The sequence below is a fragment of the Sphingobacterium corticibacterium genome (assembly GCF_004208525.1).
In the GTDB taxonomy this organism is placed as follows: domain Bacteria; phylum Bacteroidota; class Bacteroidia; order Sphingobacteriales; family Sphingobacteriaceae; genus Sphingobacterium; species Sphingobacterium corticibacterium.
The window spans coordinates 403,700-461,370 of the sequence record NZ_SGIT01000001.1; the positions used below are offsets into that span (position 1 = coordinate 403,700).

At 41.7% G+C, this 57,671-nt stretch carries 45 protein-coding genes and 1 tRNA gene (2 of these 46 running past the window's edge); 26 read left to right on the forward strand and 20 right to left on the reverse strand.

Going from position 1 to position 57,671, the window contains the following annotated elements:
• A protein-coding gene (locus EWE74_RS01695; protein WP_239018520.1) for an alpha-ketoacid dehydrogenase subunit alpha/beta crosses the window boundary here: on the forward strand, nucleotides 1-1,203 show its 3' portion. Its footprint begins 1,200 nt before the window's first position; the window shows 1,203 of its 2,403 coding nt (coding positions 1,201-2,403); its start codon lies off the left edge, out of view; its stop codon occupies nucleotides 1,201-1,203.
• A 77-nt stretch (nucleotides 1,204-1,280) separates the two neighbouring features.
• Here the strand turns inward: EWE74_RS01695 and aroC are convergent, their stop codons facing one another.
• The 5 genes from aroC to bioB form a co-directional block, all read right to left on the reverse strand.
• Nucleotides 1,281-2,366, reverse strand: a complete 1,086-nt coding sequence (gene aroC / locus EWE74_RS01700; protein ID WP_130139810.1) for a chorismate synthase — start codon at nucleotides 2,364-2,366, stop codon at nucleotides 1,281-1,283.
• A 32-nt stretch (nucleotides 2,367-2,398) separates the two neighbouring features.
• Nucleotides 2,399-3,655 carry a 3-phosphoshikimate 1-carboxyvinyltransferase gene (gene aroA / locus EWE74_RS01705; RefSeq protein WP_130139811.1) on the reverse strand — a complete coding sequence of 419 codons (1,257 nt, stop codon included), beginning with the start codon at nucleotides 3,653-3,655 and terminating at the stop codon, nucleotides 2,399-2,401.
• Nucleotides 3,656-4,762, reverse strand: coding sequence for a chorismate mutase (locus EWE74_RS01710; protein ID WP_130139812.1), 1,107 nt, complete (start codon nucleotides 4,760-4,762; stop codon nucleotides 3,656-3,658).
• A 32-nt stretch (nucleotides 4,763-4,794) separates the two neighbouring features.
• On the reverse strand, nucleotides 4,795-5,622 hold the full coding sequence (locus EWE74_RS01715; RefSeq protein ID WP_130139813.1) for a prephenate dehydratase: 828 nt from the start codon (nucleotides 5,620-5,622) through the stop codon (nucleotides 4,795-4,797).
• A gap of 455 nt (nucleotides 5,623-6,077) precedes the next feature.
• Complete coding sequence (gene bioB, locus EWE74_RS01720; RefSeq protein ID WP_130139814.1) at nucleotides 6,078-7,046, reverse strand: biotin synthase BioB; 969 nt, start codon at nucleotides 7,044-7,046, stop codon at nucleotides 6,078-6,080.
• 140 nt (nucleotides 7,047-7,186) lie between these two features.
• On the opposite strand from bioB, the gene EWE74_RS01725 reads away from it, so the two are divergent.
• From EWE74_RS01725 to EWE74_RS01735, 3 genes are read left to right on the forward strand one after another with little or no spacing between them, the layout of a single operon-like run.
• The gene (locus tag EWE74_RS01725) at nucleotides 7,187-8,044 is read left to right on the forward strand and encodes a DMT family transporter (RefSeq protein ID WP_130139815.1); all 858 of its coding nucleotides are present in this window, start codon (nucleotides 7,187-7,189) and stop codon (nucleotides 8,042-8,044) included.
• Nucleotides 8,041-8,658: an IMPACT family protein gene (locus tag EWE74_RS01730; RefSeq protein ID WP_130139816.1), complete on the forward strand. Its 618-nt coding sequence runs from the start codon at nucleotides 8,041-8,043 to the stop codon at nucleotides 8,656-8,658. Before EWE74_RS01725 ends, EWE74_RS01730 begins: the two co-directional genes overlap by 4 nt.
• The gene (locus EWE74_RS01735) at nucleotides 8,655-9,506 is read left to right on the forward strand and encodes a nucleoside phosphorylase (RefSeq protein WP_130139817.1); all 852 of its coding nucleotides are present in this window, start codon (nucleotides 8,655-8,657) and stop codon (nucleotides 9,504-9,506) included. The genes EWE74_RS01730 and EWE74_RS01735 overlap by 4 nt, the downstream gene beginning before the upstream one ends.
• Before the next feature lie 9 nt (nucleotides 9,507-9,515).
• Here the strand turns inward: EWE74_RS01735 and EWE74_RS01740 are convergent, their stop codons facing one another.
• The 10 genes from EWE74_RS01740 to EWE74_RS01785 form a co-directional block, all read right to left on the reverse strand.
• Nucleotides 9,516-10,214, reverse strand: coding sequence for a hypothetical protein (locus tag EWE74_RS01740; RefSeq protein ID WP_130139818.1), 699 nt, complete (start codon nucleotides 10,212-10,214; stop codon nucleotides 9,516-9,518).
• Nucleotides 10,215-10,256: 42 nt separating this feature from the next.
• Nucleotides 10,257-11,528 carry a rod shape-determining protein RodA gene (rodA, locus tag EWE74_RS01745; protein ID WP_130139819.1) on the reverse strand — a complete coding sequence of 424 codons (1,272 nt, stop codon included), beginning with the start codon at nucleotides 11,526-11,528 and terminating at the stop codon, nucleotides 10,257-10,259.
• The gene (mrdA, locus tag EWE74_RS01750) at nucleotides 11,521-13,491 is read right to left on the reverse strand and encodes a penicillin-binding protein 2 (protein ID WP_130139820.1); all 1,971 of its coding nucleotides are present in this window, start codon (nucleotides 13,489-13,491) and stop codon (nucleotides 11,521-11,523) included. The genes rodA and mrdA overlap by 8 nt, the downstream gene beginning before the upstream one ends.
• Nucleotides 13,492-13,543: 52 nt before the next feature.
• Nucleotides 13,544-13,981 (reverse strand): rod shape-determining protein MreD, encoded by a 438-nt coding sequence (locus tag EWE74_RS01755; RefSeq protein ID WP_239018521.1) that lies wholly within the window; start codon nucleotides 13,979-13,981, stop codon nucleotides 13,544-13,546.
• Nucleotides 13,982-14,063: 82 nt separating this feature from the next.
• On the reverse strand, nucleotides 14,064-14,900 hold the full coding sequence (mreC, locus tag EWE74_RS01760; protein ID WP_130139822.1) for a rod shape-determining protein MreC: 837 nt from the start codon (nucleotides 14,898-14,900) through the stop codon (nucleotides 14,064-14,066).
• Nucleotides 14,901-14,994: 94 nt separating this feature from the next.
• On the reverse strand, nucleotides 14,995-16,017 hold the full coding sequence (locus tag EWE74_RS01765) for a rod shape-determining protein (RefSeq protein ID WP_130139823.1): 1,023 nt from the start codon (nucleotides 16,015-16,017) through the stop codon (nucleotides 14,995-14,997).
• 57 nt (nucleotides 16,018-16,074) lie between these two features.
• On the reverse strand, nucleotides 16,075-17,667 hold the full coding sequence (locus EWE74_RS01770) for a M1 family metallopeptidase (protein WP_239018522.1): 1,593 nt from the start codon (nucleotides 17,665-17,667) through the stop codon (nucleotides 16,075-16,077).
• A 100-nt stretch (nucleotides 17,668-17,767) separates the two neighbouring features.
• On the reverse strand, nucleotides 17,768-19,297 hold the full coding sequence (locus EWE74_RS01775; protein ID WP_130139824.1) for an NAD(P)H-hydrate dehydratase: 1,530 nt from the start codon (nucleotides 19,295-19,297) through the stop codon (nucleotides 17,768-17,770).
• 50 nt (nucleotides 19,298-19,347) lie between these two features.
• Entirely contained in the window at nucleotides 19,348-20,019 is a 672-nt protein-coding gene (locus EWE74_RS01780; RefSeq protein ID WP_130139825.1) for a response regulator transcription factor, read from the reverse strand.
• Nucleotides 20,016-21,458, reverse strand: coding sequence for a sensor histidine kinase (locus EWE74_RS01785; RefSeq protein ID WP_130139826.1), 1,443 nt, complete (start codon nucleotides 21,456-21,458; stop codon nucleotides 20,016-20,018). Before EWE74_RS01785 ends, EWE74_RS01780 begins: the two co-directional genes overlap by 4 nt.
• Nucleotides 21,459-21,609: 151 nt before the next feature.
• Between EWE74_RS01785 and EWE74_RS01790 the strand changes: the two genes are divergently transcribed.
• The 4 genes from EWE74_RS01790 (at nucleotide 21,610) to EWE74_RS01805 (ending at nucleotide 25,650) form a co-directional block, all read left to right on the forward strand.
• Nucleotides 21,610-22,998, forward strand: coding sequence for a DUF4270 family protein (locus tag EWE74_RS01790; protein ID WP_165384626.1), 1,389 nt, complete (start codon nucleotides 21,610-21,612; stop codon nucleotides 22,996-22,998).
• A gap of 13 nt (nucleotides 22,999-23,011) precedes the next feature.
• Complete coding sequence (locus EWE74_RS01795; protein ID WP_130139828.1) at nucleotides 23,012-23,998, forward strand: Kelch repeat-containing protein; 987 nt, start codon at nucleotides 23,012-23,014, stop codon at nucleotides 23,996-23,998.
• 17 nt (nucleotides 23,999-24,015) lie between these two features.
• Nucleotides 24,016-24,657, forward strand: a complete 642-nt coding sequence (locus EWE74_RS01800) for an outer membrane beta-barrel protein (RefSeq protein WP_130139829.1) — start codon at nucleotides 24,016-24,018, stop codon at nucleotides 24,655-24,657.
• Between the two features lie 75 nt (nucleotides 24,658-24,732).
• A complete protein-coding gene (locus EWE74_RS01805) occupies nucleotides 24,733-25,650 on the forward strand; it encodes an OmpA/MotB family protein (protein WP_130139830.1) in 918 nt (305 codons plus the stop codon).
• 57 nt (nucleotides 25,651-25,707) lie between these two features.
• On the opposite strand, the gene nhaA is transcribed toward EWE74_RS01805, so the two are convergent.
• Nucleotides 25,708-26,883 (reverse strand): Na+/H+ antiporter NhaA, encoded by a 1,176-nt coding sequence (gene nhaA, locus EWE74_RS01810; protein WP_130139831.1) that lies wholly within the window; start codon nucleotides 26,881-26,883, stop codon nucleotides 25,708-25,710.
• 218 nt (nucleotides 26,884-27,101) lie between these two features.
• On the opposite strand from nhaA, the gene xerD reads away from it, so the two are divergent.
• The 6 genes from xerD to EWE74_RS01840 all read left to right on the forward strand — a co-directional run bounded on the left by xerD (nucleotide 27,102) and on the right by EWE74_RS01840 (nucleotide 34,399).
• Nucleotides 27,102-27,995 carry a site-specific tyrosine recombinase XerD gene (xerD, locus tag EWE74_RS01815; protein ID WP_130139832.1) on the forward strand — a complete coding sequence of 298 codons (894 nt, stop codon included), beginning with the start codon at nucleotides 27,102-27,104 and terminating at the stop codon, nucleotides 27,993-27,995.
• A gap of 77 nt (nucleotides 27,996-28,072) precedes the next feature.
• On the forward strand, nucleotides 28,073-28,396 hold the full coding sequence (locus EWE74_RS01820; RefSeq protein WP_130139833.1) for a hypothetical protein: 324 nt from the start codon (nucleotides 28,073-28,075) through the stop codon (nucleotides 28,394-28,396).
• Between the two features lie 89 nt (nucleotides 28,397-28,485).
• Entirely contained in the window at nucleotides 28,486-30,603 is a 2,118-nt protein-coding gene (locus tag EWE74_RS01825; protein WP_130139834.1) for a TonB-dependent receptor, read from the forward strand.
• Between the two features lie 13 nt (nucleotides 30,604-30,616).
• The gene (locus EWE74_RS01830) at nucleotides 30,617-31,246 is read left to right on the forward strand and encodes a hypothetical protein (RefSeq protein WP_130139835.1); all 630 of its coding nucleotides are present in this window, start codon (nucleotides 30,617-30,619) and stop codon (nucleotides 31,244-31,246) included.
• Between the two features lie 74 nt (nucleotides 31,247-31,320).
• Nucleotides 31,321-31,395: transfer RNA gene (locus tag EWE74_RS01835), tRNA-Arg, on the forward strand.
• 151 nt (nucleotides 31,396-31,546) lie between these two features.
• On the forward strand, nucleotides 31,547-34,399 hold the full coding sequence (locus EWE74_RS01840; protein ID WP_130139836.1) for a M16 family metallopeptidase: 2,853 nt from the start codon (nucleotides 31,547-31,549) through the stop codon (nucleotides 34,397-34,399).
• Nucleotides 34,400-34,462: 63 nt separating this feature from the next.
• On the opposite strand, the gene EWE74_RS01845 is transcribed toward EWE74_RS01840, so the two are convergent.
• Nucleotides 34,463-35,323 (reverse strand): sigma-70 family RNA polymerase sigma factor, encoded by an 861-nt coding sequence (locus tag EWE74_RS01845; RefSeq protein ID WP_130139837.1) that lies wholly within the window; start codon nucleotides 35,321-35,323, stop codon nucleotides 34,463-34,465.
• 347 nt (nucleotides 35,324-35,670) lie between these two features.
• Here EWE74_RS01845 and EWE74_RS01850 point away from each other — a divergent pair, with 347 nt between their 5' ends.
• Nucleotides 35,671-35,883, forward strand: a complete 213-nt coding sequence (locus EWE74_RS01850) for a helix-turn-helix domain-containing protein (protein WP_130139838.1) — start codon at nucleotides 35,671-35,673, stop codon at nucleotides 35,881-35,883.
• Between the two features lie 5 nt (nucleotides 35,884-35,888).
• On the opposite strand, the gene fmt is transcribed toward EWE74_RS01850, so the two are convergent.
• Nucleotides 35,889-36,803 (reverse strand): methionyl-tRNA formyltransferase, encoded by a 915-nt coding sequence (fmt, locus tag EWE74_RS01855; protein WP_130139839.1) that lies wholly within the window; start codon nucleotides 36,801-36,803, stop codon nucleotides 35,889-35,891.
• Between the two features lie 148 nt (nucleotides 36,804-36,951).
• On the opposite strand from fmt, the gene EWE74_RS01860 reads away from it, so the two are divergent.
• Together EWE74_RS01860 and EWE74_RS01865 are read left to right on the forward strand one after the other, a co-directional pair.
• The gene (locus EWE74_RS01860) at nucleotides 36,952-38,127 is read left to right on the forward strand and encodes an ABC transporter permease (protein ID WP_239018523.1); all 1,176 of its coding nucleotides are present in this window, start codon (nucleotides 36,952-36,954) and stop codon (nucleotides 38,125-38,127) included.
• A gap of 104 nt (nucleotides 38,128-38,231) precedes the next feature.
• Nucleotides 38,232-40,385: a cation:proton antiporter gene (locus tag EWE74_RS01865; RefSeq protein ID WP_130139841.1), complete on the forward strand. Its 2,154-nt coding sequence runs from the start codon at nucleotides 38,232-38,234 to the stop codon at nucleotides 40,383-40,385.
• Between the two features lie 10 nt (nucleotides 40,386-40,395).
• On the opposite strand, the gene EWE74_RS01870 is transcribed toward EWE74_RS01865, so the two are convergent.
• A complete protein-coding gene (locus EWE74_RS01870; RefSeq protein WP_130139842.1) occupies nucleotides 40,396-41,421 on the reverse strand; it encodes a LacI family DNA-binding transcriptional regulator in 1,026 nt (341 codons plus the stop codon).
• Between the two features lie 99 nt (nucleotides 41,422-41,520).
• On the opposite strand from EWE74_RS01870, the gene EWE74_RS01875 reads away from it, so the two are divergent.
• The 3 genes from EWE74_RS01875 to EWE74_RS01885 are packed head-to-tail and all read left to right on the forward strand — an operon-like array spanning nucleotide 41,521 to nucleotide 46,067.
• A complete protein-coding gene (locus tag EWE74_RS01875) occupies nucleotides 41,521-43,008 on the forward strand; it encodes a xylulokinase (RefSeq protein ID WP_130139843.1) in 1,488 nt (495 codons plus the stop codon).
• Entirely contained in the window at nucleotides 43,009-44,337 is a 1,329-nt protein-coding gene (gene xylA / locus EWE74_RS01880; RefSeq protein WP_130139844.1) for a xylose isomerase, read from the forward strand.
• A 47-nt stretch (nucleotides 44,338-44,384) separates the two neighbouring features.
• A complete protein-coding gene (locus EWE74_RS01885) occupies nucleotides 44,385-46,067 on the forward strand; it encodes a sodium/sugar symporter (protein ID WP_130139845.1) in 1,683 nt (560 codons plus the stop codon).
• A gap of 65 nt (nucleotides 46,068-46,132) precedes the next feature.
• On the opposite strand, the gene EWE74_RS01890 is transcribed toward EWE74_RS01885, so the two are convergent.
• Nucleotides 46,133-47,185 carry a dipeptide epimerase gene (locus EWE74_RS01890; RefSeq protein ID WP_130139846.1) on the reverse strand — a complete coding sequence of 351 codons (1,053 nt, stop codon included), beginning with the start codon at nucleotides 47,183-47,185 and terminating at the stop codon, nucleotides 46,133-46,135.
• A 91-nt stretch (nucleotides 47,186-47,276) separates the two neighbouring features.
• Here EWE74_RS01890 and msrA point away from each other — a divergent pair, with 91 nt between their 5' ends.
• The 6 genes from msrA to EWE74_RS01920 all read left to right on the forward strand — a co-directional run.
• Entirely contained in the window at nucleotides 47,277-47,789 is a 513-nt protein-coding gene (gene msrA / locus EWE74_RS01895) for a peptide-methionine (S)-S-oxide reductase MsrA (RefSeq protein ID WP_130139847.1), read from the forward strand.
• Nucleotides 47,790-48,137: 348 nt separating this feature from the next.
• Nucleotides 48,138-51,161, forward strand: coding sequence for a SusC/RagA family TonB-linked outer membrane protein (locus EWE74_RS01900; protein WP_130139848.1), 3,024 nt, complete (start codon nucleotides 48,138-48,140; stop codon nucleotides 51,159-51,161).
• Between the two features lie 9 nt (nucleotides 51,162-51,170).
• Complete coding sequence (locus EWE74_RS01905; protein WP_130139849.1) at nucleotides 51,171-52,880, forward strand: RagB/SusD family nutrient uptake outer membrane protein; 1,710 nt, start codon at nucleotides 51,171-51,173, stop codon at nucleotides 52,878-52,880.
• 209 nt (nucleotides 52,881-53,089) lie between these two features.
• Nucleotides 53,090-54,634, forward strand: coding sequence for an alpha-N-arabinofuranosidase (locus tag EWE74_RS01910; protein ID WP_130139850.1), 1,545 nt, complete (start codon nucleotides 53,090-53,092; stop codon nucleotides 54,632-54,634).
• Between the two features lie 32 nt (nucleotides 54,635-54,666).
• Nucleotides 54,667-56,628 (forward strand): alpha-L-arabinofuranosidase C-terminal domain-containing protein, encoded by a 1,962-nt coding sequence (locus EWE74_RS01915; protein ID WP_130139851.1) that lies wholly within the window; start codon nucleotides 54,667-54,669, stop codon nucleotides 56,626-56,628.
• On the forward strand, nucleotides 56,628-57,671 hold the 5' portion of the coding sequence (locus EWE74_RS01920; RefSeq protein WP_130139852.1) for an alpha-L-arabinofuranosidase C-terminal domain-containing protein. 1,554 nt of this gene lie beyond the right edge of the window; 1,044 of the gene's 2,598 nt are visible here — the first part of the coding sequence; the start codon lies at nucleotides 56,628-56,630; its stop codon lies beyond the right edge, outside the window. The genes EWE74_RS01915 and EWE74_RS01920 overlap by 1 nt, the downstream gene beginning before the upstream one ends.

Genomic DNA, 57,671 nt, shown 5'->3' on the forward strand with positions numbered 1-57,671 from the left:
TACAGTAATGTAAGAAGAGCTGTCCGCGACTTACGTGGTATAGATTCGCCTGAAAAAGATGTATTGATGACCTGGTATGCCCAAAAGCAGGAACAAAATTTTGATCGTTATAACGATAAACTGTTTACGGATACGGCTGATTCTCCTTTGAAAAAGGAGGGTATAGTTGCACATTATGAACAGGATGTCGCCATGGTGGATGGGAGAGAGGTATTGAATGCTTGTTTTGAAGCGAATTTTAGACGTGATGAACGCATTGTAGCGTTTGGGGAAGATGTAGGGAAAATAGGGGATGTTAATCAAGGTTTTGCCGGATTGCAGGAACAGTTTGGCGAACTACGTATTTTTGATACGGGTATTCGTGAATCGGCTATTATCGGCAAGGGTATTGGTTTGGCATTGCGTGGTTTACGTCCTATTGCTGAAATCCAATATCTTGATTATTTGATCTATGCAATGCCGGTATTGAGTGATGATTTGGCCTGTTTGAGCTATCGTACAAAAGGAACACAGAAGGCGCCTGTTATTATTCGTACTCGAGGCCATCGATTAGAGGGTATCTGGCATTCGGGTTCACCAATGACGGTACTGCTAGGTGGACTCCGTGGTTTGCACATTTGTGTGCCGCGTAATATGACACAGGCGGCCGGTATGTATAATGCACTGTTACGTTCGGATGAACCGGCTGTTATGATCGAGTGCTTGAATGGCTACCGGTTGAAAGAAAAAATGCCGTCAAATGTTGGGGAGTTCATGGTACCCATTGGGATAGCGGAACAGATACGCGAGGGAAGGGATATTACCGTGGTGTCGTATGGAGCAACGTTGCGTGTCGTGCAGGAAGCTGCTATTGAACTGGAAAAATTAGGGATTTCTATAGAAATTATTGATGCACAATGTTTACAGCCCTTTGACCGCACGGAGATCTGCCGTCAATCGTTGGAGAAAACAAATAAACTATTGGTCGTAGACGAAGATATGCCGGGCGGTGCAGCAGCATTTATTACGCAGGAGATATTGGAGAAGCAAAATGGGTATTATCTATTGGATGGTCAGCCCAGAACGCTTACGGCTAAAGCCAACCGTCCGCCATATGGATCTGATGGTGATTATTTCACAAAGCCATCTGTAGATGATGTGGTAGAACTGGCTTATGAAATGATGAGTGAATATAACGAAAGCGCATTTCCGAGATTATTTTAAATAAATAGCAGTTACTATTTATTAAATGGTAACTGCTATCTTTCGATAATAGATGACAATTTATTATTGTAATAGCATTAACGGTACGCTTTAAACCGTAATAAATGATCCGCTAATACCAAAGCCGTCATCGCCTCCACAATGATAATGGCGCGGGAAACAACACAAGGATCATGGCGCCCTTTGCCCGAAATCGTAGTGCTATCGCCAGCTTTATTCAATGTTTCCTGGTCACGCATAATCGTAGCAACCGGTTTGAAAGCTGTACGGAACATAATATCCATACCATTGGAAATGCCACCTTGGATACCGCCGGAAAAATTAGTACGGGTACGTACCTGATCTTCTGCTTTCACGAAAATGTCGTTGTGTTCGGAACCTCGCATCTCCGAACCGCTAAATCCGGAACCATACTCAAATCCATGAACTGCATTAATGCTTAACATGGCCTTTCCTAAATCAGCATGTAATTTATCGAATACGGGTTCGCCAAGTCCTACAGGTACGCCGCGGACGACGGTTGATATTTTTCCACCAATGGTGTCTCCTGCTTTTCTTATCGAATCAATAAGAGCAATCATTTCATTTGCTGTTGCTGGATCTGCGCAGCGGGCAATGTTGCTTTCCCGTATCTCGAGTAGCGAAGACAAATCAGTGGTGTCCAAATTCGGAGCCTCTAAGGTGCCGACAGCAGAGACATGGGCGAAAATTTCAATGCCTTGGCTTTCTAGGTATAATTTGGCGATCGCGCCGGCTGCCACCCGTGCTGCTGTTTCCCTAGCGGAAGATCGGCCACCACCACGATAATCCCGGATACCATATTTCTGTTGATAGGTGTAATCAGCATGGGATGGACGATATTTGTCTGCGATATGCGAGTAATCTTTGGAACGTTGATCCTCATTCGGTATCAGAATAGCAATGGGTGTTCCCGTCGATTTTCCTTCAAATACGCCAGATAGAATTTGGGCGGTGTCGCTTTCTTTACGCTGTGTTGTGATTTTAGATTGTCCTGGTTTACGTTTATCCAGTTCGGACTGTATAAACGCTTCGTCGATGGAAATATTGGGCGGACAACCATCAATAATAACACCAATCGCTTTTCCATGCGATTCGCCAAAAGTAGTTATTTTAAAAAGGTGGCCAAATGAGTTTCCTGCCATGATGTAATTTTTCTATTTGTTTAACTGTTTACCTATTGCTCGACGGTGAAACCCTGTTGTTGCAAGTGTTTCCAAAAATCAGGATAAGATTTTTCCACCACGATCGGATCGTTGATAATCACTTCGTCAAACACCAGTGCCAAAGGCGCAAATGCCATCGCCATCCGATGATCTTCATAGGTGTCAAATGTAACGTTTTTCGGAACATAAGCGTCCTTTGTAGTGACATGGTAAGTTTCTTCATCTGCTATGATGGTTGCGCCAAACTTTTCAATTTCGTTTTTCAATGCAGCCAGTCGGTCTGTTTCTTTGATTTTCAAGGTTTCTACACCTGTGATCGAGATATCGCGCCGGATTGCTGCTGCTAATGCCACAATGGTTTGTGCCAAATCTGGACATTCTTTGAAGTCAAACAAAACTTTGTCAGAGCCATTGTTGACCTTCGCGATATGCAGTCCGTCTTCCTGAAACGAGCTGGCGACGCCAAAATGAGACATGATGTCGACAATGGCTATATCTCCTTGTAAGCTATGCGCTTTCAAACCCGGCAACACAGCTTCTCCTTTTTCAGATAAAGCTACCATAGCATACCAATACGAAGCAGCACTCCAATCCGGTTCAACATAAATGGTTGTTGGCTGAAATTCCTGTGGTTCAATCGCAATACTGTTGTTTATCCAGCGATGGGATATGCCTGCCTCCTGCAACATGTTCAGCGTCATCGTCACATAGGGTCTGGAAGTGAGCTCGCCTTCAATTTCCAATAAGAGTCCGTCGTTAAGCGAAGCGGCGATAAGCAGGAGCGAAGACAGGTATTGGCTGCTAACATTGCCCTGTATGCGTACTTTCCGTTGGTTTTGTGTCATCCCTCCTTTGATTTTCAAGGGAGGAAAACCGTCTGCTTTCTCATAGGTCATATCCGCACCCAACGTTTTTAAGGCATCCACAAGAATGCCAATAGGACGCTGTTGCATACGTTCCGTGCCTGTCAAGACAAAGTTGCCTTCTATCAGGTTCAGATAAGAGGTAAGGAAACGCATCGCCGTTCCTGCAGGGCCGATGTTCACGGTAACGATCTCCTCCGTCTCCCGCCCCGTGTCAGCCAGTGCCAGCGCTTTGTTCATAATAACCGTATCGGCGGCGGCAGATAAATTTTCTACGTTAACTGTGCCCCGGCTTAATGCCTGTATAATAAGAGCACGGTTGCTCTCTGATTTAGAACCAGTAAGTTGAACCGTGCCCTGTATTACTTTCGACGGATGACGAAGTGTAAGTGATGTTGAACTCATTTACGCCTCCGCCACAGGTTTTGCATTCATGACTTCGTTTTGCTTGCGGATAGATTCGTTGTGCAATAATTCCAAGTATTTCGCCGCAAAGTCTTCACTGAGTGATAATGCTCTTGCCAACTGGACTCTTTTTTCCAGAATCTCATCCCAACGGCTAACTTGCAGAATGGTCACGTTATTATCGCGCTTGTATTCCCCAATTTTCTCTGCGATTTTCATGCGGTCGCCAATTTGTTTTAGGATTGCATCGTCTAATTTGTCGATCTGCTGACGCAATTCAGCCAATTTATCATCGAAAACTGGATTATTGGATTCTGGGTGACGAACGGATAAATTATCAAGTAGGTCGGCCAATGCTGCGGGCGTTACTTGTTGTTTTGCATCTGTCCAAGCTACAGATGGGTCGATATGTGATTCCACGATCAGACCTTGTTGGTCCATATCCATGGCTTTCTGTGCGATGTAAGGGAGCAGTTCACGATTTCCACAGATATGGCTAGGATCGTTAATGATCGGAAGTTCTGGACAGGCTGATTTCAACTGTACGGCTAAGTCCCACATCGGTTCGTTACGGAAAGCGGTTTTTTCGAATGAGGAGAATCCACGGTGGATAGCCCCTAATTTTTTAATCCCTGCACGGTTGATACGCTCTAGTGCTCCGATCCATAAAGAAAGGTCTGGGTTAACCGGGTTTTTAACGAATACCGGTACATCAACCCCCTGTAAAGCATCTGCAATTTCTTGTACGGTGAATGGATTTGCGGTGGAACGCGCGCCTACCCATAAGATATCTATACCGGCAGCTAAAGCTTCTTCAACATGTTTAGCAGTAGCCACTTCTGTAGCGGTTAATAAGCCTGTTTCTGCTTTGGCTCTTCTTAACCATTCCAAACCTACACTGCCTATTCCTTCGAATTCACCTGGACGTGTCCGAGGTTTCCATATACCCGCACGTAGTACGTTTACTTTTCCGGTATTTGCTAATAAATGTGCAGTAGAGACTACTTGTTCTTCTGTCTCTGCGCTGCATGGCCCTGCAATGATTAAGGGTTTATCGCCTGTATCTATCCAAGATTTTAAAGGAACGATGTCTAATGTATGTTTCATGATTTCAATGATTTGCTAATGAATAATATTTGTTATACTTTCTCGTTTTTAACATATTCCCCCATAATGGTGAAATTGATGGTATGTTTTAATACTTTGCGGATAGCCGCATCATAATCGCTTTGTTTTTTCCATTCTACATCCACATAAAAATCGTATTCGTTTCGACGACCTACTACCGGCATGGATTGAATTTTGCTCAGATTTACATTTTGCTCTGCAAAGCACTGTAATACGTTGGCTAAAGCACCTACGCTATTTCCTGTTTGGAAAGATAGTGAGGCTTTGTTTGCATTTTTTTGTTCGATAATCTCGTTAGAGAGAATCAAGAAACGTGTTGCGTTTTTCTTGTTGGTTTCGATTCTTTTTTCCAGGATTTCTAAGCCGTATAATTTCGCTGCTGCCACACTCGCAATTGCTGCGGTATTGGTTAATTTGTTCTCAATAATGCTTTTGGCACATGCGGCGGTATCCATGCCTTCCTTTACCGTCCATTCGGGATAATCACTCAAAAACTCATCACATTGACGAATGGCAATCGGATGGGACTCTACAAATTTTATATCGGAAAGCTTCGTGCCGGGTAGTGCCAGTAAATTTTGCTGTATATTTAAATGTACTTCGCCAATGATATGAAATTTATAATCGCGAAGCAGATTGTAATTAGGTAAGATACTACCTGCAATAGCATTTTCTATGGCCATGACCACATAGTCCGCTTTGCCTTGTTTCAACATTTCACAGGTCTTCTTGAAAGATTCGCATTCTAAGATTTCAATGTCATCGTCACCGAAATATTTATGCGCCGCTTCTTCGTGAAAGGAGGCTTTAACGCCCTGTATTGCAATTTTTGTTTTCATCTATTTATTCCTCTTTCATCCAATTATTTTAATCTTGTTATGCCACAATAAAAAAGTCCCGAATGTAATCCGGGACTTTTTTGTTTATTTCACACAAATATACAAACTCCCGGTTTTACCTCTTAAAGTAAAAGTTGTTAAAATAGAAGTATGTATGGTGTGTTATCATGTCTCAAATTTTATAATCCAAAGGTAGAATTATTATTTTATATATACAAAATAAATTTAAAAATATTTGTTTTTTGTGTCGTTTTTATGGGTAATAAATAGCTGAATTTTTGATTATAAATTGGGTAGTTTTTATTGAAATTTTTAACTCGTATTTTTTGCTTTGTTTTTTTAAATATTTGTTTTCAAGCATTTTATTTTTTTATAATTGTTTTATTGAACATTTTTTTATGAAATTTTTTGCATTATTTTTATGTTTTTGATGTTATAAAATTTGATTTTTTTATCTATTTTTTCATTGGTTTTAGTCCTAGATTTTGGAGCATTTGTATGTCTTTTGTGATACAGGGATTAGGGGTGACCAAAAGCGTCTCCCGGTCGCTGGTGAAGATAGAATTTGCTCCAGCCAGAAAACACCATGCCTGTTCTGTTTCGGTCATTTCCAGGCGTCCAGCACTTAACCTGACCATGGATCCCGGCATGGCGATCCGTGTCGTTGCAATCATCCTTACCATTTCCCATATACCAACTTTAGGGTTGTTTTCGAGTGGTGTTCCTTTTACTCTTGCCAAAGCATTGATCGGTACGGATTCTGGGTGTATGTCCATGTTAGCTAAGGTGAGCAACATCGATATTCTATCCGTCGTCGATTCGCCTAGGCCAATAATCCCGCCGGAACATACAGTTATTCCTGCTTTTCTAACATTATGAATCGTGTTAAGACGATTGTCAAACTGACGGGTAGAGATGATCTGCTCATAATATTCAGCAGAAGTGTCCATATTGTGATTGTAGGCATAGAGCCCTGCCTCCTGTAGTCGTTTAGCTTGATGCTCTGTGAGCATGCCTAATGTACAGCATACTTCCAACCCCAGTTCGTTAACACCCTTTACCATATCGATGATCCGGTCAAAATCCCGATTGTCACGGACTTCGCGCCAGGCGGCTGCCATACAAAAGCGGGAAGAGCCATTCTCTTTTGCTTTCTTTGCGTGTGCCAAGACCGTTTCCGTGGGCAATAATGCCTGTACGTTGATGTCGGTATGATAACGGGCCGCTTGTCCACAATAGGAACAATCTTCCGGACAGCCTCCCGTTTTTACCGATAGTAACGTTGACAGCTGTATTTCATCGGCTTTGTGCCAAATGCGGTGGACACTTGCGGCTTCATATACCAGTTCCAAGATTGGTTTGTTGTAAATAGCTAACAATTCTTCTTTTGTCCAATCATGGCGCAATGCTTCTCTATTCCTCATATCCTAGTATTTATTTTGTTTTTGCACAAAAGTAAACCCTTGTAGAAGAGATGGGGCTACCGGTTCAGAATTGAATTCTAGTCCGGCTTGGAGAAGAACGCATAATTTCATTCCTTTGTCGGCATATCTCCTTTTATACTATGATATACGTACTCATTAGTGTTATTTGCAGCGTGACCGTATCGGTTATTATCAAACTCGCCAATAAACAGGGCATTCAGCACCTCCATCTTATTGTGTGGAATTATCCCATTGCGGCGTTAGCCACGGTATTGTTCCTGAAACCGGCAGCAGCAGCGGTACCCTTAAGTGTATTGCCTTGGGATTTATACTTGTCGCTGGCACTGCTTTTACCGACCATATTTTTGTGTATTGCTTATGCGATCCAATATAGTGGTATTGTAAAAACAGAAATTGCCCAACGTTTATCGTTGTTCATTCCCTTATTGGCAGCCTTTTTCATTTTCCATGAAGCAATAGGAATCAACAAACTTGTCGGAATAGCGATTGGTATCGCCGCCATTTTGTGTTCTATCGGTTGGAAAAAAACAGGTGTGATAGCTAAAAAAGGTACATGGAGTTATGCCATTGCCGTGTTTTTTGGAATGGGGGTTATCGATATTCTATTTAAAAAAGTAGCCCTATATCGGGCGGTGTCCTACACTTATTCGATGTTATTGGTGTTTGTATTGGCGATGATTGTGGCGTTCGGCTTTCTTGTATATCGTGTTGTGGTAAAAAAAGAACGTATACAATATAGAGCCGTAATTTGGGGAATCCTTCTGGGATTGTTTAACTTTGGGAATATCCTATTTTACATGAAAGCCCATCAGGCTTTATCTAGCAGTCCTTCGATTGTGTTTACAGGAATGAATATTGGCGTTATCCTGTTGGGGGCGGTTGTCGGTGTCGGCTTTTTTGCGGAGCGATTGACCATGTTGAATAGGATCGGATTGGTGTTAGCTTTGATTTCCGTTTTAATTATCGCATATCTGTGAGTCTATTTGAAGATACGTATTTAACGATTGAAGCACCCTGTGAGGGGGTGTTTAAGGACAAAGGAAGTAAGTTTATCGCTTATGCTTATCCTTTTGGGGAGGAAGCGGCCCTCAAAGATATTATTGCTGAATTGAGGGCTTTGCATCCTAAAGCGCGACATCACTGCTGGGCATATCGTCTGACACCAGATCGTTCTGTTTTTCGGTTGAACGATGATGGCGAACCGTCGGGAACTGCCGGTCGTCCCATTTTGAACACCCTACTGTCCTACGATGTCACCAATATATTGGTTGTTGTAGTGCGTTATTTTGGTGGTACATTATTGGGCGTTCCAGGATTAATAAATGCTTATAAAACAGCTACGCAAGAAGCACTGGGGGCTGGAAAAATTGTCACGAAAACTGTCAATGATATTTATCGGATTACGTTTGATTATCTACAGATGAATGATGTAATGCGTCTAGTAAAAGAAGAAAATTTGCCTATTTTAAAACAAGAGTTCGATAACAACTGTTCTATGGATGTTGAAGTGAGGAAGTTACTCGTTAACCAGATTATCCAAAAGCTCGACAAGTTAGATGGTGTTCATTATGCATATCTTCATACTTTATGATAGTTGATTCAGAACTAATACTTAATGCCGACGGGAGTACTTATCACCTTAATCTATTGCCAGGAGATTTGGCATCCACCATCGTTTTTGTGAGTGAACCTAATCTAGTGGGAGAGGTATCTCGTTATTTCGACCAAATCGATGTAAAAAAGGGAAAACGGGAATTCATCACCCATACAGGTCTGTTACGAAATAAACGTATCTCTGTTATTTCTACAGGGATCGGTACGGACAATATTGATATCGTTTTCAATGAAATTGATGCATTGGTCAATGTCGACTTTGGAACGCGTGCATTGAGATCGCCATTAACGAGCCTAGATATTATTCGTATCGGAACCTCTGGTTCAATACAAGGTGATATTCGGTTGGGTACCATCTTGGCGAGTGAATATGCAATCGGCTTTGATACGTTGATGCAATATTATGTAAAGAATTATTCGGAAGAAGAAAAAGCGATTCAACATGCCGTAATGAACCATTTTGATAAGTTAGGTTTTACGCCTTACGTTGGCAGCGCAAGTAAAAAGTTGCTCCATCGGATAGCTCGTGATCTTCCAAAAGGTATAACCATGACGGCACCGGGGTTTTATGGACAAGACCTGTCCATGAGAACAAGGAATGTGTATCCCGATCTTATACGAAAAGCGAATGCATTTCAGTTGGAGGGAAGATCTATTACGAATCTAGAAATGGAAACGGCAGGCATCTATGCGCTAGCAAATATGTTTGGCCACCATGCACTTTCTATTAACGCGATCCTTGCCAGTAGGCTACATGATGCTTTCGTGGATAACCCTAAAGAGATTATAGACAAGGTCATACGGTTTGTGTTGGAAAGGATTTAGCTGTATTGGTTACTTTCCTTCTCTTTTTAATTTGTCTCTTAGTAATTGATCGATTACTTCAACCCGTCGATACACAACTTGAGTCGTTTCAACCAAGTTCTTGTATTTATCAAATATTTCCCTTGCTAATTCGGTGTAATGAAAGAAAAATTCTTCTACTTTCCCGTATTCTTCTAGAAACGCCTGATGATCATCGTCCAACGATACGGTGTGGACAGATACCTCTTCATAGCGTGGGTATACTTCATCGAGTGCATTGAAATAAGTAGGGTCAATCACGGCGTCATCTTCGTAGATATTTTCTATATCGCGATTATAGATTTCCGTCAGGTCAACTACTTTTTCATAGAGATTTTGTATGTCCACGTTGTGTTTGTCACAAACCGCAAAGAATGTTCCGATATCGATGGTGATTTCTCCGTCAAAAAGTTCTTTGTCTTCCAGCTCTGTAACACCGAGCCAGTCTTCTAGTATTTCCAGCTCCTGCTCGATGCCTAAACGGCGAAAAGAGAGGTCTGCAATGATATCGTCTACCGTCTTTAATTTACGTTCTATTTCGGTGACGTGTGCTTTGATTTCCCAAGTTTTATCATGAGCTTCGTAATAGGATTGCAACGCTTCCTGTTCAAACGATGGTGGTGTGATCTCGTCATCAAAATCGAGTGTAATATCTTTGAGAGGATGTTCTTTAACAATTGTTTTTATCATATCGTGCTTTGCTGTTCCGTGTGTTAAAGATATTGAAATTATTTAACCATTCAAACCCTTACGACTGGAGTCAAAGCATAGTAAAATAAATAACAGTATAGTAAAGCTCCATAAAGAAGAACCACCGTAACTGATGAAGGGGAGGGGAATACCAATAACAGGAACTATACCGATCGTCATGCCGATGTTGATAAAGAAATGGAAAAATAGGATAGAAGCGACGCCGTAGGCATAAATCCGTGCAAAAGCTGTTCGTTGGCGTTCCGCGATATTAACTAAACGGAGCAGGAGTGCAAGATAGATGGCTATTACAAACGTAGAACCCACAAATCCCCATTCTTCGCCAATGGTACAGAAAATAAAATCGGTACTTTGTTCTGGGACAAATTTATATTTGGTTTGTGTTCCCTGGAGAAAACCCTTACCCAGTAGCTGTCCTGATCCAATTGCGATTTTGGACTGATTGAGATTATATCCTTCGCCACGCGGATCGTGTATTTTTCCTAAAATAACATCAATCCGATTGCGTTGATGTGATTGTAAAATATGTTCATAAGCATAATCAACACAAAGTACATACACACTACATCCAAGAAAAAGTAAGCCAACGTTGATGATATATTTGCGTTTTTTGCGTAGCAAATAAATGAATAACCCTGCAATCAGTGCCAGTATACTAATAATAATCCATTGATTAATAAGCAGCGCGGATATAAATAAAAGAATGGCGAGACCACCTAATAGCAAGAGTGTATTGCCGACGTAACCTTCGCGGTAAAATACAAAAACCAGTGCGAAGAATGCAAGCGCGGAACCGGTGTCGGGTTGGAGCATGACCAATGCGACGGGGAACAGAATAATCAAGGCACCAATAAGTAGTGTTTTGGTATTTGGATTTTTATTGGTTTGGGAACTAAGATAGGAGGCCAGGAGTAGACAAGTGGCTAGTTTACCAAATTCGGAAGGTTGTAAACGAAAGCTGCCTAGTGGTATCCAAGCTTGATTCCCGCCGACATTCCGACCAATAATCAATACCAATATCAATAAAAAAATAACCACAATATAAATGAGTGGGGATGCTGAAATAAAAAACTTAGCGTCTATAATCAGAATGCTAAACCCGATAATTACAGCCGTGAAAATGTAAATAGATTGCTTGCCATAATTGGTTGCCATGCTGAAAAGACTAGGCTGCTCGGGATCATAAACGGCAGCATAGATATTAAACCAGCCAATCAGGCAGAGAGAGAACCACAATGAAATAGTGAACCAATCGATACGTCCAAAAAAACTTTTCTCTTTCATGTTATGGATGGTCCTTTCTTAGTTGACTGTGGTGTACATAAAGTTCACGCCGCGGCTCCATTGTCTTATTGTTGGGTGCGGTAGGTTGCGCTGTTGGCTTACTAGTCGACGTACTTTTATTTAGTTCCTCTACTTTTTTTTCCTTTGGTGTAGGAAGAAAATTAGCATTTAAGATTCGATCTTGATCGTATTTTGATAAGGAAATAGTATCCTTCAGGTATTTTTCGACCAGCATATTGACAATCGGACCCGCCCAAGTACCACCATATCCAGCATTTTCTACAAACACGGCAATTGCTATTTTCGGGTTTTCGCGTGGTGCAAAGGCAAAGAATACGGCATGATTTTCACCATGTGGATTCTGTACGGTCCCAGTTTTGCCACACATTTCCACGCCCGGCACGCGTACCCGGTATCCCGTACCACCCGGAACATTCACCGCCCGGCTCATCCCTTCAATCACGGGTTCGTAATATTTAGCATCCACACCGGCACTTATTTTTTCCTTAAACTCGTCTTTTACAATACCCTTATCGCCAATTGCCTTTACGAGGTGCGGTCGGTAATAAAAGCCGCGGTTGGCAACGATAGCCATTACATTAGCCATCTGTAGTGGGGTAATACCCATTTCACCTTGCCCAATAGACAAAGAAATATTAAAGCTTGAACGCCATTTGTCGTTACCATAACGTTTGGTATAAAAGTCGGAAGTCGGGATTAAACCTGGTTTTTCCCCGGGGAGATCTATGCCTAATGTATGGCCTAAACCAAATTTGCCTAACGCTTCGCGCCAAAGATCGTACGCTTTTGGTCCCGACATACCGCGTGAGTCGATCATGCGTGCGTAGGTGTACCCGTAATAAGTGTTACAAGATGTTTGTATGGATTTTATCAAACTGGTGGCACCATCTACGTGTGTACAACGCATGATAGCACGCCCTCCACCGTAACGGTATCCGCCAGGGCAATAAAAAATTGTTTTTTCGTCGATAACACCCGCTTGTTGCGCCGTTAACGCAGCAACCACCTTAAAAACCGATCCTGGAGGATAGGAGGCTTGGATAGGACGGATAAACAAAGGGCGTGTCTCGTCCCGTAAAAGTTTCATGTAGTTGTTGCCCCTTTGTCTTCCTACCATTAAGTTCGGATCGTAGGATGGTGCACTGACAAAAGTTAAGATTTCTCCAGTCGCGGGTTCGATAGCAACCACCGAGCCCATTTTATTTTTCATGAGCTTTTCCGCCAGCACTTGCAGATCACGGTCAATCGTCGAAACCAAGCCATCACCAGCGACGGCAAGGGTGTCATACTTGCCCTCCATGAAAGAGCCTTTTGGTCTATTAAGTGCATCTACCATTTGGTTTTTAACCCCCCGTTGTCCACGTAGAAGCTCTTCGTAAGAACGCTCGATGCCGCTCGCGCCGATATAGTCGCCCGGACGATAAAAGCCTTCCGACCGCTCAATATCTTTATCGTTAACTTCTTGTATATAGCCCAGAAGTTGTGGGGCGATGCTGTCCGGATAACTCCTGACAGTCCGGTTTTGTACATAGAAACCTCGAAATTTATATAGATGCTCCTGCAGCTGTGCATAAGTAGTTGCAGATAACTGTTTTTCAAATATAGACGGACGATAAGGAGAGTGGGAACGCGCTTTATTTATTCTTGTCTGGAATCCTTCGCGATCGATATCAATAAGCTGACACAAAAGTGCTGTGTCAATTTCTTTTGCCTCGATAGGTGTCACCAAGAGGTCGTATACAGGCTCGTTTTGTACCAAAACTTTGCCATTTCGGTCGAACACTACCCCTCTTGCAGGATACACAACGACTTTACGTAACACATTGTGATTCGCTGATAATAAATAAGATTTGTCAATAACCTGAATATAAAATAGACGAGCTACTATAACGATCGCTATAGCAATAAAAATTCCCTGAACAACAAACTTACGAGCGAAAAAACTATTCATGAACCGTGTGTTCCTTTTATTGTTAAAAAGTTAGAGGCGTATGCTAACCTTTTTAAATACTACCAATACGTGACTTTCTTTTATAAACCAGCAAACTTACCAGTAGAATGATACAAGTTGTAAATATACTACTTAAAATAGTACTTGCCAGTGTATATAGAAAATTAGAAAATGTAAATGTTTCTATAAGAAAAAGAAAGAAATGATGTACAACGGCGCCAAAAAACACGTAGGATAGAAACCATTTGGTACCCATCACCCCCAAGGAAGGTGTGTTAAACGACTCTTTCAGTTCGACCTCTATGGTGATTTTATGGAAGAATATTCGAAATAGCGCTAGACTAACACATGCTGCGGCATGTACGCCAACAGAATCATAAAAAGCATCTATCGTCAAACCTGTTAAAAAGGAAATTAGAAACAGCAACAAATTTGGTAATCCTATTGGTAAAAGGAAAATAAAGAAAATATAGGGATAAGTGGTCGCCATATTGTAATAGCCTATGTTTTTAAATAAGACTACTTGCAGTAGAACCATGATAATAAATCGGACAATATTTATAATTATTACGCTACCCATTGTCTTGACTGTCAGCTTCTAGTTGTTCTTTTTCTTTAATCAGTAAATCTTTCACCACATATACATGATGCAGATTGCTGAAATTCGTAGATAGTTCTATTTTAAGATCTAAAAAGCTCTCTCCAGATGTTATACCTGTTTCCACTATTTTTCCGACCTGAATACCTGCGGGGAATAACGAAAAACCAGAGGTATATACTTTTTCACCCTGTTCAACCTTAACGTGATTCGGGATATCTCTTACCACACCGTAGCGGGGATCTATACTACTTCCCCATACAAGGGAGCCAATAACTTCAGAGCTGTCCAATGTAACGGAAATCCTCGTGTCCGGATGTAAAAGTGACTGTACGGAGCTGAAATGAGGTGAAGTTTGAAGCACAATGCCGACAACGCCATTGGAGGTGATGACGCCCATCCCTTTCTCTACACCATCGGCCGAACCCTTGTCGAGCGTAAGATAATTGTTCTTTTGGTGAATACTGTTGTTGGCAACCTTTGCTACGATAAAAGCATACCGGCCCTGTTCGATGGAATCTATAATACGGACGGTATCTGCCGTCGTATCCGCCTGGAGGAGGCTTTGGATTTGTTCCCTTAACATGCCGTTTTCAGCAGCCAGTTCTTCATTCGTTTCATTTAACGAAAGATAGCTTTTCCAAGAGTTTACTTGTTTATAATAGGAACCTATAAAAACATTGGATGAACTGATAAAGGAAGAACGTTGAAAGTTGTTATGACGCACAACTAAAATAATGGATACGACAAAAAAGAGAATAAACCAAAATATAGCGTTATATCTAACCAGAAATAGCCAAAGGTTTCTCATGTGTTTTGGTTTCTATTATTTAGCTGCCAACAAATACGCGATATAAACGACCAGTTCGTCTATATCGCGTATATATCAATGAATTATAATGCTTTTACTGCATTAAAAATTTAAACCGACCAATATTTTTCAACGCGATTCCCGTACCTCTTACCACGGCACGTAACGGATCTTCGGCAACATGTACCGGAAGTTTTGTTTTCGCTTGTATACGTTTGTCCAAGCCCCGTAATAATGCCCCTCCACCAGTGAGGTATATACCGGTTTGATATATATCTGCGGATAGTTCCGGAGGTGTAATTTCCAGCGCTTTTAAAATGGCTTCTTCTATTTTCGAAATGGATTTATCCAAACAGTGGGCTATCTCCGTATAGGACACCGTAATCTGTTTCGGAATACCCGTCATGAGGTCTCGACCCTGTACGGCGAAATCCGCCGGTGGATCTGATAGCTCGGGAAGAGCTGCTCCCACTTCAATTTTGATTTTCTCGGCAGTGCGTTCTCCAATCATGATATTATGTTGACGACGGATATATTGTACGATATCCGAATCAAAATTGTCGCCAGCAACGCGGATCGATTGGTCACAAACGATACCAGACAGGGCAATAACCGCAATTTCTGTGGTACCCCCGCCGATATCGATGATCATATTACCGACAGGTTCTTCGACATCGATACCTATGCCGACTGCCGCAGCCATAGGTTCGTGAATTAAGTAGACCTCTTTGGCACCTGCAATTTCTGCTGAGTCGCGTACCGCCCGCTTTTCTACTTCCGTAATACCCGAGGGAATACAAACGACCATCCTCAGCGATGGAAAGAACCAAGACTTACCTTTGTTCACTAATTTTACCATTCCGCGAATTAAATGCTCGGCAGCTGTAAAATCTGCTATAACACCATCGCGCAATGGCCTTACCGTTTTTATATTGTCGTGTGTTTTACCTTCCATTTGCATCGCTTGTCTTCCGATAGCAATCACCTTGTTGGTGGTGCGGTCAAAAGCAACGATAGAAGGTTCGTCCACTACTACTTTGTCATTATGTATAATTAAGGTGTTTGCTGTCCCTAAATCGATAGCAACTTCTTGCGTAAACCAGTTAAATAACCCCATGCAATTATATTGTCTTGTTTCTCAAATTTAATGCAAACCTAAATAAAAAAAATGGTTTTATCTACACTCTACCACCCCTATATAATAATTAAATGTATCAACATCCAGTTCTTCGGTATTCTCCACTTTTATGGGTAAAATCTGAAAGGTAGCGTTGATTTCATAACGTGTTTTGGACTGCCCTTTTTTTCCGATGTGAATAGGCATTTTAAAGTCCGGTACTTCTGCAATCCAACGGCAAAACACTTCTCCATTATTTCGTTGTAGAATTTCCAGTACCGGAACACTTTTATGCTGAACATACTGTTCAAATATCTTTGTGAAATCGATGCCCGATTCCTCGTTTAGATAGGTTAAAATATCGTTATAGTCTACCGTCTGATGATAAAATTTGCTATTCAGTCCGCGAAGGATGGAACGCCATTTCTCATCGTCGTCTATCATGGTCCGGATCATGTTGTGTAACACGCCGCCTTTCAGATACATGTCTCCCGATCCTTCTTTGTTGACACCATAGGGCCCTTGCAAAGGTTTATCATTCAAAATGCCTTTTCGGTTACCGTTTACGTACGCTTGGCTAGCTTCCTTTCCATAATGATAATCAATAAAAAGTGCCTCGGAATAATTGGTGAAACTCTCGTGTATCCACATGTCGGCTAGGTCCTTTGCCGTGATGTTGTTGCCAAACCACTCGTGACCGGACTCATGGACGATGATGAAATCCCATTTCAACCCCCAACCGGTGTCTGAACCATCTTTACCTAAATATCCGTTCTGAAATTTGTTGCCGTAGGCAATGGCGCTTTGATGCTCCATGCCCAGATGCGCTGTTTCTACTATTTTATAACCATCTTCATAAAAGGGATAAGGTCCAAACCAATACTCGAACGCCTCAAGCGTTTGTTTCGTGTTGTTCTGTAAATGCTTGATTTTATTTTTGTTTTCCTTTAATACATAATAGTCAACGGAAAGCGGTCCCTTTTCGCCTAGGTACGTTTCCATGATATGTGTATAATCTCCAATATTCAAGGCCACGTTGTAGTTGTTTATCGGGTTGCGTACTTTCCAGTGATATTTGGTGTAGTGTTTATCTAACTTTTCGGTTTTTACTAATCGGCCATTCGATACATTCATAACCTCGTTTGGAACGGCGACAGAAATCAACATGCTATCTACTTCGTCAGACTGATGGTCTTTATTCGGCCACCATACACTTGCACCCAAACCCTGACAAGTAGTCGCCACCCAAGGTTTTCCTTTACTGTCCTTTTTCCAGTCGAAACCGCCATCCCACGGTGCACGGGTTGCTGCAATGGGGGTGCCCGAATAATAGACCTTGAAAGAGTCTATCTTTCCTTTCGGAATTGTATTTGGAAAGTCTACGAAAACCGCATGGTAAGATCGCTCAAAAGATAGTGTTCTCCCTTGGTACTCCACACAGTCTACCGAAAGGTTATCAAAAAGATCGAATTGTAATCTTTCAAAATTTTCAACTGCTTCAAATTTAAATAAATTGCTTCCAGATATAAAGCGATTGTTTATATCTACTTTGATGTCAAGATGGTAATATTTTATGTCATAACACGTCCGGAAAGGTGTCAGTGTGCCTCGAAGGGAATCGGCCTTACTGAATATTTCTTTGGCTTTCATAAGCTGGGCGTGTACCGGGCTTGCTGTAAAGAATGGTAGAAGAATTAATAAGGTATATGGTATGTTTAGTTTAATCACGGTCAAGTGGAATTTGTCTCTGTTAAACATGGGGATTTTGTAGGTGCTGCCATGCACCAGATAAGTGTGTAATAATATCAGTCGCTGTGATGCTTTTTTCGTGGATAGACAACGCGGCAATGTCGCCCGCCAAACCATGTAGGTATACGCCCAGCAAAGCCGCATCAACTGCTGTGTGGCCTTGGGCCAACAAGGAAGTGATGATGCCAGAAAGTACGTCGCCACTACCCCCCGTGGCCATACCCGGGTTACCTGTTGAATTGAAGTGTACGGTACCATCGGGTAAAACAATAGCGGTATTTGCTCCTTTTATGACGACAATCTGTTCGTGACGATGGCTCCAATCTCGGACCTTTTCGATTTTTTCAAAGTCCTCTTGCCATGAACCGATTAAACGCTCCAATTCTTTAGGGTGAGGTGTCAAAATACTGTTTGGTGGGATGAGTGCATGCCAATCCGGATTTTTGGCCAGTATGTTTATAGCATCTGCGTCGAATAGCAGGGCAGGTGTTTTGGGTTTCAGTCGGAACCACTCCAATAATTTACGTAAGGCTCCCGCTGTATCTTGATGTGTCCCCATACCCATGCCGATGCCGACGGCTTGGTAATCTGTAATGTTTTCGGGAAACATGCTGATATGTGTTTCGAGCGGATCTGTTTGTACCTGTGCTTCGGGAAATACACTTTGTAATATGGAATAACCACAAGCTGGAATGTATGCCGTCACCAGTCCACAGCCTGTTCTTAATGCCGCTTTGCTTGCCAGGATAATGGCGCCAATACTGCCGTAATGTCCGCCTACAATGTACGTATGCCCATATGTGCCTTTATGAGAGAACTTCGATAACGGACTTGCTATAATCTGCACATCTTCTTTCTGTGTGTATAGATAACGAGTTGATAATGTGTTTTCTATATTCTTATCTAACCCGATGTCCAATACCTGGAAATTACCTGTGAAAATAGCGTATTTCGGACACAGGAGGCTCAGTTTAGGACAGGCAAAAGTATAGGTAATGTGGGCTTGTACAATAGGTACATCGGCAGGTGTAGGCCTGTCTGCAAAAAGTCCGGAGGGGATGTCGACAGAAAGTATAGGGTTGGAAGCGGTGTTTATCTGGTGAAGAAGTGGTTTCCAGTGTTCATCCATCGGGCGAGATAAACCGTAACCGAATAGCGCATCAATCAAGATACTTTTTGTCGGAAATTCTAAAATACTTTTGGGGCTCAGCGAAGAAATAGGTATACCCATTTCGTGGAGGCGTTGCTGGTTTATTTTGTTTTCCGTGCTGTAGGAAGTATGTTCTAATAAATAGATTTTAACGGTATGTCCGGCAAGGGATAGCATTCGCCCAACCGCCAATCCATCTCCACCATTATTTCCAAAGCCGCATAAGATCACAAAAGAAGCTTGCCGTTCACCAACATACTGCTGTATCGCCTGCGATAAAGCATCTGCCGCTCGTTCCATTAATGTAGCTGGGGCAAGATGCTGACTCGCCATCGTCGCTTGTTCCCATTTATAAATATCTGTAGCAGAAAGGATCTTCATCGTTTTTTTTGTTTAAACTTAGATAAATTTCCTTTTACATGCAATTATAGCTATATCATCATCTTATAGCCAATACCTCTAATGTTTTTAATTTGGATGCTCGGATCTTTGATCAGATACTTTCTTAACCTACATATCAATACATCGAGACTTCGGCTGGGACTAACGGGTTTTTTACTCCATAATTTTTCGACAATAATATCGCGTTCCAGCACCGTATTACGATGTTCATATAGCATTTTGAGCAATACACTTTGCCTGTATGATAGATCGATGGTGTCATCTCCGAGCTGCAATATTTGTCGTCTGGCGTTCAATGTATATTTACCGATATTGGTGGAATCAGCGGTTATATTTCTAGCTTTTATATTGGCCATGGAACCGATTCTCGCAATCAATTCTTCCATGACAAAAGGTTTTTTTAGATAATCGTTGCCGCCTACATCATAGCCGTTAAGTAAATCTTCTGTCGATGTTAGTGCCGTTAAGAACAAAATTGGCGTCGTACGATCTTCCTCCCTAATTTTTAAAGCCAATGTAAAGCCATCCATGCCCGGCATCATAACATCTGATACAATAACATCCGGTTTCTTTTTATGGAATAAATCTAAAGCCTCGATAGCGGTTGACGCAAACCGGACGTTAAATTCTTTCATTTCTAAACTTAACATAATAATTTGTGCAAGTTTAATTTCATCTTCGATAAGTAATACATCGATCATAGCTGACGTTTTTTTGGAATTCTGATAATAAAAGTTGTTCCGCTATTTTTTTTGCTTTTTAGTTTTATGGTGCCTTTATGTTGGCGGATGATCTGTTTAACATACGCCAGTCCCAAACCAAATCCCCTCTGGTAGCTATTATCATCTTTTGGTACTCTGAAAAAGGGATCGAATATAAGATCATGATAGGTGTCGGGTATACCGATGCCGTCATCGGAGACGGATAGTTCGATAAATTCTCCATCACGAATTTCCTGGATCATAATTTGAATGTTTTTTGATCCATATTTGATGGCATTATCGAATAGATTGCTGATCACGTTACCCAAGTGGAGTTGATCAGCCCACAGAACTTGGCCCGCTGCAAAATTTTCATAATTAAATTGAATGTCCTGTGAAGAGCTGCCCACGCGAATTCTGGTTATGCATTTGGAGATGAGCTGCTCTATCTTGACATATTCGTAGTGCAACGGTTTCCTGGTGGCATGGTCGTCTTCAGCAATTTGCAGCACGTTATCGATCATGTCGGATAAATGTTCCAGCTCTTCCCGCGCAATAGACTGAAACATAGCTCGTTTTTCGATATTCTCTTTTTCGGTAAAGTTTTGCAATGCTTGGACGGCAGCATAGACGGTAGATACCGGTGTCCTCAGTTCATGGGTCATTTGGTTAACAAATGTTTTCCGGAGTTCTGCCAGTTTATCCTGTTTGGAAATAGTTCGGAAGAGGTACACAAAACATCCCAGAATCGTAAGGACTAAAATAACCGCAAGGCTTAACTGCCAGCTCAGACTATACAAAGCTTGCCGCCATGGTAAAGTTAGCGTCAATGTAATAAATCGATGTTGCTGGGCATCAATGAGTAAAGGGCGGAGGGTAAGGGTAGTGCCCGAAAGAGAGTTTACAGGCGTTCTAACCATAAATTCCCCGTCTTTTGCCGTGAAAATGTCCAATTTGAAATCGGTCTTTAAATCGTTTGCATAGAGTAGCTCGCCTATTCGATGCTGTAGAACATTATAAGTTGTCGTGTCAAAAGTCACGTAGTTGAACAGGAATCCCGGAAAAAGTTGAGGCGGCCGGAGAGGTAATCTCCCGTCTGGTTTTAAAAAAGCATGTCTCGGCGGCGCCGGCTTTATTCTTTCCATGATTTGGGAAAGCGAATCTGCAGATACATTTGGATACATTTTTATAAGCTCATCATACAATACTTTTTCGAAAAGAAACGTAGGTCTGTTCATGGTCTGTCTGTCTTCCTGGCCTCCTTGGTAAGCCGCTTGAACATACTCCTGTATAGCGTCAAATAATAGCCTTTCTGCCGTAGACGCCGTATTTTCGATGTATTGGTTGTAGCTGCCATATAACCACGAACTTAGAAGCAATACAATCCCCGTTCCCGATGCCACCAACGGGATAAATAATAATCTAAGCCTGTATTTCATTATGTTGCCCTATCTTGCATGCCATCTTCTTCATTTGTTTTTCAAAACAAAGCAAAAAGTTTATCATGTCATCTTCCTGCTTTTCGATTTAACCATATTTAACCCTGTGAAACCTTTGTTAACATTAAATATACACAGTTTTGTAGCGGATATGAATCAGCAAAATATGAATGGTTTCAGAGCAGTTTATCACTATTGTGTTTGGATAATTGTCTTGCAATTTTTGAGCGCCTGTAGCGGGGATGGTTTGGATGTCGGGATCGTCAATGAATTGGCCGGTGTTAATAGGGCCGATACGTTAACGGTGGAAGCCAGCACGTTTCTTTTGGATCCGCTACCCACTACCGGGCAAGGTGTGTTACTGGTCGGGCGTATAGATGATGCAGATCTCGGTCGTGTAGAATCGCGGTCGTATTTCAGGTTATCGAACGAGCAGCTCGCTTTAAGCAGCCTGCCGGAAAATTCACGCTATGATTCGTTATCTATTACGCTGTATTACAACGGCTATTCCTATGGCGACACGACAAAATTAACCCGATTCAATCTACATCGTGTAATCGAAGATATAGAGCCTTACGAATTTCCGATTGCGTTGGAAGACGATGAGTATCCGGTATTCGCAAGTGGTGGCACAACCTTATTGGCCAATCGCGAATTTGCGTATGATAGCGAATCACTCGGCTCGGTATCCTTTCGGCCTCGACCCAATACACCGGAAGATACCGTGGTAACCATACGGCTGGATGACCAATGGGGGCAGACCCTTTTCGATATGGCCGTGAATGAAGATACGAGGCTGACGGTCAACGATGATTTTGTCAATTTTCTGAAAGGGATGGTCTTGGTGCCCGCCGATGAGAGTGAGGGGGTAGTTATCGGATTTAAGGATTCGGTCGCCTTGGAAATTCATTATTCTTATGAAACGCAAAATGATGGTATGCGGGAGGAAGGCGTCATCAGTTTTCCGATAGGGGCAACTACCCACCAATTTAACCGTATCATAATAGATCGTGCAGGAACGCCGTTGGCAGATTTGTCCGACCAAAATGATAACCTGGCGTCCTCATTAACCGGAAACCGCACCTACCTACAGGGGTTAACGGGAGTGGTTACGCGTTTAAGATTCCCATCGGCCCGGCTATTTGTGAATGATGGTGCCATCGCCATAACCAAAGCCCAGTTGATCATCGAAACAGATCAGTCGAAAGAGCACGTTTTTTCACCGCCGGATGCCCTTATACTTATGCAGGCAAATCGATACGGTACGCCGGTTTCGATCCTGCCCAACAGCTTTCAGAGCGATACACAGACAGCTTACTACCAAATGGGTAGTCAGTCCGGAGGGGCGGCAAACGGGAAATATGTGTTTGATTTAACGGGGTATATGAATGGTCTGCGAAATAGCGTAGAAGACGAAGCAGTGAGCCTCTTGCTTGCTTTGCCGACCACGAGTCTTCTATCTGCTGTTGATCATTTGAAAATCGCCGTAAAGGACGTTAGACCTGCTATTAAATTACAAGTATTATACGTAAAATTCTAAAAACTAAATAAATATGAATTGGTTAATTAAATTGCTTTTACTAACTGTTGTGTTGTTTGCCGGTGCGGCATGTTCGTCTGATGACGATGATGATCCTGATGAATGGACAAAAGGAGCAGATTTTGAGGGGCTTCCAAGAAGCGGTGCCACCAGTTTTACCATAGATGGTTATACCTATATCACCACGGGTTATGGAACGAGCTCAAACAGATTTGTGGATACTTGGCGTTTTAACCCGGCTCAGGAAAATTGGACACGTGTGGAAGACTTCCCCGGGGCAGCGCGTAACAATGCCGTATCTTTTGTGATGAACGGAAAAGGATATGTGGGCTTAGGAACCAACTCCAACGTCATGTTTAAAGACTTTTATGAATATGACCCTGCAGGCGATACGTGGACGCGTGTCACTGACTTTGCCGGTGATGCTCGTTACGGTGCCGCGGCATTTACCCTGAGGGATGTCGGTTATGTAGGTACCGGAAAAGATATGGACGGACAAGATTTTAACGATTTTTATAGTTATACGCCGAGTGCAGACGGTGGAACTTGGACGAAAATAGCGAGTACACCTAATAAGCGTTCTTTTGCTTTCACCTTTGTGCTGAACGATTTGGTTTATCTGGGTGGCGGAACCAGTAATAACCAGAATGTTGCATCCTTTTATACATTTGATGGAACGACATGGACACCGAAAGAAGATCTTTCTGGTCGTGACGATGATTATACCTATAATCTGACCCGATTGAGTCCGGCAGTATTTGTTTTAGACGGACATGCTTATATATCCGGCGGTTTGTCGGCAAACAACGGATCGCCGACGACGTCTACATGGAGGTACGTGGTATCGGGGGATTACTGGGAAGAACATCAGGCGTTTGGTGGTTCATCACGGCATCAGGCAGTTTCTTTTGTTCATGATGGTGCTGCTTACGTGGTAACAGGCCGTAGCGGTACTTCACCTTTTTATGATATGTGGCGATTTATCCCTAATCCATGGTAATGTAAACGCGCTCGAAAATGAAAAAAATATATACGATTTGTTTTTTCCTGTCGGCGATACTAAATATGGCGGTTGCGCAAGACTGGAAACTGAATTATGGCGTTGCCGCAGGTGCCACCAGTTCCATCTATTTGTTGGAGAACATCAGTAGTGGGGTAGGAAGATCGGCTTCCAAAACATATAATGGTCAAGTGTCAGGCTGGGCAATGTTATCTCCTAATAAATATTTTGGTGTAGAAGGAGGGTTAGCTATAACGGGCTTAGGAGCTGTGTTAAACCAATCTGAATTCGGAAGTCGGGAAGTCCGGCAGCATACGTATTGGCTTCAAGTACCTGTTAATCTGGTGGCTAAGTTACCTTTACGGGATACCAGTAATTTTTTTCTGAAAGTAGGGGGGTATGCAGGGGTTGGCTTATTCGGTAAAAATTATATTCCCGATAGTTACAGTGGTTCGGCGAAGCAGGAGTTTTCTTTTGGCGATGATGGTACACAAAAAGGGGTTGATTTTGGTTGGAACGTCAGTTTTGGTTATAAACTTCGATCCGGATATTTGATAAATATAGGATACCAAAGAGGGTTGACGGATGTAGCTCCTGATCAAGCCGCGTATGAGCAACGGAATCGTGCCTATACAATCGGTATCGGGTATGAATTTTAAGAGAACGTCACCATTTCAACGTTTTTTAGGCATTACTTTTGCAATGCTTGATATTAAGAAACAAAATGTCAACTTATGATACATAGAAGAATAATCATCATGGCTGTCCTGATTTCTGGTTTATTCCTTGCGAGTTGTGGCGGGAAGAAAAGATATGCCGCATTGCAAATGCAGCACCAGGATTTGACCGAACGTTATCAACAAAGCCAGATGCAACTGGCAGAAAGTCGGACGAACGTTAAAAATTTAGAAGAGCAATTGGCTATGGAGCGTAAAAACAATGCCTCCTTACGTGAAGCATTACGGCGTTTGCAAGGAACGTTGGATATGAGTATAAACCAAAATACGCAGGGAAATGTGAATATCTCGAAGTTGGTTGATGAAATTAATGCATCGAATAGATATATCCAGCATCTGGTGAACACCAAAAACAAAAGCGATTCACTTAATCTGGTCTTGACCAATAATCTGACGCGTTCTTTAAGTCGCGAAGAGTTGCGCGATGTGGACGTGAAAGTGTTGAAAGGTGTGGTATATATATCATTATCGGACAATATGCTATATAGATCAGGTAGTTATGAGATCTCTGAAAGGGCCGGAGAGACACTTAGTAAAATCGCGAAGATCATCCAAGATTACAGAGAATACGATGTGCTAATTGAGGGTAATACAGATACCGATCCTATTTCACAGAAAAATATTCGAAACAATTGGGATTTAAGTGTATTGCGTGCTTCATCTGTTGTGCAAGCATTGCAGAACCAATATGGTGTTGAACCCAAACGTTTGACAGCTGGAGGACGTGGGGAGTATAATCCTGTCGCTGATAATACAACGCCCGATGGAAAAGCAAGAAACCGCCGCACACAAATTATTATTACGCCGAAACTGGATCAGTTTATGGAGTTGATTGATAAAGCGCCGGAGACAAGTACGGACGCTGAAGTGCCTGCAGAGACTCCGGATCAACAAGAAAATACGCCAGTATTTTAAAATAAAATAGATTTTTAAACCAGAAAGAGGCAAGTTTGAAAAACTTGCCTCTTTCTACTATATGTGCGGTCGTTTGCTCAACGCTTTCAAAAAGAAGTAACCAAACAGCCCCGATAGCAGTGAACCTACCAAAACTGCCAGCTTTGCTTCTTCTACATGTAAGGGATCACTGAAAGATAGTAATGACACAAAAATAGACATCGTGAAACCAATTCCACCAAGCATACCAACACCGGCAATATGCGCCCATGTTGCTTTATCAGGCAACTGTGCAAGGCCGGATTTTATACATAGAAACGACGTACTAAAAATACCCACTGTTTTGCCGACGAAAAGCCCAATCATAATACCGAGACCCATAGGTGAAGTCAACCCACCGATCATTTCACTTTGAAACGTGATAGCGGTATTTGCAATGGCAAATAAAGGAACGATGATAAAGTTGACTGGTTTTGCGATGGTATGCTCTAGTTTCTCCAGTGGAGATTCTACGTCGGTATCGTTTGTTGGGATAGTCATGGCTACGAGAACCCCCGCAATCGTGGCATGGATACCCGAATGATGGATAAAATACCATATGAAAATACCGGGGATGAGGTACATCCACAGGTTTTTCACCCCAAAACGATTAAAAGCAACTAAGAGCAAGAGGATAGCGGCTGCATATAAGAGATAAGTAAAATGAAGTTCGGTAGAATAGAAAACGGCAATAACCAGAATAGCTAATAGGTCGTCTACAATAGCCAGTGCTGCTAAGAAAACTTTGAGACTTACAGGCACTCGTTTGCCAAGCATGGAAATAACGGCCAGCGCAAAAGCGATATCTGTTGCCATCGGAATACCCCATCCGTGATGCGTCTCCGTTCCTGCATTGAACAAGGTATAGATGAGTGCCGGAACCAAAGCACCTCCAATAGCCGCTAATATGGGTAATGCAGCCTGGCGGGGAGAAGATAACTCACCTTCTACGAGTTCACGCTTTATCTCTAAACCCACTAATAAAAAGAAGATCGCCATGAGCCCGTCATTTATCCAGTCGGCTACACTATATCGGAGCTGAATGTTGGCGTTTTCAAAGCCCAAATGGGTGCCCAGTAGATTGTTAAATGCCTCCGATAAAGGACTATTTGCAATAATTAATGATAAAATAAGACATACGAATAATAAGATGCCACCACCTGTACTTGAATCTAAGAAATCTTTAAGGGGTTTTAGATTGATTAATTTTGCCATGACGACGAAGTTATTGAAAATTATTTGTTTTCACTACCTTTGATAATATGAAATGTCCATGATTGCAAATCACAAACGCCGATGAATATAGTCTGGGCATTCCATATGATCTTTAAAAGACAAACCGTAAGTATTCATTTATATAAATGAATACTTACACTTATAGATAATTATATACATATGAAATACTGCCTATTAAAAAGACAATTTATTCACATATGACATGGGATCTCGTGAAAAAAGATTTCAAGCGCTATTTGCAATTGGAACGTAATCTCGCAAACCATTCGATAGCTGCTTATTTGAATGATGTGCAGAAGTTGGAAGCCTATTGTAGCTTTAAGCGAAAGGAGCTTGATCAAATAGATACCCTGTTTATACAGCAATTTCTCGTTTTTATCAATGATTTCAGCATTTCGCCTTTTACACAAGCCAGACTTCTTTCCGGGTTGCGAACTTTTTTTGCATTCCTCCAGATTGAATATGACCGGAAAGATAATCCGACTGAACTATTGGAATCCCCTCGGTTAAACCGTAAAATTCCCAGTGTGCTAAACCTCGAAGAGATAGATGCACTAATTGCGGCTATTGACGTGTCTACATTAGAAGGCATGCGTAATAAAGCCATTTTGGAAGTATTGTATGGATGTGGTTTGCGTGTTTCAGAATTGGTGACATTAAAAATTTCGAATCTTTACTTAGATGTAGAGTTTATCAAAGTTGAGGGAAAGGGAAATAAGGAGCGTCTCATTCCTATCGGACAGCAGGCTATTAAATATTTGAAAATATATCTGGAAGAAATACGCCCTCATATTCCGATACAAACAGGATATGAAGATATCGTATTTCTAAATAGGAGAGGAAGGCAGTTAACGCGTGTTATGGTATTCCTTATTATTAAAGATCTGGCCAAAAAAATAGGTCTTACGAAAACGATTAGTCCCCATACTTTTCGGCATTCGTTTGCTTCTCACTTAGTAGAGGGGGGGGCGGATTTACGTGCCGTACAGGATATGCTTGGGCATGAAAGTATTACAACCACAGAGATTTATACACATATTGATAAAGATTATTTACAGTCTGTTATCACACAATACCACCCAAGATCATAATCTCCTCCGGATGTTAATGCAACTAAGTAAACTTTAATTTGCAATATGATTGCATTTACTTATCTTTGTGGCTTCTTATGGTAGCGAAGATAGGGCGGTTTATAGGTGTGATCATGGCATTACTGGTGTTGTCAACAAGTAATGGGCTTCATTATACGCATGATATTACACACCATCACGATTGTTCATCTTCGGATCATCAAGAACATCCCGATGCAGATGAATGCGCACTTTGTTGGTTTGTTTTACATCAAGTAAGTCATCATTTTGCGATAGATAGTTTGTTGCCGGATATCGCGGTACAGACGTGTATAAATCTACGTAATGGAAGAAATTCTTTATTTTTTCCGGATGGAATAGAACGTTTACAACGCAACAAAGACCCGCCGCAACACGTATAAACCCACGTCGTTCAGATTTAGATCCTGTTAATTTGTATGATCAGAATTTAAACAGGCTCTTATAACATTTCTTAAAAATTTTTAAATAGATGCAATACAAATGCTTAGCCCTGTGTTGGGTGCTATGGCTTTTTGCCGTCCCTGGTAAGGGGCAAGAAGAACGTTCATCGTTTTTGAAAAGACAGGATTCCATTCATTTGCAAGATGTGGAAGTCATTGGGCGTCGTGGCGAATTATCCCAAAGTATACATCGTCTCTCTACGCAGGAGATGCAAGAAAACAAAGGAAAACCTTTGGCAGAATCGCTGACGGATATTTCCGGCGTGTCTACGATTGGGATGGGAAGCAGCATTGTGAAGCCTGTTATCAATGGGCTCCACAGCAACCGGATACTTATTCTAAACAATGGAGTCCGCCAGGAAGGACAGCAGTGGGGTATGGAGCATGCACCAGAAATCGATCCTTTCACCGCAGCCCAGCTGGAGGTCGTAAAAGGCGCGCAAGGTGTTCGATATGGGGCAGATGCGTTGGGAGGTGTTATCCTTGTGTCGGCAAATGATATTGATTTAGAGAAAGAATGGAAAGGAAATCTTGATTTGATAGGGCAGTCGAACGGACGTGGGGGAATGATAAATGTGCTTTTGGAAGGGGCGGTGAAAGCCTTGCCCGGATTAGGTTGGCGTATGCAAACAAGTGGTAAAAAAATGGGGAATTATAAAACGGCCGATTACTTCTTGGGTAATACGGGAGTAGATGAATTCAACTATGCCGGAACATTGCAATATAAAAAAGACAAAAATCAACTGGAATTGTATTTTAGTCATTTTGGAACACAATTGGGCATCTTTCGGGGTGCTCATATCGGTACGGTTGAAGATATTCAAGCACGTATAGACCATGGACGTCCTTTTGAAACTTATGATTTTAGTTATCAAATAGAAGCACCTCGGCAAAAGGTAACGCACGATCTGGTTAAAGCGTCGTGGGAACATCAACTTCGTGCTGACCGTCGATTGGAAATGCACTATGGATTGCAACGAAACCATCGTCGGGAATACGATCTACGAAGAGTGGAATCAGACGATCTTCCCATGGCGGATATGGTATTGACCACACAAAGCTTGGATGTCGTGGTGAAGGAAGGTCATAGCTCAATAGGTGTACAATCGCTAATACAGGTCAATAATAATATGCCCGGTACGGGTACAACACCTATTATTCCTAATTTTGACAGCTACGCAGTGGGCATATTTGCCGTGCACCAGTTTCACATTGATAGGTGGCACGCGGAAATAGGTGGTCGCTATGATTTCAAGTATTTGGATATCGCGGGATATCGCTATCGAAGAGATGCTATCGATGATGATGGAACAGTAGAGCAGTATCTTCTAACAGACACTCGTCGATTTCACAATGCGTCGGGAACAGTCGGTACGCTTTATCATTTTTCACCCAAATTAAGCTGGAAAAGTAATATTGGGTTGGCCTGGCGCGCACCTTCCGTTAATGAGTTGTATAGCGACGGCGTACACCATGGAAGTGCGACTTATGAGCTGGGAAATCCAGATCTCCGTAGTGAAAAAGGCTTAAAATGGATAAACGCTTTTATATGGAGTGATGAACGTCTCCAAGCAACGGCCGATGTCTATGCGCAGATGCTATACGATTATATTTATGCACAGCCCAACCCGGATGCTGTTCGCCAAACGATTCGAGGTACCTTTCCACTGTTCGCTTATCAACAGCACAACGCTTTTTTTTATGGTGCTGATTTGCAATTGCGCTATGCGTTTCTAAATACGTTTCACTATGATGTGCGTGCATCCATCGTGCGTGCGCGTAATGTGGAGTTGGATACTTATTTGCCTTATATTCCATCTGCACGTTTTCAACAGGCACTTTCATGGGCCTATTGGGGTGATTCACAGCCGGAAAGCTATCTCAAGTTTGCACATCGCTTTGTCGCAAAGCAAAATCAATATGAGGAGGGAATGGATTATGTCGCACCGCCACCCGCTTACCATTTGTTTGACGTCGTGGCGAGTAAGCACATCAAAACAGATACGGATACTGGCACATCTTGGAATGTTATGCTGTCGGTAGAAAATTTATTCAATCGTTCCTATAAGGATTATATGGATCGATTTCGTTATTTCACCCATCAAATGGGTAGAAATATAAACGTAAAAATTTCTTATCAATTTTAAAATTATCAAAATCATGAAACAAATTAATATTTTTATTTTAGCCATTAGCATACTTTTCTTTGCACCATCATGCTCCAAGGATGATCCTATACCAGAAGAAGACCAAGAGGAAGTGGGCACAGCCACACTAACTTTTACAGAAGTAGAACGTGAAGCGCATGGAGATCACTATGATTACAACGATATAACGGATCCTGAAATAGAAGAAGTTAAGTTTGAAGGCAAGGATATGCTGCCTCCGGTTGATGCGCATTTGCATTTGGAAGTTGGAAAAACCTATCGGCTGGAATTGCTCGCTACCGATTTTGCCGGTCGCGAAACGCAACAGACATTCGTCAGTCGTGCCGATATACATCAGGCTTTTATACTCGGCGCGGAGGCGGGGAGTCTGGAATACGTATACGCAGATAGAAATGCGGATAATCAACGGGTAAACGTAGGTGTTACAGGTTATTTAACGGTTCTAAAAGAAACGAATACCTTTACATTGCGTTATGTAATGCGCCATTTAAATCCGGGTGTAAAAGATAATATTACTGCTGCCGATTGGAACAATATAAACTTCACCCAATTTACGGGAGCGAACGATTTGGATCTGAAAGTAGCGGTTCATTTGGTGTCCGAAGATGGCCATCATCATTAAAAAATATACGTTGGCATTTATATTTTTCATTTCGATTTTAAAGTAAGGTAAAAAATAGTATTTTTGCCAGCGCAGTCTCCGTAGTTCAATGGATAGAATTTCAGATTCCGGTTCTGAAGATATGAGTTCGAATCTCGTCGGGGACACCACTTCTTCCAACAGCGTTTTCACAAAAAGAAAACGCTGTTTTCTTTTCAGAAGGATAATATCCCATATATTGTGAATCCTCGTTTAGAAAATCATGGAAATTTTGTAGGTTTACCATATTCGATTATTTATAAACAACAAATTAAATTGCTAATGAATTTAATAAAGCCTATTGCAATTGCATTTTTATTGCCAGGATTGTTTCCGCTTAGCCAAGCTTCGCCAACGATTATGTTGGAGGAATCTCGGAATATTCTCGGTCTCGATACGCTTTCTTGGGAGGCACCTTTGCCTTTTGATCAGGAAGTTAAAACAGGTAAACTGGAAAACGGATTTCAATATTTCATCCGTAAAAATGTAGAACCCAAAGATCGTGTTACGATGTATTTGGCAACCAAAGTCGGTTCTATTTTGGAAACAGAAGAAGAATTAGGCTTAGCCCATTTTATGGAACATATGAATTTCAATGGTTTGAAGCATTTTCCAAAAAATGAGCTGGTGGACTACCTGCAACGTGCGGGCGTACGTTTTGGGAGCGACTTGAATGCGTACACGAGCTTTGATAAAACAGTTTACCAATTGCCTATTCCCTCAGACGATCCCGAACTGTTGAAAAATGGACTTCAAGTGTTACGGGATTGGGCACAGGATGCTTTGTTGACGGATGAAGAAATTGATAAGGAAAGAGGTGTTGTGCTGGAGGAAATGCGGGGAGGACGTGGAGCTAGCCAACGTATGCGCGATCAATACCTACCCATCATGTTGAACAATTCGCTATATTCACATCGTTTACCGATCGGTACCGAAGATATCATCCGGAATTTTCCATACGAAGTGTTGCGGCGTTTTCATGAAAAATGGTACCGCCCCGACTTACAAGCATTGATTATTGTCGGTGATATTGATGTAGAAGCGATAGAAGCGGAGGTTCGTCGGTTGTTTGGCGATTTAAAGTCGCCTGAAAATCCATCCGAACATATAGAGCATAAAGTGCCTTTATTGGACAAAAATCAGTTTATAGCTGTGACAGATCCTGAAATGACGTATACCTTAGGGCAAATTTCTATAAAACATCCGGAGGAGAAGGTGGAGACCGTCCGCGAATTTAGAAGAAGCATTTTAAAATCAGTTTATAGCAATATGCTAAATGCGCGTCTTTCCGAGTTGGGACAATCTGCCCATCCGCCTTTTATACAGGCTAGCGTGGGAATAGATGAGTTTTTGGGCGGACTGGATGCCTACACGGCTTTTTTTGTAGCGAAGCCGAACGAGTTTGAAGGCGGTTTCAAAGCGTTGGTGCGCGAACTTGAGCGTGTGCAACAACATGGTTTTACCGAAACGGAGTTTGGACGGGCAATAGTTAGTATTCAAAAGAATAATGAAACAGCTTATATCGAGCGTGACAAGAAGAAATCGGATAGCTATGTGAATCGATATTTGAATTTTTATCTGGAAGATAGTCCTGCATTAAGTAATGAAGACTTGTATAAACTATATAAGCAGCTATTACCTACGTTGACATTGGAAGAGGTAGAAGAGATCGGGAGGACCTTTTATGTGGATGCCAATCGAGATGTTATTATTATGGCACCCGATAAGGAAAAGGATAGTCTTCCTAACCAACAACAGGTGCATATGTGGTTTGGCGAAGTAGCGGGAGAGGAGATCAGTGCATATGACGATAAAGTATCTGATTTGCCATTACTATCGAAAGAACCTCAAGCAGGCAAGATTGCTGCGGTGAAGGATATTGCTGCAATAGAAACCAAAGAATGGACATTGCGAAATGGCGTAAAGGTAATTTTGAAGCCTACTACATTTAAAAATGACGAAATTTTAATTAGTGCTTTTAGTCCAGGAGGAACCTCTCTGTATGACGATAGTGAATATTTTTCGGCTGCACAAGCGGCTAATTTAGTGAATAACAGTGGTGTAGGTCAACTGAACACGATCGAACTTCGCAAATATATGACGGGAAAAAATGTCAATATTAGTCCCTATATAAGCGAACGTAGTGAAGGAGTGTCAGGTTACGCTGATAAAGAGGGGCTCCAGACTGCTTTCGAATTGATTTACGGTTACTTTACGGAACCGCGTATAGAGGATGATGTATTCCAAAGTATCATCACGAGATCGTTGTCTATGATCAGCAATCAAGAGAGTGATCCCTCTTTTGTTTTTCGAAAATCAATTTTGGAAAACTTGTATAAAGGCAGTATCCGCCGTATGCCTATTTCGGAGGAAGGTATCAAGCAAATTGATAAAGAACGTGCGTTGGCAATTTATAAGGAGCGTTTTGCAGATGCTTCGGATTTCGTATTTACGATTGTTGGTTCGTTTACAGAAGAGGAAATCAAGCCTTATTTGGAGAATTATCTCGCCGCTTTGCCGGTGCTGGACCGCAAGGAAGAAGCAAAGGATTTAGGGCTTTACGAACCGGAGCAAGGCTTTGAAAAAATAGTGCATAAAGGTCAGGAAGAAAAGGCAAATGTGATGTTGACGTATTATGGGGATTATCTATACGGCGAGATGGAAAATCTAAATATGAACGCATTGGAAAGTGTGTTGAGTATTAAGCTTATTGAACGTTTGCGGGAAGAAGAAAGCGGGGTATACGGAACCGGAGCAAGAGCATCCACCAATAAGCATCCAAAAAATAGGTATAGTTTTACCGTATCATTCGGTACAGGGGTAGATCGATATGAGTCTTTGATCGCATCCGCATTGGATGAAATTAATAAAGTGAAGCAAAATGGTCCTTTGGCATCTGATTTAGAAAAATTCAAGATTGAGCAAAGACGTCAATTGGAACTCTCTTTAAAAGAAAATAAGTTCTGGATGGGACAACTTTCGGGGGCATACCAGCGGGAGGAAGATCCAACTTATATTAACCGTTATTTGGAGGATCTGGACAAGATATCAGTAGAATCTGTCAAAGAGGTCGCCAACAAGTACCTGAAAGAAGACCACTTGTTTAAATTCATTCTTTTGCCGGATGAGAAGTAACAGGAGATTAACACAAAAAATGCGCAGCTTTTAGGCTGCGCATTGCTCATAATGTGTAGGCAATTAGCCTAAATAAGATTTTAAAATTTTACTGCGCGACGTATGGCGAAGGCGCTGTAACGCTTTGTCCTTGATTTGACGTACACGTTCTCTCGTCAAGCTGAATTTCTCACCTATTTCCTCTAAGGATAATTGGTGGTTGGTTCCTAATCCGAAAAATAAGACGATAATTTCACGTTCTCTTTCTGTCAAGGTGGATAACGAGCGTTTGATCTCTTCTGATAGCGACTCATCAATCAGTATGCTATCCGTATCTGGGTCTGCATTTTCCAATACGTCCAAAAGCGTGTTTTCTTCCCCTTGAACAAATGGTGCATCCATAGATACATGTCTTCCTGAGTTACTTAATGTGTCTGACACTTTGTCAACCGTAGTTTCCAGAATATCAGCTAATTCCTCTGGAGACGGCTCGCGCTCATACTCTTGCTCCAATTTGGAAAAAGCTTTGCTGATTTTGCTCAATGAACCCACTTGATTCAAAGGTAAACGTACAATACGTGATTGTTCAGCAATAGCTTGTAGGATAGACTGACGAATCCACCATACGGCATAGGAGATAAATTTAAACCCTTTTGTCTCATCGAAACGTTTTGCTGCCTTAATTAAGCCTAAATTGCCCTCATTAATCAAGTCACCTAACGTGAGTCCTTGATTCTGGTATTGTTTGGCAACAGAAACAACGAAACGCAGATTGGTTTTTGTTAATTTCTCCAAAGCAACTTGGTCACCTTCACGGATGCGCTGTGCCAATATTACTTCTTCTTCTGCGGTAATTAAGTCTACTTTACCAATCTCATGCAAATATTTATCTAACGATTGAGATTCGCGATTGGTAATGGATTGTGTAATTTTGAGCTGTCTCATTTAAATGTATAAATACCTTTCTCTTTTGAAATGTCTGCAAAAATAGTGATTTTTACCCATAGTTCCTTCATATAAGTGTAAATTAAATACTCTGTATGAGGAAGTTAACATAAGGGCTTTGGTGCTGTTTTAATAGCAAAAATTATTCCAATTCCACTTGTGTTATTAAGTAAAACGTAAGAATGTATGATTTGTTTTGTTCATTTTCTAAAAACGTATGCCGTAACGTATTTGTTATGAAGTTTTTAATTTTAACGGAGAATGAGAATTTTGAAATTCAATAAAACATATTAGATCATAAAATTGTTACCTTTAGGCACAATATGTCATATTTAAATTGAGAAGTTATGCCAATTAAAATTCATTTAGATAGGATTATGTCTGAAAAAAAGGTCTCCCTGAATGAGCTTAGTCATCGCGTGGGGATAACCCTGTCAAATCTTTCTATCATCAAAAATCAAAAATCGAAAGCAATTCGATTAAGCACACTGGAAGCACTTTGCAAAGCATTGGATTGCCAACCAGGGGATATTATGGAGTACATAGAAGAAGAAAAATAAAGTTTTTAGTCTAAACGATATCCTCTTAAGAACTCCTCTATTTGCATCCTTTTTTTGCCTTCGAGTTGGAGAGAGGTAACCAAAAGCGAACCATCCTGTGTTGCAAATGACAGAAAAGTTTTTCCATCGCTGCTACACGTTCCCGGTGTTTCACCTAGTGATTGCCCTTTTTTTGTTTCAAAAATTTTCAAAACTTTATCGTTTAATATAGTATATGCTGCAGGATAAGGACTCAGCCCTCTGATTTGGTTGTAGACTTCATCTGTAGGCCTATCCCATAGGATCTGACAATCTTCTTTAAAGATCTTTGGAGCGGTTTTTAACACGGTTGTTTCTAACTGTGCCTGAGGAACCGGATGAATATCGTTGTTTCTTACGGCTTCCACTGTTTTTAATAATACTTCTGCTCCTGCAGCCATTAATTTATCATGTAATATACCGGCTGTATCTTCCTGAGCAATTTCTACTTGCTGCGAGAAGAGGATATTTCCGGTATCTATTTGATGTTGCAGTAAAAACGTTGTCACTCCGGTATGCGCTTCGCCTTGGATAATAGCGTGGTTGATGGGAGCTGCGCCCCGGTATTGCGGAAGGAGCGATGCATGGACATTGATGGTACCTAAAGGAGGCATATTCCACACCACTTCGGGCAACATACGGAAAGCGACGACCACTTGTAGGTCTGCTCGATAGGATTGCAATGCTGTAATAAACTCGGGATTTCTTAGTTTTTCCGGCTGCAATACCGGCAATCCCTGTTGTATAGCATATTTCTTAACAGCTGATTCGTGTATTTTCTGGCCACGACCCGCTGGTTTGTCAGGTGTGGTAACAACAGCGACAACCTCTTCGCCAGCTTGTAATAAAGCTTCTAAAGATGCTACTGCAAAATCGGGGGTACCCATAAAAATAATCCGCATAGTATATAGTAAAAAATTAAAAAAATACGCCTGATGATATCGTGTCTTTTAGCCAACTTCAAGTGACAAAAATTATTAACTTTGCGAAGTTACAAAATTAATATTCACCTTGAATTTTCCTTACTTTTTAGCTAAGCGGATTACATTCATGGGGCATCGGACTTTTTCGAAGCTGATTGTCCGCGTGACTATTGGCGCATTGGCACTGGCCATTTCCGCTATTATTTTATCTGTGGCTATCTTGAATGGCTTTAAACGGGAGATTATAGCGAAACAAAGAGGGTTCTTTGGGGATATTGTCGTCACGAAAAATGATTTGAGTGCTTCCTACGAAAATACGCCTATTCAACTGTCGTCCGAAAATTTAAAAAAATTAGAAGCCTTACCGCAAGTCGTGGATATCACACCTTTTGCGACAAAAGCGGGCATTATGAATGTTGATGGCCAAGTGGAGGGCGTATTATTGAAAGGAGTGGATCAAAGTTATAACCAACAATATTTACAAAAAAATATAGTAAAAGGGGATACACTCAACTTTTCCGAAGAGGGCAACACACAACTTTTGATCTCTGAATATTTAGCAAACAGATTAGATTTAGACGTAGGAGACAAGTTCATTATGTATTTTATACAGGATCCCATACGTCGGCGTCCTTTTACTATTAGAGGTATTTATACAACACATTCGGAAGAGTTGGACAAAACGTATGTTATTGGCTCGCTAGACTTGATTAGAAGGTTGAATAATTTGCAGGAGAATGAAGCGGGTGCATATCAAATTAGAATCGCCTCTTTTGATTTACTGGAAAATACCACACTGGAAATTGATAATATCTTACCAATCGAACTGGAAGCAACAAATATTGTGCAACAAATGCCTGATATTTTTAATTGGCTGAATATGCTTGATATGAATGATAATATCATTTTTGTGTTGATGGTTATCGTAGCCGTTATCAATATGATCTCCTCCTTGTTGATCAGTATTTTGGAACGCTCCTCGATGATCGGAATATTGAAAGCACTAGGTTATCCAAATAGAGGGATTCGACGAGTGTTTTTGTACGGTTCTATGTACCTGATCGGCGTCGGGTTACTCATCGGTAATTTAATTGCTCTTTCGCTCTATTTTTTTCAAACCCAGACACATTTTTTCACATTAGATCCTTATACGTATTATATCCACTATGTACCTATGGATATCGCCTGGTATGAAGTCGTTGGGTTAAATGTAGCTATCGTGATAATAGGATTACTTACCTTATTTATTCCGGCAATGCTTATTAGTCGGATTTCACCCATCAAAACAATACAATTTAAATAGTTCACCGACAGGAATGTGGTTAAGGTTTCGCCTATTCTATTAGGAAATTGAAAGAACTTTTCTTATTTTCAGTTCCTAGTTGTTGTATAACAATAGTTATTTTTATGGATAAACTCTTGCATCATATATCAGAGGCGTTTTCAACGCCCATTACGAATCCTGTTCTGGTTTTTAGCGTTATCCTCACTATTATTCTGATTTCTCCTATTATTTTGCGCCCGATTAAAGTGCCGGGTATTATCGGGTTGATTTTGTTTGGTGTGCTGTTAGGGCCTCATGGTTTGAACTGGCTGGCAAAGATTGATAAAGATACCCTACAAGGAAATGGTGTAGATGCTATTGACTTATTCTCGACTATTGGGCTCTTATATATCATGTTTATCGCCGGATTGGAACTCGATATGAATGAGTTTAAGAAAACTAGAAATAAGAGTTTATTGTTTGGGTTTCTAACGTTCATTATTCCGATCAGCATCGGATTTCCTGTTTGCCACTACTTGTTAGGCTATGATCTCTTGCCAAGTATATTGATAGCAAGTATGTTTGCAACACATACGCTGGTGTCCTATCCAATTGTTAATAATTATGGTATCTCAAAACGGGAGGCAGTCGCCATTACCATAGGTGGTACAATATTAACCGATACGGCGGTGTTGATTATTCTTGCCGTTATTGTGGGAGCATCGCAAGGTGAAATCAATCAAGATTTTTGGGTGACTTTAGGTGTATCATTTGTGCTTTTTCTTTTTATTATGTTCGGCGTTATTCCGCGGATAGCCAAATGGTTCTTTCAGAAGATCGAAAGCGAGAAGACAGCACATTATATTTTTGTCCTTGCCGTAGTTTTCTTTGCCGCTTTTCTTGCTGAAATTGCAGGGTTAGAACCTATCATCGGGGCGTTCGTTGCCGGATTAGCATTGAACAAATTAATACCACATTCCTCCGCGTTAATGAATCGGATAGAATTCATTGGGAACGCTATTTTTATTCCTTTCTTTTTAATCTCAGTAGGGATGATTGTAGATGTTAGCGTGTTAATGAAAGGGCCGATGGCACTTATCATCGCAGGAACATTGACGGTTGTCGCCGTTACCGGTAAATTTTTAGCGGCTACGGCCACCAGTTTTCTTGCCAAATATGCTAGAAACGACAGAAACTTGATCTTCGGACTGAGTAATGCACATGCGGCGGCTACCTTGGCGATTATTATGGTCGGATATGACCGAGAGATTATAGATGAAAACGTATTAAATGGTACGATTGTGCTAATTCTTATCACCTGTATCATCGCATCTTTGGTGACGGAGAATGCATCGCGTCGTATCGTGATGGCAGGGCATCAGGATGATGAACATATTGAACATGTTCCGGAGCATGAAGAACGGTTGTTGCTACCCATAGCAAATTTGGATACCATGGAGCCGATTTTAGATTTTGCGACCTTGATAAAATCAAAAAAATCTCCCCACCCGCTGCATATATTGAGTGTTGTGGCAGATAATGAACAAGCGGAACGGAATATGGCAAATGCCCGGAAGAATTTGGATAGTATGGCAAAATATGCCTCTGGTTCAGAAACAGATGTGGAATTACTGTCGACAATAGATTTCAATATAGCCAGTGGTATTGGACGTACCTCGAAAGAAATATTAGCAGATTGTCTTATTCTGGGTTGGCCAAGTGCTACATCCTTTATTGATAAGATTGTAGGTGAGAAAACCGAAAGTATCTTAAATCGTACAAATACGAATCTGTTTATGTGCAAATTTGATAATCCGTTTCTTTCCAATAAATCCATGATCATTTTTGTTCCACCACTAGCAGAATCAGAGAAAGGATTTGAGTATTGGATGGAAAAAATGTTAAAATTAGTTGGAGAATTAACGTTGCCACTCACATTTGTTTGTAATAAGCGTACACAACTGGCGATTTTGGAGGTATTGAAAATGCTCGAAACAAGTGTTCCATGCTCTTTTGATAATTATGAAGACTGGAATAATATTTATGGATTGGCAACCTTTAGCAATGCAGATGCATTATTGGTTTTTGTGTCTGCACGTTACGGTGATGTTTCTTATCGGGATTCGTTAGACGGGTTGGCAAAAAGGGTAGGACGCTATTTCAAGAAGCAAAATTTGATTTTGATTTTTCCAAGTCGTCGTGAAAATCAGCATATAGATGATTACGAAGATGTGAAGACAGCACCTATCTTCCGAAAAATTAGTCGGGAGATAGGTAATATGTTCACCAAAGAATAAGATTATGCCATTATCTATTTCTCCGGTTGGTGGATTCTCTGGCCAAAAGCAGTGGTTCAAGCACTACCGGTTTTTGCTCTAAACGTGCAGAAACCGGTTGTTCGATAATTTTGAGAAACATTTTTGCACAGGCGACGCCTATTTTTAGTGCCTGTTGATCGATCGTGGAAAGACTTGGTATAATGTGTTCCGAGAAATTTTGATTGGCAAAACCGATTACACCGATTTCGGGAGGTGTGATATTTTTATCGTGTAGCGCTTTAATAATGCCGAGAGCTACGTAGTCATCACCACCTATAATTGCGTCCGGGCGTTCTCGGAGTTTTAATAATTCATGTGTACCTACATAACCTCCTTCTACGTTTAGCTCCCCCAATATCGTATATCCAGGATTTGCCGGAAGACCAGCCTCTCGTAATGCACGTAAATATCCCTCATACCGTTCTTTAAAAATTTTGATCTTGTGTTTGGTGGTGATATAGGCTATTTTTCGATAACCTTCGTCCAGCAGATGCTTCGTAGCAATATAACCCGCGTGTAGATCATCGATCTTCACCATCGCGCATTGTAGGTCATCATGTGTCCGATCAAAAATGATAAGCGGTTTACCCTCCTCTTTGACTTTTTCAAAATGAGAGGGATCCTTTGTTTCTAACGACATAGAAGCGATTATACCATCTACTTGCGCTTCTAAAAGGGTGGTTATACCATTCTTTTCCGATACTAGGGACTCATTGGTTTGATATAGGAGAATGCTATAGCCAAATGATTTTAGAGATGTTTCGAGGGCATGAATAACCGATGCAAAAAATTGAATCTGGGCGCTCGGAATCACCACACCAATAGTATATGTTTTGCCGGATGTAAGGGAGGAGGCAATTTTATTGGGGCGATAATTCAGACGCTGTGCTGTTTCCAGAACAGCCTTGCGGGTTGATTCGCTTATCGTCGATATATTATTTAATGCTCTGGATACAGTAGATACTGTGATATTGAGCTCTTTAGCAATGTCGTAGACGGTCGTTTTCTTAGCCAAAATAAAATCTTTTAAATTTAATTTTTGTAAATATAAAATTTATTAAATAATTTTATGCAAGCGGTTGCATGCTGTGACCAGCTTTTAAGATATACGAACATGTTATTATTAGGGATAGATTTAGGTACATCATCTATTAAGGTTTCTGTTGTAGATGCAGCGACAAATACCAAAATAGTGTCCACGAGTTTTCCGGAATCAGAGGCTGCGATATTATCAGCGAAAGTCGGATGGGCGGAACAGGATCCACTGACGTGGTGGTCTGACACAAAAGAAGCTATTAAAAAAGCACATCAGAGCGGGTTGTATAATCCCAAAGACATAGGTGCTATTGGTATTGCGTACCAGATGCATGGTCTGGTGGTGGTGGATAAAGCGCACAAGCCGCTGCGAAATGCCATTATTTGGTGTGATAGCCGGGCGGTGGAACTCGGAAATGAAGCCTTTTCCCAATTAAAAGAACAAGCCTTTTTAGGAGCACATTTAAATTCTCCCGGAAATTTTACAGCTTCCAAGCTGGCATGGGTTAAGCAATACGAGCCGGAGCTATATGAACAAATATACAAGTTTATGTTACCCGGCGATTATTTGAGCATGTGTTTCACGGGAGAAATAAATTCGAATGTAAGTTCGATATCAGAGGGGATTTTATGGAATTTTGAAAAGCACCAGTTATCTGAATCTCTATTGAATCATTATGGTATTCATGCGGATCTGGTTCCCCAACTGCTTCCGGTTTTTTCGACCTATGGCAAAATTCTTCCTCGTGTAGCCGATGAACTAGGTTTCTCGTCGGATGTCGTTGTGAGCTTTAAAGCGGGGGATCAGCCGAATAATGCCCTTTCTTTGAATGTATTTGAACCAGGAGAAGTAGCCGCTACGGCAGGTACCTCGGGTGTTATATACGCGGTGACAGATAAATTGGTTTACGATAAACAATCTCGAGTGAACACCTTTGCTCATGTAAACTATCAAGACAATAATCCTAACCTAGGTGTGCTATTGTGTATTAATGGGACGGGGATTCAGAATAGCTGGTTGAAAAAAATAACAGCAATGGGTTATGATTATCCGCAAATCAATGAACGCGCGGCTGCAGTCCCTATAGGTTCAGAGGGGGTACAAATACTGCCTTTCGGTAACGGTGCAGAGCGGATGTTGTTGAATAAAACGGTGCATGCCCACATCGAAAATTTGGATTTTGTGCGTCACGATGCGGCTCATCTTTGGCGGGCAGCGCAGGAAGGAATTGCATTTGCATTCCGATATGGGCTGGATATTATGCGGGAAAACGGTATCCAACCGGCAATCATCCGGGCGGGACACGCTAATCTATTTCTGAGTCCCGTATTTCAACAATCTTTTGCCGGTGCTACCGGTGTTGGGGTAGAGCTATATGACAATGATGGCAGTGTTGGTGCGGCATTAGGAGCCGGATTAGGAGCCGGTATATATCGTAATCGTAGCGAGGCGTTCTCTGGGCTCAAAAAGCATGTTACTATCGAACCCACAGATGTCGAACGCTATCACGAATTATACGGTAAATGGAAAAAAAGCCTGGAATATAAATTATCAAAAAACAAATAGATGAACATTTTATTAGGAAATCACGAGTATTTCAAAAACATCGGACAAGTAAAATACGAAGGTAAGGATTCAGATAATCCACTTGCTTTTCGTTGGTATGATGCATCCCGCGTTGTAGCGGGAAAGACAATGGCAGAACACTTTAAATTTGCCTGTGCCTACTGGCATTCTTTCAATGCGAACGGATCAGATCCCTTCGGTGGTCCAACCTTATTTTTTTCCTGGGATAAAAAAGAGACAATTCTAGAACGTGCAAAAGATAAAATGGATGCTGCTTTTGAGTTTATGACGAAAATGCAGCTTCCTTATTATTGTTTTCATGATGTGGACTTGATAGACCATACGGAAAATATAGCCGAGAATGAACGCCATATGGAACAGATTGTGGAATATGCAAGAGAAAAGCAGCAACAAAGCGGTGTGAAGTTATTGTGGGGTACGGCGAACCTGTTTAGTCACCATCGTTATATGAATGGGGCAGCTACAAATCCAGATTTCCATGTGCTAGCTCATGGTGGAGCACAAGTAAAAGCTGCCATAGATGCGACGATTGCTTTGGGGGGTGAAAACTATGTTTTCTGGGGAGGACGTGAAGGTTATATGTCTTTGTTAAACACAAATATGAAGCGAGAACAAGAACATCTTGCACGTTTTCTTCATATGGCAAAAGACTATGCTAGAAAGCAAGGTTTTACGGGAACTTTTCTGATTGAGCCTAAACCGTGTGAGCCCACAAAACACCAGTATGATTATGATGCTGCTACGGTGATCGGCTTTCTGCGTCAATTTGATCTATTGGAAGACTTTAAGCTAAATCTAGAGGTAAATCATGCCACGTTAGCAGGCCATACTTTTCAACATGAACTGCAAGTAGCAGCAGATGCCGGTTTATTGGGTTCTATTGATGCGAATCGTGGCGATTACCAAAATGGATGGGATACTGATCAGTTTCCCAACAACTTAAACGAACTTGCTGAAGCGTTACTTATCATCTTGGAAGCCGGAGGTTTGCAAGGAGGGGGCGTAAACTTTGATGCTAAAATACGCCGGAATTCCACCGATCCTGTCGATTTGTTCCATGCACACATAGGGGGGATGGATAATTTCGCAAGAGCGCTGATCATAGCCGATAATATTTTGCAGCACTCGGATTATAAAAAGACACGAAAAGAACGATACAATAGTTTTGACAATGGTATGGGAGCTGAGTTTGAAACTGGTAAATTACAGTTGGAAGATCTAAGGAGCTACGCCATGCAGCACGGAGAGCCAACATTAACCAGTGGTAAACAAGAATATATTGAAAATATCATAAATCGATTTATTTAATTTATAAATTCTTTTATTACCTTAGCGGCCGGGATCAAATAAACCGTATGAATAATATATTATCAACTCCAGACTATTTAGTTTTCCTCGTGTATTTCGTGATTGTTGCCACGTATGGTATCTGGGTCTATAACAAAAAAAGATCAAAGGTAGCCGGAGGAGACTCTAAAGATTATTTTCTTGCAGAGGGCTCCCTGACGTGGTGGGCCATTGGTGCATCATTGATTGCTTCCAATATTTCAGCAGAGCAGTTCATTGGTATGAGCGGTTCGGGCTTTAAAATGGGGCTGGCAATAGCGACGTATGAGTGGATGGCTGCAATTACATTAATCATTGTAGCCGTGTTCTTTATACCCGTTTATCTAAAGAACAAAATTTTCACGATGCCACAATTCCTGCATAAGCGTTATAACGGAACAGTGGCCATGATTATGGCTGTTTTTTGGTTAGCACTATATGTAGTGGTCAATTTAACATCCATTTTGTATTTAGGTGCTTTGGCCGTCAGCAGTATATCCGGATTTAGTCTGGAATTCTGTATGTATGCGATCGCCATATTCGCCGTCATTATAACCCTAGGCGGAATGAAAGTGATTGGATACACGGACGTTATCCAGGTATTCTTCCTGATTCTTGGTGGTTTAGCAACGACCTATCTAGCGTTGAGCTTAGTTTCTGAACACTATGGTAGCGATGGTGTATTGAATGGCTATGCTATCATGACCGATAAAGCTTCCGAGCATTTCGAGATGATTTTTGCGAAAGATAACGAGAACTATCTGGATTTACCGGGGTTGTCCGTGTTGATTGGTGGTATGTGGATCGTAAACCTCAACTATTGGGGCTGTAATCAATATATTACGCAACGGGCGCTAGGCGCTGATTTAAAAACAGCGCGCAATGGAATCTTATTTGCTGCTTTCCTGAAATTGTTGATGCCGGTTATCGTTGTATTGCCGGGGATTGCTGCCTATGTTCTTTGGAAAGATGGACATTTCCAGGCGGAGATGCTCCAAGGAGGGGAAGTCAATCCGGATCGTGCTTATCCCGTGTTGTTAAACTTGCTGCCATCGGGCTTGAAAGGTTTATCATTTGCAGCATTAACGGCGGCGGTAGTCGCTTCGTTGGCCGGGAAGGCAAACAGTGTCGCTACGATATTCTCGCTTGATATATATCAGAAAGTATTCAATAAGACGGCTTCTGAAAGACAATTGGTCAATACGGGTAAAATCACCATTATTGTATCGATGATATTGGCAGTACTAATTGCACCTCATCTGGGTATTGATAAGAAAGGCGGTTTTCAGTATATTCAGGAATATACCGGTTTCGTATCGCCTGGTATTTTTGCGATGTTTATTCTTGGTTTCTTCTGGAAGAAAACCACTTCCAATGCCGCGCTGTTTGCTACGATCGGTGGGTTCCTGTTATCCGTTTTCTTTAAATTCCTGCCGAATTTTGCAGATTTATCTTTCTTGAATACAACTGGTTTTGCGGTCGTAAACCCGGCAAGTGGTCTATATGAGATCCCGTTCCTTGATCGTATGGGATTTGTATTTATCATTTGTATTGTTGGTATGTATATCATTAGTAAAATAGAAAATGCTAAAGGAGTTGTGCCAAACGGTTTGGAGGTCGATACCAAGATGTTCAAGGCACACCCTGGCTTTGTCGTGGGTGCGCTCATCGTGGCTTTGGCGACCGCTGCGTTATATATCATGTATTGGTAGTCGGAATCGCGACAATTGGATAGTGTTCAATAAAACAACAGGTAGAGACGCAATATATTGCGTCTCTACTTTTTTATAATGCCAATGCCAGGAGCACTGGGTAGTATACACCGACCTTCGTATATTTGCATACCCTTATATACATCGTTGCTAATTAATAGGGCACCGTCAAGATCCGCCCAATCTACCAGAGGAGCTAACTGCGCGGCAGCAGAAATTGCACATGATGTTTCTGTCATGCAGCCAAGCATGACTTTCATATCCAAAGCCTTTGCCAATTCGGCCATTTTTTTTGCCTCGCGCATGCCTGTACATTTCATGAGCTTAATGTTTATACCGGTATAGATATCTTTTAAACTGATAATATCGTCGTACCGCTGACATCCTTCATCGGCAATGGTTGGAATCGGAGAACGCTCTGTTAGCCAAGCTATATCGTCTATTTGTTCCTTAGGCATGGGCTGTTCAAGAAAGACCACATTTTGTTCAGAGAGCCAATAGGTCATCTCCAGCGCCTGCTCTTTATTGGTCCAACCTTGATTGACATCGGCACATAAAGGAACATCCGTCATAGACCGAATGGTATTGATCATCATTTTGTCTGTATCGAGGCCGAGTTTAACTTTCAAAATCTTAAATTGATCCGCTTCTGCCACTTTTCTGCGCACGATCTCTTCCGTGTCAATTCCTATTGTAAAAGAAGTGGGCGGAATAAGCTTAGGATTTAACCCCCAGATTTTATAGAAAGGTTCTCCCATAAGTTTGCCTAATAAATCGTGTAGGGCGATATCTATGCAAGCTTTCGCTGCGGTATTCTTTTCTTGAATATGATCTATATAATGCAATATCTCCGCTGTCTCAAAAGGGGAGCTGAATGTCGATAGATCAATGCTGTTTAGCAAATTGATGACGCTCTCCTGAGACTCGCCAAGATAAGGAGGCATACTGGCTTCACCATAACCGACTACCCCATCATATTCCAGTTCTATCAAAACAACTGGTGTTGTTGTCCGACTGAAAGACGCTACCGTGAATACATGTTTCATTTCCAGTGTATAAGGTCGGAAACGTAAAATAAATTTCCCCATTTCTCGGGTATGCCATATTGGTGCTTGCATTTTCTTCAAATTTATACTTAACGAAAATATACACTTTTTTGTATACCTAAAATCTATTCTATTTTTAAATTCTTCCTTGTATCTTTATCTTATGAAAGCAACATTTGGAGGAGGATGTTTTTGGTGTACCGAAGTGATATTCCAAAACATAGAAGGAGTTCGTAGTGTTTTACCCGGTTACATGGGCGGGAAAACTGATAACCCGACGTATAAAGAAGTCTGCAATGGTGATACAGACCATGTTGAAGTTATACAACTGGATTTTGATGAAACTAAAGTAGATTTCAACGCCTTATTAAAAGTATTTTTTAAAGCGCATGATCCCACGACATTAAACAGACAGGGAAATGATGTGGGCACACAGTACCGCTCTGTTGTTTTTTATCATGACGAAACACAGAAAGAAGCGACTGCGCGCTTTATCAAGGAATTAGACAAACAAGCTATTTTTGCTGATCCTATAGTAACGGCAGTAGAGCCAGCAGTTACATTTTGGGAGGCGGAAGACTACCACCACGATTATTTTAATCAAAATCCGGGTAATCCATATTGTGCTGCTGTTATCGCTCCTAAACTACAGAAGTTTTTGAAAGAATATAAGTAAAATACATACACCACTTCTTTCATAAAAAACTTTGTCAAACCTCGTTAATACGAGGTTTTTTTATTGCTCTACAAAAAAATATCTTTCCTGCATTCATTTTAGACATTTTTGAACGATAATCCAACCTCGTGAATTCGGTACGATACTATGTTTGTAACAGAAATATGATAAAGCTAACTCAGCGAAAAAGTCGTTAGCACGACGTTAAAAATATGAGTTAACCATTTTTAAACATTAAACTGAATGATATGTATCCAATTTGAGCTAGGCGAGGAAATTAAGAAAGCTGATTAGCGATGCTAGTCAGACAAAACATGATGTTAACCAAAATCACTAACTATAAAAACTATGTTGAAACAATTTACTGAAAATTATTACAAAGCATTTTCTTTGCTTTTGTGTGCGATACTCAGCGTAACATTTGGCTTCGCACAACAGACGACGCGGAATGGTGTCGTGAAAGATACTGGTACAGGGAGTGGAATTGTAGGAGTCACCGTGGCGGTGAAGGGAACGTCCAACAGCACACAAACAGATGCTAAGGGGTCATTTTCGATTTCAGCTTCTGCGGGACAAACGTTGGTCTTTAGTTTTATCGGCTATGATCCGAAAGAAGTTACCGTAGGGCAATCCACCACAATTACGGTTGAGCTGGTCTCTTCTGAAAATTTGTTGGATGAATTGGTGGTGGTTGGATATGGTTCGCAAAAGAGGTCCGATATTACCGGTTCCGTTGCTTCCGTTCCCAAAGAACGCCTATCCAATCTCCCCGTGACAAATGTGATGCAGGCCATCCAAGGAGCTGTTTCCAATGTCAATATTAGCCAAGCATCCTCTATTCCCGGCGATTCACCGGCAACCCAAGTGCGCGGGCTCAATTCGATGAGTGCCGGTTCAGGGCCATATATTGTAGTAGACGGTATACCATTAACTAAAACCGATGGCTCTATTAATGACATCAACCCGAATGATATTGAATCGGTTGAGATTTTGAAAGATCCATCTGCTGTCGCAATCTATGGGGTGAACGGCTCTAATGGTGTGATTCTGATCACCACAAAAAGAGGGGCGACCGGAACGCCGACTATACGGTATAGCGGTTATGCCGGTGTTGAGGAACCATCCCACATGTTGGATCCCGTATCAGCAGAAGAGCTATTGGCAAGATATGCAGAATACGCGCGGATTACCAATACAAGTTTATTTAACGGTGGTCCGGTACGTAACGAGTTTGAATACGACAACTACCAAAATGGTGTAACGACAGATTGGTTAGATGCTGTTATGCAAACAGGAACCATACAAAATCATAATGTCGGTTTATCTGGCGGAAGCGAAAATGCGAAATATTATGTGTCGGTCGACTATTTTGGGCAGAAGGGTATTGTGAAAGGGTTTGATTACGACCGTTACTCTTTCCGGGCAAATACAGATTTTGATCCGACTAAATATTTAACCGTGGGTACCTCTGCTTTTATTGCTGCGCATAATAGAGATGGCGGACGGGCAAACCTAACACAAGCCTTGGCGATGAGTCCGTATGCACGTATGTATGAAGACGATGGTACATTGACACGGTGGCCAATGTATTCGGAGCAATTATGGGAAAACCCATTACTACATACTACTACTGATCCAGAACGGCGGGAGTTTAATATGTCGTTAAACGGTTACGCCGAAATGAATTTTGGTAATATTTGGGAACCTTTGTCTGGTTTGAAATACCGGTTTAACGGCGGATATTCTTATGTGCCGAAACGTACAAACGAATACCAAGGTTTATCGGTGTATAACGCCAATGGTTGGGGGCGGATACACAATGCAGAAAGCCAGACATACACGTTAGAGAATATTTTGACGTATGAAAAAACCATTGGTTTGCACCGTTTCGACTTCACAGGACTTTATGCCGCAAGAAGTAAATATTGGCAGGAATCTGAAGCCATAGGAGAAGTTTTTCCGAACGATGTATTAGAATGGGGAGGTTTGGGTACAGCTTCCACGCACAAAGTATCTTCGAGAGCAGATCTTTACCGTTCAATTTCGCAAATGGGCCGGTTGAATTATAGTTACGATAGCCGTTATATGTTAACCTTTACCGTGCGTCGGGATGGAGCATCGGTATTTGGCGACAACCATAAGTACGGTGTTTTTCCTTCAGGCGCTGCTGCTTGGAATATTCACAATGAAGGGTTTATGGAGAGCACCAGAAATGTTATTGATAATTTGAAACTACGTGTTTCGTATGGTGTTGCCGGAAACGAAGCCATAAACCCCTATCAGACCCTATCTTTGATGGAATCGAATCCACTGGCTCTGGGCGGTCTATCGAATGCCGCACTGCGCTACCGTGTGCGGATGGGGAATCAGGATTTACGCTGGGAGAAAACAGCAGGTTTCAATACCGGGGTAGATTTTGGCTTGTGGGGAAATCGTCTAAGTGGTACGGTAGAATTTTATAAAACCAATACACAAGATATGTTGATCTTACAACGGTTACCTCGGATAACAGGTTTTGCGGATGTTTGGTCAAACCTAGGGAAAGTATCCAATACCGGTATCGATGTGACTTTAAATTCTAAGAATATTGTTAAGGATAATTTTAGCTGGTCGTCGATGTTAGTGTTTGCACATAATAAAAACAAAATTGTGGATGTATACGGCGATAAGAAAGACGACCTGGGAAATCGTTGGTTTATCGGACATCCGGTAGGCGTTATCTACGACTATACCCAAGTAGGTATATGGCAAGAGGACGAAATTGCAGCGGGTCTACATAACGGATGGGATGAGCAAGCAGAAGCCGGAGCGGTGAAATTGGCCGACTTAAGTGGTGACGGTCTCATCAACGACGATGATCGCCGCATCTTAGGGCAAACCGCTCCAAAATGGACGGGTGGTATTACAAATACTTTTACCTATAAGGACTTCTCGCTAAACGTGTTTATTCAAACGGTTCAAGGAGCTATGCGCAACAATCCGCAGATCGGTGGTGCATCTGATGAATTGGGAAGACGTAGTGCGCCGGCAGATTTAGGGTATTGGACACCCGAAAATAAAAGTAACGAATGGCGTTCATTGAGTAATCGCTCCAACATCTATGGATATGGCTTTCCGAAGAGTGCAAGTTTTACACGGCTGAAAGATGTAACATTAAGTTATAATATGCCAGCAGATATCGCTAGCAAAATAGGTGTATCGGGCGTAACGCTCTATGCTAGCGGTAGAAACCTCTATACCTGGACAAGTTGGCTGGGCTGGGATCCAGAATCAAGGGATATCCCAAGAGGGCACAGTCAGGATGGCGTTGGAGACAATACCAACTATCCGATGGTTCGTAATTACGTTTTTGGAGTAAACCTTACATTTTAACATAAAGTCATGAAGATATATAAACATACAAAATTATGCTCGGTGCTCGCATTGCTCTCTTTAGGGGTGGCATCGTGTAGTGATAGTTTTTTGAATGAGAAGCCCTATTCTGACTATGAGGCAGGAACCGGCGACCCTTCTATCGTGGAGAACCAATTAATAGGACTTCATTATATTTATGCTCAATTGTGGGGATGGAGTGGTAGACAGGGATTTTTATCCTGTTGGCAAATAGGGATGGATATTACCAGTGCCGGAGCAACGGAAGGTGTTGAGAATCCTTTTTATCAATATGCCGATCTCAATTCGGAAAACGGAGGCGTATCTTACCTTTGGGAGCGTTCGTATCAGTTTATCAACAATGCCAATACCATTATTAGTTCGGTGGGGGACGAAAATCCGGCGGCAGCAGCGGAAGCACGTTTCTTCAGGGCTTACGCTTATAATACACTCGTTACATTATGGGGAGATGTTCCATTATTGACCGAATCCATTGATGTACCTACTTTTAACTACGCGAGAGCTTCCGTAGCCGATGTCGATATCGTAATCGAGGAAGACTTGGATTATGCGGTAGCTAATCTACCCAATGTTGGGGAAACACGTACCGGAAGCCGGATAAATAAAGATGTAGCGAGACAGTTGGCTGCAGAAGCCTATCTTCGTATGGGAGAGCGTGATGCTTCTTATTTTGAGAAAGCCGAGCAAATGGCATCTGCTATCATTGATGGTGGCAAATATCAATTGATTGAGGCACGCTATGGAAAGTACTTAGGTGAAGGTGGTGATTATTACAGGGATATGTTCCGTCAGGGAAATATGCGCCGTTCCGAAGGTAATACGGAAGCGATATGGACATTTGAATTGGAGTATAACCGCGAAGTAAACGGTGGTACCATTGATAATCCACAGCACCGTCGAGTTTGGCAGCCTGCTTACCACAAATGGGAAGGGATGGTTAATGCGGATTCGTTGGGCGGACGTGGAAACGGACGTCTTCGTTTGAGTAACTTTATGAAGTACACCGTATGGCAAGGATTGGATGGAGATATCCGGAACAGTAACTACAACATCCGTAGAACCGTGAATTACAACCGACCGGGTTATTCGGCGGAGATAGGTATTGATGCCGATGGTTGGCGTGTGGCGAAAGATGCGGGCGTACAAAACGTGACTATTAAAACGGGTGATCAAGCGATTCCTTTCAAAACGGATAGTTTAGAGGTATGGTATCCTTTTCCAACCAAATGGGGTGGATATGATGAAACCGATGATTTTGGATACGCATTAGTGAAAGACTGGTCTGTGATGCGCTTAGGAGAAACCTATCTTTTACGTGCGGAAGCCAGATTACGCCAAGGAAATACTGGAGGGGCAGCTGATGATATCAATGTACTTCGCGACCGGGCATTTAAAATGGCACGCGAAGAAAGCGGCAATGCCAATCTGGGGCAGGTAAGTGCAGCGGATATCACGTTGGACTTTATTCTCGATGAGCGCGCAAGAGAACTGATTTCGGAAGAAAATCGCCGGATGACGTTGGTGCGTACCGGAAAGTTAAGAGAGCGTATTGCATTGAATGGCGATGATGGGCCATCGAATAAGATTACGTCAGGTTTTCAGGATTACCACGCACTGCTTCCTATTCCGTTGAGCGAAATTCAACTGAATAACAAGGAAGGAGAGCCGTTGACGCAGAATCCGGGATATAGTAAATAAAATAAATGCGAATGAAAAGCTGGAAGATAAGTTCTTCCAGCTTTATTAATTTATGCTGAAAAAGGAAATAAAATTTTACTTTTATAAAAATAAGTGTTAATTTGACATTAATATTTGAAAAATCATGCCTTAAGTGGTTTGTTATAACGACTGGCGGCAACTTAGATACTAAGATATTATAAACCCAAAATGTAATTAAACTACTAAATATGATAAACATAAAATTAAACCTGAGCATCGCTTTGCTGTCTGTTTGTAGCTTTTCTTATGCGCAGAACCATATTAAATTAGCCGATCAACAAAGCGAAATCACGATTAACAAACATATTTACGGCCATTTTGCTGAACACCTTGGACGATGTATTTACGATGGTTTTTATGTAGGAGAAGCCAATGATTCTATTGCACATACTGCCGGTGTCCGGAATGATGTGGTCGATGCCCTGAAAAAATTACAGATACCAAATTTAAGATGGCCGGGAGGATGTTTTGCGGATACCTATCATTGGAAGGACGGAATCGGGTCAAAAGAAGGCCGCCCTTCCATCGTCAACAGCTGGTGGGGTGGCGTTACGGAAGACAATTCCTTTGGCACGCACGACTTCCTCAACATGTGCGAGCTGTTGGAAACGGAACCCTATCTAGCGGGTAATGTAGGAAGTGGGGAAGTACAGGAATTAGCCGATTGGGTCCAGTATGTCAATTTTGCCGGAAAAAGTCCGATGTCGGATCTCCGACGTGAAAACGGAAGAGAAGAACCCTGGAACGTTAAATTTTGGGGAGTAGGAAATGAAGCCTGGGGGTGTGGTGGAAACATGACTGCCGAGTATTACAGCGATATCTACCGGAAATATGCAACCTTTATGGCCGATTGGGACAACAGTGGTGGATTATACCGTATCGCATCCGGAGCGAATAGTGCCGATTACCACTGGACGGAAACGCTCATGAAGAATATACCAAACCATCTTATGAAAGGTGTCGCATTGCATCATTATGCGGTCATTAACTGGAACAAAAAGGGCTCGTCAACAAAATTTTCTGATGAGGAATATTTCAAAACGATGAAATCCGCTTGGTTTATGAATGAGCTTGTCGAAAAACATAGCGCAATTATGGATAAATACGATCCCCAAGCAAAGGTAGACCTTGTTGTGGATGAATGGGGAGGATGGTATGAAGTAGAGCCGGAAACAAATCCGGGTTTCTTATACCAGCAAAATACCATGCGCGATGCGATGATCGCTGGGATGACTTTAAATATCTTTAACAACCATGCTAAACGCGTTAAAATGGCAAACTTAGCGCAAACTATCAATGTGCTGCAAGCTGTTATCTTAACCAAAGGAAAAGATATGATCGTGACACCTACTTATCATGTGATGGAAATGTATAAGGTGCACCAAGATGCGCAGTTGATCCCGATCGAAATGCAAAGCGATACATATAAATATGGCGAAGAAGAAATTCCGGCTATCTCGGCTTCTGCATCAAAAGATAAACAAGGTAGCGTACACATTTCTGTCGTGAATATTGATCCGAAAGCAAAAAAGAAAGTTTCATTGGACTTAGGAGGCATCAAGGTAAAACATCTTACCGGGCGTATTCTGACCGCCAGCAATTTAAGAGAACACAATACGTTTGAGCAACCCAACACCGTACTTCCGCAAGAATATAAAGATGCCAAGTTGAAAGGGAATCAGCTAGAGATCGATATTCCAGCACATTCGGTTATTGTATTGGAGCTTATTTAGTAAAAAATTGAACATATAAATTCTTAATATAGATGAAGAAGATACTATCACTAACGACTGTTTTAGCTATTTGCGGCTCGTTTTTATATGCCCAGAATGCTGTCGACCTGAAAGTCCAACTAGATAATGCCTCCGGCAAAATATCACCACACATGTGGGGTATATTCTTTGAAGACATAAACCTTGGGGCTGATGGCGGTATTTATGCGGAACTTGTTAAAAACCGTTCGTTTGAGTTTGACCATCCGATGATGGGATGGAAACGTTTGGAGAACGTTCCGGAGGGTACTTTTTTGATTATCAACGACAGCCGTCGCAAAGGAAATGCGAGATCACTAAAAATACATAAGCCAACGGACTTTAAAACGGGTCTGCAAAATGAAGGCTTCCGCGGCATGGGCGTGAAGAAAGGAGATGGTTACGAATTTTCGTTGCTATATCGGCAGGCGTCTCCGGGTATACGGATTAAAGTGGAATTGCTAAATGAACAAGACCAGGTAATCGGTACGGCGGCGTTACCTTTGTCGCAAGGAGCCAACTGGCAGACTGGATCGGTGACGTTCACTTCGGCAGAGACCTCACCAAAAGGAAAATTAAACATCTGGTTTGAAGGAGCGGGTGATGTAGAAGTGGATATGTTGTCGCTTTTCCCGCAGGATACCTGGAAAAACCGTCCTAAAGGCCTTCGGAAAGATATGGTGCAGATATTGGCAGATATGGAGCCTGATTTCGTTCGTTTTCCGGGAGGCTGTATCGTAGAAGGTAGAGACTTGGCAACACGTTTTCAGTGGAAAAAAACCGTCGGGCCAATCGAAGAGCGTGAGCTGATTATCAATCGCTGGAATACAGAGTTTAGCCATCGCTTGACACCCGATTACTTTCAAACCTTCGGCTTGGGCTTTTATGAGTATTTCTTGCTATCAGAAGATATCGGTGCAGAACCGGTTCCAATCCTTAACTGTGGAATGGCATGCCAGTTTAATACAGGAGAAGTCGTTCCGTTGGACGAATTGGACGAATATATCCAAGATGCCTTGGATCTGATTGAATTTGCCAATGGCGATATCCATACACCTTGGGGTAAACTCCGTGCAGAGATGGGACATCCAGCGCCTTTCAATTTGAAAATGTTGGGTGTCGGAAATGAAAATTGGGGCCCTCAGTATATCGAAAGATTAGCTATCTTCCAAAAGATTTTGCAAGAGAAGCATCCGGAAATACAAATCATCGCAAGCTCGGGTACAGATCCGAATGGGGAGCGCTTTGACTATCTGGACGAAAAACTCCGCGATATGAAGGTGGATATCATCGATGAACATTACTATCGTCCACCGGCATGGTTCCTTTCAGGGGCAGATCGCTATGACGACTACGATCGTAACGGGCCGAAGATCTTTGCCGGAGAATATGCATCGCATACTACACGACCACAAGGTCCAGGAAGAAGTACGTGGGAGGCAGCATTATCCGAAGCAGCTTTCTTGACGGGATTGGAACGTAACGGTGATGTGGTAACGATGGCTTCTTATGCACCGCTGTTTGGCCATGTAGACGGTTGGCAATGGTCGCCCGACCTTATTTGGGTAGACAACCTGAATGTGTATGGTACACCAAGTTATCACGTTCAGAAGTTGTACTCCTTAAATAAAGGCACGGATATTATTCCTGTAAAACTTGGCGATCAAAACGTTGTTGGTCAGGACAGTCTATACGCTTCCGCTGTGTATGATGCTGATACAAAAGAGCTGATCGTTAAATTTGTGAACTACAACGAACAGTCTGTTGAGGCCAACTTCCAACTGGATACCAAGAAAAAAATCAAGGGGAATGCAACCAAGATTACATTAGCAAATGCCGATCTGAATGTGGTAAACAGCCTTGAAGAACCTTTGAGAATAAAGCCACAGACAGAGCAGGTGAATTATAAAGGTAAAGCCATTAAGGATACCTTTCCTCCTTATTCGTTTACTGTTATTAAAATACCTGTACAATAATGAAATGGATACTTTTATTGCTTTTGACAAGTAGTCCTTTACTGAATTTATTTGCCAACGAACCGGATTCGGCGTATATTTTTGCCTATTCTACCGGCAAACAGGATAATAAGGCCGGATTGCATTTTGCATGGAGCCGAGACCAAAAGACATGGCATGCTATCGGCCCGGAGTTTGCGTTTGTGAAATCGGATTATGGTGTATGGGGTGCAGAAAAGCGGATGTTTTCGCCAGTGCTGACATTCGGTGCAGATGGCTATTGGCATGCGTTATGGAGTGTCAATGATCAAGACCCAACTTTTGCTTATGCGAAATCTCCTGATCTCGTGCGTTGGATACCACAGGAATATCCTATTTTGCATCACCGTGATAACTGCACGGAAGTAGAGATTCAGGGTGATGGAACAGGAAAACAGTATATTTTATCTTGGATAGGTAACCATACAGGATCGGAAAAGTTTTTCAGTACGAGCACGACTGATTTTAAGCATTATACGCCTGTGAAAAAAGCAGATGAGGGTATCCGCATAAATCAAAGAACCCAGGCAAATATTGCTAATCGTACGGAAACCGGAACCATTCACAAAGTATCGTGGAAACTGATTGAAGGTTTGATTAAACATGTACAAGTTTCCAAGTACAGAAATGCACAACATGCAGAGTTAATGCGTGACGATCCAACACGTTTTCGGGATCTCCATCAGCTAGAAGCAAATATTACCGTTCAGGCCAACGAATCCAAGGCAATCAGTGATAAGCTGATCGGGATTTTTTTTGAAGATATCAATTACGCCGCAGATGGGGGGATATATGCCGAGCTCGTGCAGAATAGAGGGTTTGAGTACCAACCGACGGATAGAAAAAATGACCCGAATTGGCACAGTAAGACAGCTTGGAAAACGACAAACAGTGATGTTTCCTTTGCGATCGAAACCGCATCGCCTATTCATGAAAATAATAAGCACTATGCCGTCTTGACAGTGAACAAGGTTGGTGCTGGATTGCAGAATGAGGGCTTTGATGGGATTTCTTTAAAAGCGAAT

Excerpts from the sequence above, each read along its gene's own strand:
- aroC (WP_130139810.1), bottom strand. The coding sequence starts at position 2,366 with ATGGCAGGAAACTCATTTGGCCACCTTTTTAAAATAACTACTTTTGGC.
- aroA (WP_130139811.1), bottom strand. The coding sequence starts at position 3,655 with ATGAGTTCAACATCACTTACACTTCGTCATCCGTCGAAAGTAATACAG.
- EWE74_RS01710 (WP_130139812.1), bottom strand. The coding sequence starts at position 4,762 with ATGAAACATACATTAGACATCGTTCCTTTAAAATCTTGGATAGATACA.
- EWE74_RS01715 (WP_130139813.1), bottom strand. The coding sequence starts at position 5,622 with ATGAAAACAAAAATTGCAATACAGGGCGTTAAAGCCTCCTTTCACGAA.
- bioB (WP_130139814.1), bottom strand. The coding sequence starts at position 7,046 with ATGAGGAATAGAGAAGCATTGCGCCATGATTGGACAAAAGAAGAATTG.
- EWE74_RS01725 (WP_130139815.1), top strand. The coding sequence starts at position 7,187 with ATGATATACGTACTCATTAGTGTTATTTGCAGCGTGACCGTATCGGTT.
- EWE74_RS01735 (WP_130139817.1), top strand. The coding sequence starts at position 8,655 with ATGATAGTTGATTCAGAACTAATACTTAATGCCGACGGGAGTACTTAT.
- EWE74_RS01740 (WP_130139818.1), bottom strand. The coding sequence starts at position 10,214 with ATGATAAAAACAATTGTTAAAGAACATCCTCTCAAAGATATTACACTC.
- mrdA (WP_130139820.1), bottom strand. The coding sequence starts at position 13,491 with ATGAATAGTTTTTTCGCTCGTAAGTTTGTTGTTCAGGGAATTTTTATT.
- EWE74_RS01755 (WP_239018521.1), bottom strand. The coding sequence starts at position 13,981 with ATGGCGACCACTTATCCCTATATTTTCTTTATTTTCCTTTTACCAATA.
- mreC (WP_130139822.1), bottom strand. The coding sequence starts at position 14,900 with ATGAGAAACCTTTGGCTATTTCTGGTTAGATATAACGCTATATTTTGG.
- EWE74_RS01765 (WP_130139823.1), bottom strand. The coding sequence starts at position 16,017 with ATGGGGTTATTTAACTGGTTTACGCAAGAAGTTGCTATCGATTTAGGG.
- EWE74_RS01770 (WP_239018522.1), bottom strand. The coding sequence starts at position 17,667 with ATGAAAGCCAAAGAAATATTCAGTAAGGCCGATTCCCTTCGAGGCACA.
- EWE74_RS01775 (WP_130139824.1), bottom strand. The coding sequence starts at position 19,297 with ATGAAGATCCTTTCTGCTACAGATATTTATAAATGGGAACAAGCGACG.
- EWE74_RS01780 (WP_130139825.1), bottom strand. The coding sequence starts at position 20,019 with ATGATCGATGTATTACTTATCGAAGATGAAATTAAACTTGCACAAATT.
- EWE74_RS01785 (WP_130139826.1), bottom strand. The coding sequence starts at position 21,458 with ATGAAATACAGGCTTAGATTATTATTTATCCCGTTGGTGGCATCGGGA.
- EWE74_RS01790 (WP_165384626.1), top strand. The coding sequence starts at position 21,610 with ATGAATCAGCAAAATATGAATGGTTTCAGAGCAGTTTATCACTATTGT.
- EWE74_RS01795 (WP_130139828.1), top strand. The coding sequence starts at position 23,012 with ATGAATTGGTTAATTAAATTGCTTTTACTAACTGTTGTGTTGTTTGCC.
- EWE74_RS01800 (WP_130139829.1), top strand. The coding sequence starts at position 24,016 with ATGAAAAAAATATATACGATTTGTTTTTTCCTGTCGGCGATACTAAAT.
- EWE74_RS01805 (WP_130139830.1), top strand. The coding sequence starts at position 24,733 with ATGATACATAGAAGAATAATCATCATGGCTGTCCTGATTTCTGGTTTA.
- nhaA (WP_130139831.1), bottom strand. The coding sequence starts at position 26,883 with ATGGCAAAATTAATCAATCTAAAACCCCTTAAAGATTTCTTAGATTCA.
- xerD (WP_130139832.1), top strand. The coding sequence starts at position 27,102 with ATGACATGGGATCTCGTGAAAAAAGATTTCAAGCGCTATTTGCAATTG.
- EWE74_RS01820 (WP_130139833.1), top strand. The coding sequence starts at position 28,073 with ATGGTAGCGAAGATAGGGCGGTTTATAGGTGTGATCATGGCATTACTG.
- EWE74_RS01825 (WP_130139834.1), top strand. The coding sequence starts at position 28,486 with ATGCAATACAAATGCTTAGCCCTGTGTTGGGTGCTATGGCTTTTTGCC.
- EWE74_RS01830 (WP_130139835.1), top strand. The coding sequence starts at position 30,617 with ATGAAACAAATTAATATTTTTATTTTAGCCATTAGCATACTTTTCTTT.
- EWE74_RS01840 (WP_130139836.1), top strand. The coding sequence starts at position 31,547 with ATGAATTTAATAAAGCCTATTGCAATTGCATTTTTATTGCCAGGATTG.
- EWE74_RS01845 (WP_130139837.1), bottom strand. The coding sequence starts at position 35,323 with ATGAGACAGCTCAAAATTACACAATCCATTACCAATCGCGAATCTCAA.
- EWE74_RS01850 (WP_130139838.1), top strand. The coding sequence starts at position 35,671 with ATGCCAATTAAAATTCATTTAGATAGGATTATGTCTGAAAAAAAGGTC.
- fmt (WP_130139839.1), bottom strand. The coding sequence starts at position 36,803 with ATGCGGATTATTTTTATGGGTACCCCCGATTTTGCAGTAGCATCTTTA.
- EWE74_RS01860 (WP_239018523.1), top strand. The coding sequence starts at position 36,952 with ATGGGGCATCGGACTTTTTCGAAGCTGATTGTCCGCGTGACTATTGGC.
- EWE74_RS01865 (WP_130139841.1), top strand. The coding sequence starts at position 38,232 with ATGGATAAACTCTTGCATCATATATCAGAGGCGTTTTCAACGCCCATT.
- EWE74_RS01875 (WP_130139843.1), top strand. The coding sequence starts at position 41,521 with ATGTTATTATTAGGGATAGATTTAGGTACATCATCTATTAAGGTTTCT.
- xylA (WP_130139844.1), top strand. The coding sequence starts at position 43,009 with ATGAACATTTTATTAGGAAATCACGAGTATTTCAAAAACATCGGACAA.
- EWE74_RS01885 (WP_130139845.1), top strand. The coding sequence starts at position 44,385 with ATGAATAATATATTATCAACTCCAGACTATTTAGTTTTCCTCGTGTAT.
- EWE74_RS01890 (WP_130139846.1), bottom strand. The coding sequence starts at position 47,185 with ATGCAAGCACCAATATGGCATACCCGAGAAATGGGGAAATTTATTTTA.
- msrA (WP_130139847.1), top strand. The coding sequence starts at position 47,277 with ATGAAAGCAACATTTGGAGGAGGATGTTTTTGGTGTACCGAAGTGATA.
- EWE74_RS01900 (WP_130139848.1), top strand. The coding sequence starts at position 48,138 with ATGTTGAAACAATTTACTGAAAATTATTACAAAGCATTTTCTTTGCTT.
- EWE74_RS01905 (WP_130139849.1), top strand. The coding sequence starts at position 51,171 with ATGAAGATATATAAACATACAAAATTATGCTCGGTGCTCGCATTGCTC.
- EWE74_RS01910 (WP_130139850.1), top strand. The coding sequence starts at position 53,090 with ATGATAAACATAAAATTAAACCTGAGCATCGCTTTGCTGTCTGTTTGT.
- EWE74_RS01915 (WP_130139851.1), top strand. The coding sequence starts at position 54,667 with ATGAAGAAGATACTATCACTAACGACTGTTTTAGCTATTTGCGGCTCG.